Here is a 57,279-nt window from a genome sequence, read left to right on the forward strand (position 1 = left end):
TTCGAATCCTGTTGATCCCGTTCACTGTGCTGTTCGCGGTGCTGGTTGTGCTCGTGTTCGACTCCGTGGATGTCCAGACGGGCACGGCCTCCGGTGGCACCGCCTTGTTCTTCGCCGGTGTCGCGGTGGCGGCGTCAGGAAGCGGTCTGGGATGGACACCGAACGCCGCCGACTATGCCCGATATCTGCCCGAGTCAACCAGTCGCGTTCGCCTGGTGGTGGGCACCGCGATCGGAGGCGCTCTGCCGCAAACCCTGCTGATGCTGCTGGGTGCGGCCGTCGCCACTGCAGTCCCAGACGCCGTCGATCCCATCAGCGGACTACCGTCGGCTCTGCCGTCGTGGTTCCTGACTCCCTATCTTCTTGTGGTCCTGCTACAGCTCACCGCGCTCAATGCGATCAACCTCTATTCCTCGGGAATGACACTGCAGGCGATGGGTATTCGAATCAGTCGTTGGCAAGCCGTCGTCGTCGATGCCGTTGTCTGCGCGATCGTCGCGATCGTCGTGACGTTCTCCGGCGACTTCAACACATTGCTTGGGAACTTCCTGCTCTTCATGATCGTCTGGTTCGCACCGTGGGCGGCGATCATGGTCGTCGACTATTTCCTGCGCTCGGGCCGGTACGACATAGCGTCACTATCCGATGACGGCGGCCGGTATCGCCGGGTTCTCGGCTTCAATCCGGCCGGCGTCACTGCCCAGGTCGCCGGCATGATCGCGGCATTGCTCTGCATCAACACCACGGTCTTCACCGGCCCCATCTCCAAGGCATTCGACGGCGCCGACCTCAGTGTGCCAGCCGGCCTGGTGGTCGGGGCGCTGACCTACTGGGCGCTGGCACGCACATCAACCCGTAACGAGAGCACAGTCACCGAAAGGCTCAGCGCATGAACACCATTCCCCTCGTCGATCTCGAACAGTGGCGCACCGGATCCTCCTTGCAGCGTGCGAAGCTGAGCGAACGTGTCGACCAGGCCCTGCAAGGGTCCGGATTCCTGTTGATCTCGGGCCATGGAATCGATCCTGAACTCCGCGCGCAGATTCGGGCCGCCGGATCGGCGTTCTTCACCAGCGGCCCGGCGACCAAACATCGATACCGGACCCACGTCGGTGGGCGGGGGTGGATCCCCTCGGGTGCCGAAGCCAACGCTTTCGTCGAAGAGACTCCGGGTCCAGCCGACCTCAAGGAGACCTACACGAACGGCTGGGACGACTACTCCACCGGTGATCCCGTGGTCGATAACGAACGGTTCGCGCCCAATGTCTGGCCGACCGAAGTGCCGGAGTTCGAGCGGCTGTGTGCGACGTACACCGAGCAGATGCGTTCCCTGGCAGCAGAATTGCTGACCGTCTTCGCTTCGGCACTGAATCTCGATCCCGACTGGTTCACCTCTCGGACCGACCGCGCACCACATTCGTTCAACCTCAATCGATACCCGGCGATGGCCGAGACCGGGATTGCAATCGACGGCCAATACCGGATCGCGCCGCATACCGATTTCGGGGTCATCACCATACTCGACCGTCAAGCAGGCTACGGCGGGCTCCAGGTCGATACCGGTGACGGCAGCTGGGTGAATGCACCGTTCGTCGATGATGCCTTCACCATCAACATCGGTGATCTGATGGCTCGTTGGACGGGCGATCGGTGGCGCTCGACCAGGCACCGGGTATTGCCTCCGTCCGCGCACGACCCCAACGAGGAGTTGATCTCGTTGATCTTCTTCTTCGAAGCCAATCACGATGCGGTGATCGAGTCTTTCGGTCCGCCGATCGGACGAGCGCACGCCTACCAGCCCGTCACGACTGCGGACTACCTTCGCGCCCGGTATTCCGCGATCACCATCTGACGAACGCCCAGACCACCCAACACGCGAGGACGACATCCATCATGGCATTTGCCCGCAACGCCGGAACCGACTTCCAGGTCCCGATCATCGATATCTCGACGTTCACAGGCGGGGCCGATATCGATCGGCAATCAATCGCCCGCCAGGTCGATCTGGCTGCATCCACCGTCGGATTCATGCAGGTGGTCGGGCATGGCATCCAACCGAAAGTGCTCGATCGGTTCACCGCGGCCACCGACGAATTCTTCGCGTTGCCGGAGTCCACCAAACGCAAATACTCCACACCGCCGCACATCAACCGCGGGTACACCCCACCGAGAGCCGAGGCGTTGGCAAACTCTCTCGGGATCATCACCGCCGCAGATCTTTTCGAGGCGTTCAACATCGGCGTAGACCCTGCCGACCACGCCTCTCCGGACCTCGATCCCGTCGACTACGCGCCCACCATCTTCCCTGGCGAGACAACCGACTTCGAATCTGCCGTTACCGCTTGGTTCGGCGAGGCCCGACGCGTGGCGCACACCATGGCCGACATCTTCGCCCTGGCTCTGCATCTACCGATCGACTACTTTCGGCAGTTCACCACGCACTCTCTGGATGTACTGCGTATCAACAACTATCAACTGCCCCACCCCGACGTCACTTTGGAATCCGAGCAGATGGGCATGGGAGCGCACACCGACTACGGTATCGTGACGGTCTTGTGGGCAGATCAGGTGCCAGGACTGGAAATACTTGACAGTCAGCGGGTTTGGCACCCCGTGCAGCCCGCCGACGGGGCACTGTTGGTCAACCTGGGAGATGCGCTGGCCCGCTGGACCAACGATCGCTGGATCTCCACCATGCACCGGGTAGCGCCGCCACGCGTCGACGGCCGGCTCGTGCCGCGACGCTCGGCGGCCTTCTTCCACGACGGCAACCCCGAGACGGTCATCGCGTGCCTGCCGGGTTGCACCGGTCCCGGCAATCCACCGCGATATGAGCCGGTGACGGTCAAAGAGCACATAACCGCCAAGCTCCGCGGGTCCCGGGGGCGGGAACCGAATCCCCATGCGATCCGGGAGGCCGCTCGCCTCACTGGCAGTACATCATGAGTAGCACATTCACCGTTGCCACCCTTCCGAAGATCGAATTGCACTGTCACCTCGAAGCCGCCCTGCCGATCAGCCTCGTTTACCTTCTTGCGCAGCGGAACTCACTGAACCACTTGCTTGCGCCGGCGCTGGGTGCCTACCAGAGCGTCGCCGACATCGACGACTACCTGAAGGGCTACGACGCCACCGCCCATCTCCTGCGCACAGCAGGCGACTTTGCCGAAGCCGTCGACACGTACTTGCATTCGGTGGCTCAGCAGGCCGTCCGATACGTCGAAATCTTCTGGAGCCCCATGGTCCATCTCGACGACGCGGTGCCCTACCGCACCCAACTCGCCGGCATCATCGACGGCATCGAACACTCCACCTCCGGCGTCAACTGTCGCCTGATCCCGGCCATCGACCGCTCCCGCTCACCCGCCGAAGCCGCCCAAGTGGTCGATTACATCATTGAGTGCAACAACGACCTCGTGGTCGGAGTCGGCCTGGACTACGATGAAACCCTGGGCCCCGCAGATACTTTCATCGAGCCATTCGCTCGCATACGACGCGCAGGACTACGCGCCACAAGTCATGCCGGCGAAACCGCCGGGTCCGACAGCATCCTGGACAGCATCGACCTGCTTGGCTGCAGCCGCATCGACCACGGATACGCAATACTGAGCAACGACGACGACCTACAGCGATGCCTCGATGCCGGTGTCACTTTCACCGTCAGCACTCGCGCGGCCGAACTCTTGAAGACCTGGGGTCTCGAGGTCGCGGGCGCTCCAGCAGACATGTGGCGCCGTGGACTCCGCATCTCACCGGCCACCGACGCGCCCGCACACTTCGGAACAACACTCACGTCCGAGCACTCCATGCTCGAGGCCGCCGGATTGACGGTCGCCGACCTTCACGACATCCAGTTGGCATCGGTCGCCGGTACCTTCCTTGACGAGACCGACCGCCGTACCCTGACTGCCGAACTCAGGACCTGATCCGAGTACGTCGACACGGGACCGTCTGTAACTGGACCGATGCGCACAGCACTAACCGGCGCCGACGCTACGGTCGTGTCGGACCCCGGTTGTACCCTTCGCGCATGCCCACCGCTGATGAACTGCTCGGAGCCTCCGTAGTCGCCGATCTTGCCCTGTGCCTTGAACAAGCGTCGGGACGCACGCGATTGGCCGCTGTTCGCGAGAGCTCATCCGGCTTTGACGGCCTCAGTCTCGGTGAGCGCACTCGTGTGGTGCGAGACGCGATGATGTCCGACCTACCCGAGGAGTTTCCGCGCTTTGCCGAGGTAATCCGGCTGGCGTTGCGCGACGAGGCCTTTGCGGGCTGGATGATCTGGCCGGTCACGGAAGCTGTTGCAGTGATCGCCACGCGCAGTGGCCGAAATACAGATTTCGACGATGGTATGGCGCTACTCGCCGAACTGACCTCGCGTCTGACGAGCGAATTTGCGATCCGGACCTTTCTCGACGCGAATCCCGCGCGAGCGCTGGAGATCGCTCTCGGATGGACCGATCACCAGGACGAGCATGTTCGACGCCTCGCCAGTGAGGGCACCCGGATGCGTCTGCCATGGGGTAGGCGGGTGAAGGCGTTGACGGAGCACCCGGAGTCCACGGTCTCGATTCTCGACGCGCTGTACCGCGACGACTCGGAATACGTGCGGAGATCTGTCGCCAATCATCTCAACGACCTCAGTCGCGCGGACGCTGCATTGGCGGTATCGATCGCCAAGCGTTGGCTCGGTGATCCCGACGCGGCTACGCCCAAAGTGGTTCGCCATGCACTGCGCAGCCTGGTGAAAGCCGGCGACGTCGATGCGTTGGCTCTGCTGGGCTTTGCGGCACCCACGGATATCGTGATCTCGGACTTTGTGATCGATCGCGACGCTGTCGATCTGGGCGGAGACATCGCATTCGGTTTTGCGGTGAGTAACAACGGCGGTGAGTCCGTGACTGTGGCAATCGACTACATAGTCCATCACGTCAAGGCCAACGGACTCACCAGTCCGAAGGTGTTCAAGCTGACCACGCGCTCTCTCGAGCCCGGTGCCAGCGCGAAGGTAGCCAAGCGGCATTCCTTCAAGCCGATCAGCACGCGACGGTATTACGCGGGTACTCATTCCGTCGAGTTACAGATCAACGGAGTTACACAGGGTCTGAGATCTTTTCAGCTCCAAGTCGCTGCGGACGATAGCTGACCGAGGGATAGCCGTCGTCGGGGTCGATCGTGACTTTTGCTCGGACTCGGTAGACCTGTTCGACCAGTTCTTCGGTCAGCACTTCGGTCGGTGTACCCGACGCAACCACCCGTCCGCGTTCGAGCACCAGTAGACGGTTGCAGAACATCGCCGCCACGTTGAGGTCGTGCAGCGCAATGTAACTGGTCACCGGCAGCGTCGACACCAGTGACAGGATGTCGAGTTGGTGTGAGATGTCGAGGTGGTTGGTCGGCTCGTCGAGCAGCAGCACGTCCGGTTGCTGAGCCAGTGCGCGGGCGATCTGAGCGCGTTGGCGTTCCCCGCCGGACAGCGTGTGCCACAAGCGTCGTCGCATCGACGTCATGCCGGTATCGGCGAGCGCCTGATCTATTGCGTCGTCGTCGGCTTCCTCGCCGGAACCGAACAGTGTGCGGTGTGGAATGCGGCCGAGCCTCACGACGTCGAGCACGCTGATGTCGACCTCGGTGTGGGCGTGCTGATCGACCACCGCGATCTTCCGGGCAACGGTGCGTCGGCGAACGTTGCTGATGCTGCTGCCGCCCAGCGTGACGTCGCCCGAGTCCGGAGACGTGACTCCAGCCAGGATGCTGATGAGTGAGGACTTCCCGGACCCGTTGGGGCCGAGGATCCCGATGGTGTCACCCGGTTGCGCGGCGACGCTCACCCGATCGAGGATCAGGTTCTTTCCGCGGTGCCACACGATGTCGTGTGCTGCGAGGCTCATGCGCTTCTCCTCATGCGGAACAGGATGACCGCAAATGCGGGGACGCCGATCAAGGCCGTCACAACACCGACCGGAATCTCCTGGGGCGCAAACGCAGTACGCGCGATGGCATCCACCCACACCATGAAAATCGCACCGATCAGCGCCGTGGCAGGGAGTAAACGGCTGTGTCTCGAACCAACCAGAAACCGGGCCGCATGCGGAAGCACCAGTCCCACAAAACCTATCGCCCCGGCAGCGCTGACCAATGCGGCCGTGATCAGCGCGGTGATGGTGAGAAGGAGCAGCCGAACGCGCTGCACCGGGATTCCGAGCGTCGCGGCGGCGTTGTTGCCGAAAGTGAAGGCGTCCAACGCCGGTGCCTGGGCGAGACACACAAGGATTCCGACGGCTACCACTGCGCCACACAGAACTACGTCCGTCCAGCCGGCACCGGCCAACGAACCGAGAAGCCAGAACAAGACGCCTCGGGTCTGCTCGGCGTCGGCGGAGGAAATGACGATGAACGACGTGAGTGCCGAGAACAATTGTGTGCCTGCAACACCTGCCAAGACCACGCGGGACGTGCCACCGCCTGCGCCCGCAGCAAGCAGCATCACCAGGCCGAACGAGACGACGGCCCCGGCAAATGCACCGGCGGACAGCGAGATAACGCCGCCGCCGATGCCGAGCACCGCGATCATCACCGCACCGGTCGAAGCCCCGGACGAAATTCCGAGAACAAACGGATCGGCCAGTGGATTACGGAGCAGCGACTGCATGATGACGCCGCACAATGCGAGCCCAGCACCGCACACTGCAGCCAAGAGTGTTCGGGGAAGCCGCAATTCCCAGACTATGCCGTCCTTGATGCGGCTGACGCCGGACGATCCGACACCCCAATGCTCGAGCACCACGGCGTAGACGTCGCGAACCGACAGATTGGCCGGGCCGATCGTGATCGCCAGCGCGATCGAGAATCCGAGAACCACCAAACCGATCAGGAACAGCACTCCCAGAGTTGACCGGGATTCGAGACGCGCAGTGCGCGTGCTCAATTGGCCAAGCCCCAGTCACGCAGCGCGGTAGCGGTCTTCTCGACACCATCGATCGTGCGGATCGAGGGGTTGAGATCGGCGCCGTTCACAACGATGTACTTCTTGTCCTGCACAGCTTGCAGACGCGAGGTGACAGGGTTGGATTCGAGGAAAGCGATCTTGCTGGCCAGAGCGTCACCGTCGATACTGCGCCGACTCAGGTCCGCGAGCACCAAGGCCGTTGGGTTGCGATCGAGGATGGTTTCCCAACTGACCTGGGGCCATTCGTCCGTCGTATCGGCGAAGATGTTCTCCGCGCCAACAGATTCCGTGATAATTCCGGACGAGCCACAGCAACCAGCCATGTACGGAGTCATGGTGTCGGCAAACCAGAATGCGAGTGAGACCCCGGACGCATCGACGGAATCGGACGCTTTCGCGAATCGATCCTGTAGTTCGGTGACAAACTGCTCACCTCGATCACGCACGTCGAAAATTGCTGCCAAGTCCCGGATTTCCTGGTAGACAGTCTCGATCTTCAACGGTTCGGTGCGAGCGCCGTCCGCATTCGACGCCGAGGACACCTTGCCGTCGCAGCCGTTGTCGGTGGGCGAGAGGTACGTCGGTACGCCGAGCGCGGCGAACTGATCTCGGCTCGCGACGCCGCCCTCGGCAATCGTGGAGGCAAACGACGCCGATACGAAATCGGGTTCCGTGTCGAGGACAACCTCGAACGACGGTTTGTTGTCGGCAAGGCGCGGGACTCGATTGTTGTCGGCTGCGAGGTTCTCGCGAACGGGATCGGTCCACGTCGCGGTGCCGACCATGCGGTCTGCGAGACCGAGGGACAGCAGGATCTCCGTTGAGCCTTGGTTGAGGGAGACCGCACGTGTCGGTGGTGCGTCGATAGTGACTTGTCGACCACAATTGTCGATGGTCAGGGGGTAGTTGGACGACCTGGCGTCACTCGCGGTGACGGAGTCGTCGGAGGCGCCGCAGCCGGCCAGACCAAACGCGAGAGCCGAGGTGGCAACAACTGCTGAGGTGAAGCGCATAAAACGCATGAAGAGGGAACTCCTTGCTCAGGGCTCGATCGCGGAGCCGAGAATTCGCCGTGCTCGATCAGCGAGTATCCGGACTTCGATCCCTCGAGAAGGTTCGTCACCGTTGCGCGTCAGCCCTGGACTTGCACCAGGTTCCCTCGCCGATCGTGGCCGCACGAACGGCCACGTCAACCATAACGAGGTGCTGGTTTCTCCTCGCAAACACAGGGGTGGAATTGACCTCGTCAGCACTCGAGGTATCGTGGCCGACATGCAGCGCGTCTATTTCTGGTTTAGCAGGCCGGCCCCGGGTGGGCCTGCCGGCGTAACCACGCGCTGACAACCTCCACCCAAGAGCCGGATTACAGACCGGCTCGCTGGAGTTCACTTCATCTCTGGGGTCGGCCTGAGAACAGGAAACCGAAACCCCATGACTGTCACCATCGACACCACAGCCACATCGGACAGCCTCGACGATCAGCGCACTGTCAGTATCAGTCCGCTGGTTTCGCCGGCGACCGTCCGAGCTCAGCACGCACCCGACGAGGTCGCGGCCGCAACCGTGCGGACCGGCCGTGCCGACACGATCAACATCCTCAACGGTGACGACGACCGTTTGATCGTTGTTGTCGGACCGTGCTCGGTACACGATCCGGAAGCTGCGATGGACTACGCCCGCCGGTTGGCTGCCAAGGCCGAAGAACTGCGGGACGACCTGCACATCGTCATGCGGGTCTACTTCGAAAAGCCGCGCACCACGCTGGGTTGGAAGGGCCTGCTCAACGATCCCCACCTCGACGGCACCTACGACGTGAACACCGGTCTTGGTATCGGCCGCAAGTTGCTGCTCGACGTGTCGAGCCTCGGTCTGCCCGTCGGCTGTGAATTCCTCGACCCGATCATGCCGCAGTACATCGCGGACCTGGTCAGCTACGGCGCGATCGGCGCTCGGACCGCTGCGAGCCAGGTTCACCGTCAGCTGTGCAGTGCACTGTCCATGCCGGTCGGCATCAAGAACTCCACCGAAGGTGACGTGCAGGTAGCCGTCGACGGTACCCGCGCTGCGGCAGCGAGCCACGTGTTCCCCGGAACCGACCTCGACGGTCAGGCTGCCTTGATCCGTACGGCTGGTAACCCCGACTGCCACGTCATCCTGCGCGGTGGCAGCGACGGACCGAACTACGACGCCGAGACGGTCGCGGATACCCTTGCCCGCCTGCGTAAGTCGAACCTGCCCGAGCGCGTGGTCATCGACGCGAGCCACGGCAACAGCAGCAAGGATCACGAGCGTCAGGTCATCGTCCTCGACGACATCGCAGCTCGTCTCGCCGCCGGTGAGCAGGGAATCGCGGGTGTCATGTTGGAGAGCTTCATCGAGGCCGGTCGTCAGGACCTGACCTTGGGCAAGGCGGACGAACTCACCTACGGTCAGTCCATCACCGACGCATGCATCGACTGGTCCACAACGGCAGCGCAGTTGGACCGTCTGGCGCAGGCCGTTGCCAGCCGTAGGGGCTGACGCCCCCGTGCGCCTTTCTGGTAGCGCCAACTACCAGAAAGGCGCACAGGGCCGCTAGGCCAGTACTTCTCGCGTGGCCGTGACCAGGCGTTCGAGCCACGCATCCGTGCCGACGGCCTGACGCAGTGGCTCGTTGGGCAATTCGATGCTGACCGGCAGTCCGGCAGGCAATGTCGACCAGATGTCGGCCAGGGCGATGCCGCCGGTGCCGGGCACCAGACGCTCTTCGCGGGCGTGACGGATCAGTTCTGCGTCATCGGTGGGAGCGGGGGTCGAACCGTCGCACATCTGGGCGTAGTGCAGCCACTCGCGCGGGATGGACGCAAGATCCTCCAGCGTTGTCGCCGAGCGGTCGGTGTGCAATGCGTCGACGAGAACGCTCCGAGCCGGACCATCTGCCGCCGAGACGATCTCGATGGCAGCGCGCGCATCGGGCACCGCAGTCCACGGCATGAATTCGAGCGAGGCGACGATGCCGTAGTTCGCGCACAGTTCCGCGAGGCGGGCATAGGAGTCCGTGAGCCGAGCGCGGTCGCGGTCGTCGCCGCCCACCAGAACGGCCTTGGCTCCGAGCTGTGCACCCGCTTCGAGAAGCGGAACATAGTCGGCGGGGTCGAAGTCGGCTGCAAGGCGGATGATTTCGAGGTCGAATACCTCAACGGGTGAATCATCCAGTCGACGCACCAGTTCGTCCAACGACTGCTTGTCCTCGTGCAGCGGGTAGGCCGTCGTACCTGGTGCCGCGGGCATCAGGCGGATGCCGATGGTGTCGAAGCCGTGTTTTTCCGCCAAGTCGACGTGCTGCATCGGTGCGGTATCGAGCACTGTGAGGGCTGCCAGTCCGAGTGAGAGTGTCATGCGTGCGCTCCAACTGTCTTGGCTCCGGCCAGTTCCCGACCTGCCAGGTAACCGAACGTCATAGCCGGGCCGAGGTTGATGCCGCCGGACGGGTAGTGCCCGCCCATCACGTTGGCCTGATCGACGCCGACGGCGAGCAATCCCTCGATGGGGCGGTCGTTGTCGTCGAGCACCTGGGACGACGAGTCGGTGACAAGCCCGGCGAAGGTACCGAAACTGCCCGGCACCACCTTCACCGCGTAGTACGGACCCTTCTGTAAGGGTGCGAGCGACGGGTTCGGCCAGGGGTTGGCGGTATCGCCGGATCCCCGGTTGAACGGCGTTGTGCCGCGACCGAACTCGGGGTCTTCACCGGCCACGGCCCCGACATTGAATGCCTCGATTGTCTTTTCCAACTGCGTCGGATCAACGCCGATCTTCTCCGCCAGTTCGCGAACAGTGCGACCCCGTGTCAGGTATCCCGAGCGCAGGTACGGCTGGATCGGGATCGGCAGGGGCTTGGCCATGCCCAGCGGGAGGTAGCGCACGTACTGCTGATCCGCGATCAACCATGAGCACACCTCGTCTCCCTCGGGAACCTGCTCGACCATCGCGAGGGTGTAGTCGTGGTAGCCGAGTGCTTCGTTGACAAAACGCTTGCCGTTCGCGAGAACTCCGATGACACCGGGCTTTCCGCGGTCGAGGATGTGCGGGAACACACCTTCCTTGCCGTTCCGGTAGCGAACGATGGAGACGGGGCAGTACGCGACGGGGGAGGCAAGAGTGCGGTCGAGGCGACCACCCACGGATTCGCCGAGGGTGATGCCGTCGCCGGTGGTTGTCTTCGGAGTGAGTGACCAGTGCTCGTTTCCGGTGGGGGTACGGGGGAACATTTCACGTCTGCGGTCGATGTCCTGGGCGAAGCCGCCGGTGGCCAGTACGACGCCGCGCGTGGCAGTTACCGAGTACGCACCATCCGGGCCTTCGAGGCGGACGCCGACAACGCGACCGTCGTCGTCAGTCTGCAGCGATGTTGCCGACGTTTTCACCCGAATCTCGACGCCGAGATCGAGCGCTGAGCGAAGCATCATGCCGACAAGCGCAGTGCCGTTGACGAGTTGCTGGCCACGACGCTTGGTGGCGAGATCGAACATGTGCTTTGTCACGCGAACACCACAGTGCACAAATGCTTTCGGCGATCGAGTCGAGTGCAAGAATGCCTGCAGGTCGGGGCCGGCCATGATGCCCATACCGAGGAATGACGTCTCGTACAACTGTCGACGTAGCAGCGCCGCGACGTCGGGTCCGAGCTTTCGCAAGCTCACCGGTTTCGGTCCGACGGAACGATGACCCGTGCCGGCTCCCGGTGTGTCGCCGTGAATGTCGGCGATCTTGGCTCCGGGAACAAACTTCAGCGCAGTCTTGCGTTCGAAGAACTCGACCATCTCCGGTGCGCCGTCGAGGAGTGCATCCACCTTGGCGGCGTCGAAGTTGTCGCCGAGTCGGTTCTCCAGATATGCCCGCGGCGCCGAACGATCCTCGACAACCCCGTCGGCGATGGCAAACATGTTGCGCGGGGTCCACATCCACCCGCCTGACCAGGCCGTTGCGCCGCCGCAGGTGTCGGCCTTCTCGACAACGAGTACCGACGCGCCGCCATGTGCTGCGGCAATTGCTGTGGAAAGCCCGCCTGCGCCGGAGCCCACGACAACCACGTCGTAGGTGAGGGGGGTACTGCTACTCATTTCTGCTCCTTGGCAGTTGTTGCGAGGGTCGGTGTCGATGTCAGCTCGACAACCTTGCCCGTTCGTGACGATTCGTAGATTGCGGCGATGATGGCAAGTGACGCGCGGGCGTCTCGTCCGGTGACGGCGGGTTCGCGCCCGGTCAGGACGGCGTCGGCGAAGTCCTGAACCTGCAAGGTGTGGAAGTCGGTCAGTGCCGCATTGACCGCTCCCACATCGAGATTGGCGTCGATATCGGCGGAGTACCGCGACTGGAACTCCACTTCGCCCGGCACGGTCCAGATTTCGTTGACACCCTCGTGCCCTTCAGGGAACTCGAGGACGCTGGCGATGGCACCGGTGCGCCCGATCACCGAGACGCGGTTGCCCAGGTTGTGATTGGCACCGGTAGTCGCGGTGACGGTGGCGGTGCCGCCCGAGGCAAAGGAGATCACAGCTGACGCACTGTCCTCGGTCTCGATGTGCTCACCGTGGGTGTGGGTGCGGATGAAGCCGCTGACCGAGACAGCCTCGCCCATGAACCAGGCCAGCATGTCGATCTGGTGCACGGCCTGCGTCATGAGCACGCCACCGCCGTCGGTGTCCCAGCGTCCGCGCCACGCGTCGGCCGAGTAGTAACTCGATGGGCGGTGCAGGATCACCGACGCCTCGCCGAGCGTGGGCAGTCCGATCCGGCCGTCGTCGATGGCGTCCCGGATACGACGCACGGCCGGCCAGAAGCGGCGTTGGAAGAGGACGCCGAAGGTGATACCGGCGCGGTCGGCGGCCTCGATCATGCGGTCGGCGGCAGCAACATCGACCGCGATGGGCTTCTCGCACAACACATGTACACCCGCTTCGGCAGCGGCCACGACTACCTCTTCATGTACCGGGTGCGGCGTGCAAACGGTGCAGGCGTCGAGTCCGAGGGCGAGAAGTTGCTCCACTGAACTCACGGCTGCGGGAATGCCGTGCGCTGCCGCGAACTCCTGGGCGCGTCCGAGATCGGGATCGCAGCAGCCGATTACCTCGACGCCGGGGACTTGTTGCAGGGCTCGGGCATGGTTGCCGGCGATCTTGCCGCAGCCGACGATTCCGACTTTCAACGTCATCAGAAATGTTCCTCTGCTTCGACGTCCCGCGCCGCAGACTCGCCGCGGTCGAGACTGTTCAGTGCTTCGATGTCCTCGCCGGAGAGGGTCACGTCGAGTGCTGCCAGGTTCTCGGCCTGACGCGTCGGGTTCGCTGATCGCGCGACCGGAACCACACCCTGCGCGACGTGCCAAGCGAGGACCACTTGAGCTGGTGTGCAACCGATTCGACCGGCGATCTCCCCGACCACGGCGTTGTCGAGCACATCGCCGCGGCCGAGCGGGCTCCACGACTGCGTGAAGATTCCGAGTTCGTCGTTGGCGCGGCGCACCGGAATTCGCGCGAGCGACGGGTCCATCTGAATCTGGTTGACTGCCGGTGCCTCACCGGTTTCGGCGACGACGCGGCGCAGGTGGTGCTCCAGGAAGTTCGACACACCCACGTACCGAACCAGTCCGGCGTCGCGGCAGGCCAGCATCGCCTCGAACGACGCAACGTAACGATCGATTCGCGGGAGCGGCCAGTGGATCAGGAACAGATCGAGTTGATCCAGTCCCAGTCGTTCCAGGCTCTGCTCGAGCGCTCCGCGGATGTCACCGGAAACCTGGTCGTTTCCACGAAGTTTGGTGGTGACGAACAGTTCTTCTCGCGGTAGAGCAGACTCCGCCAACGCTACGCCGACGGCGTCCTCGTTGCCGTAGATCGCGGCGGTGTCGATGAGGCGGTACCCGGCCTCGATTCCGGAGAGTACCGACTTCGTGGCGTCGGCACCGACCAGTGGCCAGGTTCCGAGTCCGATGGGTGGCAACGCAGTTGCCACCGGTGCGGCTGTGTGTGCGCTCATGCGTGAACCTCCTGACGGGCCGCAGCGGCGGCGGTGATGGCGACGGCAACGTCGGCTGCGGTCACGAGTGCGGCATGGATGGATCCGCCGTCACCGCTCGCGTCGCCGACGGTATGGACCCCGAGTCGTGGTGCCAGTGAACGTAGTTCGGCCAGAAGCTCCGAGCGCGGCTCGACGCCCTGTGAGATCAGCAGCTCGCCGGGGGCGTCGACTTCGCTCAGTACACCGTCTGTCGAGATCGTGACCCGATCGGCGTCGACCTTCGTGACGATCGAGCGCAGGTAGGTCGTGAGGTTCTCACTTGCGGCGAGTCGCGGCAGCAGTACGATCTTGCCGCGTCGGCCGACGTCGTGTGCGATGGTTTCCTGCGGCCCGATCATGACGACCTGGGTGCCCTTCTGGAGCAGATCGTCTGCGACGGCAGCAGCCTCGCGGTCGGCGCCGAAAATGGTGATTGCCTCGGGGGCCGGATCTCCGGAAACCAGGAACTCGCGAACGTCACGGACGGTTCGGGTCTGCGCGCCGGGGAGGTCAGTCACGGGACCGTGCCCACCGGCAGCAAGGACGATCGCGTCGAAGTCACTGTTTGCGAGCAATGCTGCGTCAGCTCTGGTCGAGGTGTGGCACTGCACCCCGAGTTCGACCAGTTCCGCGAGGTACCAGTCCACGATCCGCCCGTATTCGGGATACTCGTGCAGCTTCGATGCCAGAGCGAAGTCGCCACCGAGGCTGGGTCGTTCGTCGTACAGGTCGACGCGGTGACCGGCAAGTGCCAGGTCGCGGGCAGCGGACATTCCGGACGGACCGGCACCGATGACGGCGACCCGCACGGTGGCATCAGCCGGCTTTGTAGGCTGATCCAGTTCACGGCCGACCCACGGGTTGACGGAGCAGGGAATGGGACCGGCAGCCAGGCTGTCGATGCAGTAGTTGCAGGCGATGCACGGGCGGTAGCGGCCACCGTCGATAGCGCGATTCGGGAAGTCCGGATCGGCGTGCAACGTACGGGCCATGCTGACGAAGTTGGCCTGCCCGGATTCGATGATCTGCGCGGCGATCTCCGGCGACGTGATGCGTCCGGCCACGCCCACCGGGATGTCGAAGTCGCGCTGGTACTGCTCGGAGTACGGCGCGAGGAGTCCACGGGACCATTCACCGGGCTGGATGATCCACTGTCCCGCTTCGTAGTTGCCGGCCGAGACGTCGAGGAAATCGAGTCGGTCGGTGTCGATGGCGTCGATGCGAGAGCGGGTCATATCGGCGTCGAGTCCGCCGTCAATGCCTTCGAAGGCTGAGAATCGAAGTCCCAGAGTGATTCCCGGAGCATGCTCGTGGACGGAGGCGATGACCTTGTTGACGAACAAGGTGGGGTCGGCCCACTCGTCGTCGCGGTGATTGTAAGCAGGGGAGAGGAACTGGTGGATCAGATACCCGTGGCCACCGTGCAGGGAGATGACGTCGACGCCCGCCTGTTGGCAGCGCGCTGCGGCTTCACCGAAACATTCGATGATGTGCTCGATGTCGTCGGCGTCGAGTTGTTCTGGCATCTCGCCGCCGACAACCAAACACGGAATCGGTGTCGGGGCAACAGGAACAAACCCGCTGACAGAACCTTGCGCCGTACGTCCACCGTGGTTGAGTTCGACTCCGACGAGGGCGCCGTGAGCGTGGATCGCGTCGGCCATCTTCTTGATACCGGGAATGCGCTCGTCGACGTCGACGCCCATCTGCCGGATGCGGCCTTTGCCGTCGGCGCGCACGTAGCTCGCCTCGGTGAAGATCAGTGCCGCACCACCTTCGGCGCGGCGAGCGAGATATGCGATGTACTCGTCCGTCATGGTGCCGTCGACTTCGCAGTAATTGCGTTCCATCGGAGCAGATACGAATCGGTTCCGAAGGCGGACGCTGCCCATGTCGAGGGGTTCGGCGAACGGTTGGGTTGCGTTCATCAGTGCTCCTGGAGCAGTTTGCGAGAGTGAGTGTTCGACTGTGCTCATGCGCTGGCCATCTCGGAGAGCATGTCGCTCAGGTGGGTGCGCATCCGATCCGTGTCAGCTTCGATGCCCGTCAGAAGTGTGAAGGTGTCAGAGGCTTGAGCCACCAGCATCTGGCCGCCGTCGAGCACCTGGCACCCGAGAGCGATTGCAGCGTCGAGTAATTCGGTGCGCATCGGCCGATAGACGATGTCCGCGACCCACAAGCCGGAGTGGAGCGCAGCGGGGTCGAACGGAGTTCCGGGATGGCCGACCATACCGATCGGAGACGCATTGACGACGCCGTCGCTTGTCGCCAGGTTATCGGCGATCTCACCAATCGCCAAAGCCGTTGTGCGCGTGTCAGGGAAAGCCGAGGCAACGCGTGAACATACATCGGCAGCGCGTTCTGAGTCGACGTCGGCGATGCGGAGATCCGTCGTACCGGCTGCCGCCAGCGCGTAGGCAACGGCCGAACCTGCCCCGCCGGCGCCGGCGAGGACCACTCGATCCAAGGTGGCGTCAGGTAGCCCGCGTTGAAGTGCGGTGAGGAATCCACTGTGATCGGTGTTGTGGCCGATCAGACGGCCGTTGTCGACCACAACCGTGTTGACGGCGCCGAGCAGTCGGGCGTTGTCGGACAGTTCGTCGAGGGCGTCCACGACAACTTGCTTGCACGGGTGCGTGATGTTCAGCCCGGTGAAACCACCGGTGACGGCGGCGCGAACCAACTCGCCGGTCTTCTCGACCGAGACGTTCCTTGCCTCGAGGTCGATCAGTTCGTAGCTGTAGGCGGCGAGACCGAGTGCTGCCGCTTCGTGGGAGTGCAGCGCCGGCGAGAGTGAGGTGGTGATTCCCGCGCCGACAAGGCCGATCCGGTGACGGGTGGATTCGGTAGGCATGACATTTCTCCTGCATAAGTGGGGACGGCCCCTCGCGGCGCGAAGTCAGCGCGAGGGGCCGGTCCGGTCAAGCGTTGTTGCTGGTGAGCTCTGGGTCTTGCTTCGTGAGCGTGACTGATTTCGGTTCGCCGAGTTCTGCGGTCGGCGTCCGATAGGTTTCCGGACCGCACATCGCGGCGATGGCGGAGACGACCGCAAAGCCGAGACACATCCACGCGACCGGTGTCCAGTTGCTCTTGTCGCCTGCGGAAATCGCCTGGGCGATTGCCGGTGTGAAGCCGGCGACGAGAAGTCCGAGCATGAGGCTCACGGCCATACCGGTGTAGCGAACCTTGGCGGGGAACTGCTCCGGGAAGTACGCCGGGTAGGTGCCATTGGGCATCGCGTAGAAGATGCCGATCATGACGATTCCCGAAGCGAAAACCATGGGAACGCTTTGGGTTCCGATCGAGTGGAAGAAAACGAAGACCATCAGGCCGGCGCCGATTGCGCCGATGACGAAGATGGGCTTGCGACCGTAGCGATCGGACAGAATGCCGAACAGCGGCTGGGTAAGTACCGCAACGAAGTTGGCCGTGGCAATTGCCCAGAGCATCGTCGAGCGTTCGAAGCCGGATTCGACGGCGTAGGCCAGGGCAAAGACGTTGACGATGGTGTTGATCATCGCGAAGGTCGAACTCATGCTGATGCGAATCACGGTGCGCCAGTGCGAGCGGAACATCTCGACGACGGGAATTCCTGCCGTGTTGTCCTGTTCCTTGAGCTCTTCGAATACCTCAGGCTCGTCGAGTGCGCGTCGCAGCCAGAGTGCAACGACGGTCACGATGATGCTGAGCCAGAAGGGAACTCGCCAGCCCCAGGAGTAAAGGTCTTCGTCGGGCAGGCTTGCTACCGGGATGAATACCAGGCTCGAGATGACGATGCCGAACATGATGCCGCTCATGGTGAACGACGTGAAGAACGAACGGCGGTGATCCGGTGAGTGTTCGAGGGTCAGTGCTGAGGAGCCGGGTGATTCTCCACCCGCAGACAGGCCTTGGAGGAGGCGAAGTAAGACGAGGATGATCGGCGCTGCAATGCCGATCTGCTCGTACGTCGGCAGGCAACCGACGACGACGGTCGCGACTCCCATGAGCAGAAGGCACGCGAGGAGTGCGTTCTTGCGACCGTAGCGGTCACCGAGGTGTCCCCACAGCACTGCGCCGAGCGGGCGGGCGACGTAGGCCACGCCCAGGGTGCTGATGGAGAGCAGCGTGGCGGTGGAGCCTCCGCCAGGAAAGAAGATCGTGGGAAACACCAGCGCGGCGGCGGAGCCGTAGATGAAGAAGTCGTAGTACTCGAGGGTGCTTCCGAGGAAGCCCGACACGGCGGCACGCCGAGCGTTGGAGTTCGGCTTTTCGTCGGTCCCGGTCGTGGAAACTGCGGGGGTAGGCGGAGGCGCCATGGGTAGTCCTTTCGTCCCGATTGGCCGACGGTGGTGGCACGTGTCGTGATGCGTCACGCTGCGGTGACGTCCCTCACCTTTCGGCGGCTGAGACGACCTTGCCATGAAGGACTATGGCGCGTCCAACACTAAATGAGTCTCAGATAATGTCGAATTACGTCTCAATCTCGGGAGTGGGGAGGATTTCCTCCGAGGTTGCGAGGGCAACTGCGAGCGCGTCCGTCATATGGCGCGGTGACCAGGCGATTCCGTGGTTCATGTACGTCGGTTCGCCGGTGAGGGGAACGAAGACACTGCCGGGAGGGGTAATGCCGGCCATGCCTGACGGCATCAAGGCGACGCCGACTCCCGCCGCAACGAGCATCAGGATCATGTAGGGGTCGGTGATTTCCTGGACCACGCGCGGGCGGAAGTTCGCATTCATGCAGGCCCGCATTGCCGTCTCCTGCAGGGCGGAACCGGCCGACATGGGTGTGGTGACAAATCCGTCGTCGGCCAATTCGCGTAGGTCGATTTCGCTCTCGGTGGCCAACCGGTGATCGATCGGCAGTACGACGCCAAAGGCTTCGCGGCGAATCAGGCGGGTGGACAAGGGCGCCGCCGCCACGGGCAACCCGACAAATGCCAGGTCCAATGCGCCGCTCTCGAGTTGTGTCACGGCGTCTCGGGTCATGATGCGGCCCAGGAGGGTCAATTCGACCTCGGGGTACCGCTGGCGCAATGCGCGCGTCAACGGTGGCAACGCCTGGTGGTTGAGCACACCGGTGAACCCGATCGCCACTCGGCCGTACACGCCGCCGGTGGACGCGCGGGTGGCTTGACGCGCGGTTTCCATGTTTTCGAGAACGCGATAGGCGTGTGGCAGAAAAGCGTGCCCACCGGAGGTGAGCGCGACGGTACGAGTACTGCGCTCGAACAGTTGCACGCCGATGTTCTTCTCGAGCTTGCGAATCATCTGGCTCAGGGGCGACTGAGCCATTTGCAGCCGTGACGCCGCGCGGCCGAAATGTAGCTCTTCCGCGACCGCGACAAACGCGTGCAACCAGCGAATTTCCATCGATGCGTCCTTCGTTGATGTCGACTGTTGATTTTGACGACTCTGCCCGACGTCATATATTCGAAAATCGTACACAGTGTGACGCAGATTATATCTATTTGTATCTTAAATTGAGCGCTGAGCGCACATGATCTCCGGGAGATGAGACTGATGCAGAGCTATCCAGAAGGCGCAGTTGCGCTGATAACCGGCGGTGCCAGCGGAATTGGTGCCGCATGTTCGAAACTATTGTCCGACAACGGTGTTCGAACAATTACCGCTGACATCGCGGAGGGAGCCGACGAACGTCTCGACGTGACCGATCCGGCTGCAGTTGGCGAGTTGCGTGCGCGCATCGGCAAGGTCGACATCTTGATCAACAGTGCCGGCATCGTGGGTCCGTCGGCGCCGCTGGTCGATGTCTCGCTCGCCGACTGGCAGCGCACATTCCGAATCAACGTGGAAGGAACCTTCCTCATGTGCCGCGCCTTTGTACCCGGCATGGCCGCATCAGGTTGGGGACGCATTGTGAATCTGGCGAGCATTGCCGCAAAAGACGGTAACCCCAACCAGAGTGCCTACTCCGCGTCGAAAGCCGCCGTTATTGCCTTGACGAAGTCGCTGGGTAAGGAGATCGCGACAACCGGTGTGCTGGTCAACGCCGTGGCGCCGGCCGCTGTGGAAAGTCCGATGAATGCAGGCACGGACCCCGCGATTCTCGCTCGGTCGCAGAGTCTGACGCCGATGTCGCGGATGGGGAAGTCGGACGAAATTGCCGAGCTGATCAGCTGGTTGTCCTCGACGGCGGTGAGTTACTCGACCGGTGCGGTGTACGACGCCAGTGGAGGGCGCGCAACGTACTAGTGTCCAGGTGGAGATGACCGGGCACCAAGGCGAGGGGGACGTCGATGGCGGGTGAACGTCTGTGGCCTGTTGCAGATCGCGCGACGCGTGTGTTCTGGCGTGTAGTCGGCCGCAAAATCGACCTGTCCGAAGATACGTGGTTGCAAGCGCCGACAGCGGTGCGCGGTCCGGTGGAAGACAGTTGGATTCACGCCGAAGCGTTGCGTATCGGTGGCACGGTTGGTGTGGGGGCAGCGGTCGAGGGTCTCCTACCACGCATGGATGCATTGGCGGGGCCGAATTTTGATCCATCGCGGTTGACGCCGTCCATCCGTGATTTCTACGAGCGAACCTCGACGTGGCGAATGCAGGCGTGGACGCAATGGTCGCCGGGATTTGCGCCGTGGGGGTCGCTGGTCGAGCGGTTCTACGGTCGGCGCGTGCAGCAACTTGCGCTGCCCGTAAACCCGATGTCAGTTGCGTATGGCGTCGACAGTTCGATTACAGGCGTAGCGGATGCCGACGGCAGACATGCGGGTTCGGCCTGGCTGCGGACACTGCGAGAGTCCGGTGACTACCTTTTCAGCGGGTACTACCGAATCGCGTTGCTGCCGAACACTGCTCAGCCCTGTGTCCATGTCTCGTTCCCGCTGGAGTCCGGAAATGTTCAAGTGTTCCTGGACCCCGAAGTCTGCGATGACGGTTCCCTGCTACTCACCTCGGGAAAGGGCGCATTCGGGGACATAGGGGCATACGTCACTGTCGTGGAGAATGGAAAGGTCTACGCGGCAAGGATTCCGATCCATGAGCGATTCCACGTGTTCGAAGACTCGGAAGGTGTTCTGCGAACCGATCACGAATTGCGTCTGTGGCGCGCCCGGGCCATGGCGTTGCATTATCGGATGGATCCTCGATAGGCGGTGGGGAGTAGGGTGCCATCTCTCGTTTGATCAATACTCCTGGCTACAAGCAATATTCGGCCGAATGTGTCCGAAATGCCTCTTGAATCGAATGGATGTAGCCCTCACGGTATTTCTGTGCGCGGTTTCTTTGGGCGCCACATCTGCGCCTTCGGGGGCACGATCCTCTGGCTCGCCCAACCGGCCGGGATTGCACCCTCAGTGGCGATATTGACGCGATGCGCCTGGGGAGCGGCCACTGCGGTCAATGTCTTTGACTAAAAACATCATTCAGTAGAGGCGCGACAATGATGACCCGCTAAACTTCGGCCGAAATGTGCCCGAAATGCCCCTTGAATCGAAAAGGTGTTCGAGTATAATTGATGTCACGGGTGGGGAGGCCTTGATGACTACGGTGAACGATTTTGTTTCGGTGGGGGATGTTGTCGCTGGTTCCGCGGCGGGTGTGCGTGGCAGGTTGTGGCGGTTGTGTCCGGCTGAGGTTCGGGACGTTGCCGTTTCCGTTTCTGCGGAAATCCTTCGGCTGGAGGCGATTCGGGTTGCCGCCGTCGACGCATTGGCGCTCAATCCTGATGAGCAGGTGCTGTGTTACCGCGGTGTGGGGCGGTGGTTGGCGGCGAACACGATGCTGCAGAACGCGGCCGGTAACAAGATCGCTGCTCTCGGTGCTGCACTGCGGTCCTTCCCGGACATTGCTGCGCAGTTCGAGGCCGGTGATCTCTCGCTCGATCATGCGGCGATGATCGTCGCGTTCTGTGAATCGCCACCAAAAGGTATGCCTACGACTGCTTTACCGTCCTGCATGAAGACTCTTCTCGCTGCGGCGTCGGGGGTGGAGGCGACCACCACTAAACTCCGCTACGCGATTGCGGTCCTGGAGCGGATTTTCGAATCTGACGACACCCCGCCCGGTGAGGACGACGATCTCAACGTCTTGCGGATTGCGCCGACGTTGAACGGTCGGGTCGCGATCAAGGGCGATTTCGACGCGTTGACCGGTGAAATGCTGTTGTCGGCACTTTCGGGGTTGTCGATGCCGAAACCGGCAGCGGACGGAACCCCGGATCAGCGATCAGCTGCCAAACGCACCGCCGACGCCTTTACCGAACTCATCCGCCGGTACCTCGACAATGCCATGACCGGTGTTGATGGTGGTCAGCGTCCGCATGTGAACGTGCACATCACCGCGAAAGACCTTGCCGAGCATCGCGAATGCGTCACCATGCGCAGCGAAGGCGCATCGGATGATGGTGAGTTCTACGGCAGTGCGTTCGATGACGACGAGCCTGAGGTCGAGGATCTTGATGTGGGATACATGCCCTGGATGGGACCGCTCAGTGTGAGCCTGACCCGGATGCTCGCCTGCGATTGCATGCTCTCGACCGTGTTGATGGACGGCAACGGTGCGCCGTTGGATGCGACGCCGCACAAACGGCTAGTCACACCCGAGCAGCGGACCGCGTTGATTGCTCGGGACAAAGGCTGCGCCTTCCCGAACTGCGATGCCGTACCGGCTTGGTGCGACGCCCACCACATAAAACCCTGGTCGGTCGGTGGACTGACGGTGATGGACAATCTCACCCTCCTCTGCCGCAGCCACCATCGGTTGATCCACAGCACCAGCGGGTTCCGCGGCATCTGGGAAATCAAAATGGGCACCGATCACAAACCCTGGTTCATCCCACCGTCAGGGATCGACCCGAAACAACGACGCCGCCGCTCCACCACCCGCCAAGGACCAGTCCACCGAGACTGAAAACGGTTCCACCGGAAGTGAATACCGTGTGAGAGCTTCGCATCACCAGCTAGCCGGTGCGAAGCCAACACGCATGCGCGGGTTCGGGTATCTGTTTCTTGGTTCTCGGGTTCTTGATCGCGCGAACCGATGACGATTCGTTTTCCTGCGTGGCAGTGTGGACAGTGGCAGTGTGGACAGTGGCAGTGTGGACAGAGGGGCCCTGTCCGCGGATAGTGAGGAAGCACAGTGACCGACTCGGATCGCCCGCACGGCGATGTTTATGTACAGCGCGAGGGTGGCGTCACCACCATCGTCATGAACCGTCCCGACCGAAAGAACGCCGTCGACGGGCCGATGGCAGCGCAACTGCGTGATGCATTTCTGGACTTCGAGGCCGATGATACTGCGCACGTTGCAATACTCTGGGGAGCCGGTGGAACATTCTGTGCCGGAGCAGATCTGACAGCCGTGAATGATCCGTCCCGCTTGCATGAACTCGACCCGGAGGGCGGCGGTACGGGGCCGATGGGTCCGAGTCGGCTGGCGCTGTCGAAACCGCTGATCGCCGCAGTGAGTGGGTATGCGGTAGCCGGTGGCCTGGAATTGTCCTTGCTGGCCGATCTGCGAGTCTGTGAGGAAAACTCGGTCTTCGGTGTTTTCTGTCGGCGCTGGGGAGTGCCCTTGATCGACGGCGGAACCGTTCGATTGCCACGCATAGTGGGACAGGGCCGAGCACTCGACATGATCCTGACAGGGCGGCCCGTCGACGCCCAGGAAGCGCTTTCGTTCGGGCTGGTGAATCGTGTCGTTCCGGTGGGTGACTCCTTGGCAGCAGCGCAAGAACTGGCGCAGCAGCTCACTGCGTTTCCGCAGCTGTGCATGCTGGCGGACCGGGTGTCGGCGTACCGGTCATTCGACCTTCCGCTCGCGGAAGCGCTGCGAGCGGAAGGTGCTGCTGGTAGTCCGATTGTCGCTGCCGAAGGTGCGCGCGGAGCGGCGGCCTTTGCTGCCGGTGCGGGACGGCACGGACGGTTCGAGAACGACACTCAGCAAAACGACACTCAGCAATAAGTGCCGCGCGATTCTCAGCTGAGGCGTTCGAACACGGCAGCCAGTCCCTGGCCGCCGCCGATGCACATGGTTTCGAGGCCGTAGCGGGCTTCCCGTCGATCCATTTCGCGCAGCAGGGTGGCGAGGATTCGTCCGCCGGTCGCACCTACGGGGTGACCGAGTGAGATGCCGGAGCCGTTGGGGTTGATGCGGGGGTCGTCGGCTTCGAGTTTCCAGGTGCGCAGAACTGCAAGTGCCTGTGCGGCAAAGGCTTCGTTGAGTTCGATGACGTCCATGTCTGCCAAGGTGAGGCCGAGGCGGCCAAGTGCCTTCTCGGACGCCGGAACGGGGCCGATGCCCATGGTGCGGGGTGGAACACCGGCAACACTCCAACTGGCAAGGCGGGCAAGGGGACGCAGACCGAGTGAGCGTGCCTTCTCGGCGGTGGTGACGATGGCGAGTGCCGCGCCGTCGTTCTGACCGCTCGCGTTGCCGGCCGTGACGGTGGAGTCGGGGTCGATCTTGCCGCGCATGGGGCGAAGGCGGGCAAGGGATTCCATCGAGGTGTCGGCGCGCGGGTGCTCGTCGGTGTCGACGAGGAGTGCGTCGCCCTTGCGCTGGGGTACGGAGACCGGAACGATTTCCTGGGCGAAGATGCCATTCTTCTGGGCGGCGACTGCGCGCTGATGGGACTGCACGGCCAGTGCATCCTGGTCCTCGCGACTGATGGAGAACTCTGCCCGCAAGTTCTCTGCGGTTTCGATCATGCCGCCGGGAACCGGGAAGTCTCGGCCGCCGGCAGTGACGCGGGCTCGGGCCAGTCGATCACTGAGTGCGACGGCTTCACCCTTGACGCCCCAACGCATTCCGGTGGCGTAGAACTCGGCCGCACTCATGGACTCGGCGCCGCCGGCGAGAACCAGATCGCTGCCGCCGGACTGAACCTGCATGACTGCCGCGATGATCGCCTGCAATCCGGATCCGCAGCGCCGATCCACCTGCATGCCGGGGACATCGATGCCGAGTCCGGCATTGAGCGCGGCAATGCGGCCGATGGCCGGGGCCTCACCGCTCGGGGATGCCTGCCCCAAGATCACGTCGTCCACATCGGAACCGGAAATTCCGGTGCGCGAGACGAGTTCGGTGATGAGGGTGGAAGCGAGGTCTTCCGGTGCGATGTCGCGGAAGACACCGCCGAAGCGGCCTACCGGTGTGCGGAGCGGTTCGCAGATGACGACGTCAGGCATGAGTTCTTCCTTGGAGTGGGCTCGATCAGCGCGTAGCAGCCGAGTGATTGTTCGAGGATTGAGTACGGCCGAGATCGGCGGAAATCGCGTCGGCGGTGGCTATTGCAGCCGGAACAAGTTCAGCGAGAACCGCTTCGGTGCTGTAGCGGGCAGCCTGGGTGGAAATATTCACCGCGGCAACCACGGCGCCGTTGGCATCGCGAATCGGTGCTGCGAGCGATCGCAACCCCTCTTCGAGCTCCTGATCGACCACTGAGTAACCGTCGGCGCGAATCTTGTCGAGTTCGGCCCGCAGTTCTTCGGGAGTCGAGATGGTCTTGCCCGTGAGACGTGTGAACGAGACTCGGGACAGGTACTGCGCGAGTGCGTCGTCTGGCAGACCGGCGAGCAGCACTCGCCCCATGGACGTTGCGTACGCCGGAAAGCGAGTGCCGATGGTGATGGAAACCGTCATGATGCGGCTGACCGGTACGCGGGCCACGTACACGACGTCGTCGCCGTCGAGGATGGAGACCGAGGTGGATTCCCGGACCTTGGCGGACAGCGCCTCCAGATGCGGTCCCGCGAGCTCGGGCAGCGACAGGCTGGACAGGTAGCTGTACCCGAGTTCGAGAACGCGGGGTGTCAGCCAGAACACCGAACCATCCGTACGTACGTATTGGAGCTCCACCAGAGTGAGCAGAAACCGACGCGCTGTGGCACGCGTGAGGTCGGTGGTCCGGGCGACTTCACTGAGCGTGCGCCGGGGGTGCTCGCCATCAAACGCCTTGATGACGGACAGTCCGCGGGCCAGCGACTGCACGTAGTCGGGTGACGGCCCCGGCGACTGGTCGCTGTTGGTTTCGCTCATGGTGTCGTGTTCTCCTCGGGCTTCGGCGTGAGGTCCGCGAGTGCCTGCTTACCCAGCGCAAAAGCCTGATTGCTGTTCGGCACACCCGCATAGACCGCGGTATGGAGAAATACTTCCACGAGTTGATCCGGATCCATTCCGCTGCGCAGTGCGGCGCGGATATGCATGTCCAGTTCGTGCTCGTTGCCGACTGCGGTGAGTATCGCGAGAGTCAGCAGCCTGCGTGTGTGGTGATCGAGTCCGGGACGCGACCAAATGTCGCCCCAGGCGGTGCGAGTGATGAAATCCTGGAACGGCGCGGTGAACTCGGTGGTGCCGGCGATGGACCGATCGACGTGGGCGTCACCGAGAACCTGGCGCCGGACGGTCATCCCGGCCGCGACCGCGGCGCTGCGCTGAGCAACCGCCGGTGTATGCGAGGAAATATGCGCCGCAAGGAGTTTGGTGACTCGTCCGGCCTGCTCGACATTGGCGAGGTGCGCTCCGGGATCGACGACGTGCATCACGGAGTCGGCAATACCGTCGGCAATCGCTGCCAGGGTGGCCGGGGGAGTCGACGGATCCTGCTCACCCGCGATGAGGAGGGTCGGCGCCACGATTCGGGCGAGATCGGCGCGGCCGTCCCAGACGGAGAGTGCTTCGCAGCAGGCAGCGTATCCCTCGTCGGGTGTTGCCTCGACCATCGCCACATGCCGCGCGACAAGTTCCGGATCGCTTTCGGCAAGTCCGGGTGTGAACCAGCGTCCGACAACAGCTGCGGCAATGGACGCGATACCGTCGGTGCGGACGGTCTGCGCTCGATCGATCCACGGCTGGGCCGGTGCAAACTGCGAGGACGTGCACAGCAATGTCAAGGTGTCGACGCGAGTGGGATGGTGCGCGGCGATCCACTGGCTGACTGCACCGCCGAGGGAGAGTCCGACCAGGTGAACCGACTCGAGTTCGAGCGAATCGATCAGAGCGATGACATCTCCCGCAAGGTCCGCGACGGTGTACGGGCCGGCGGGTACCGGGGACTTACCGTGACCACGATGATCGACGGAGATGACGCGGTAGCGGTTCGACAGCGCATGAATCTGCGGCGCCCACATGGAGAGATCGGATCCGAGCGAGCCGAGGAACACGACTGCGGGAGCATCGGGATTGCCGGTCTGGTGAAAGTTGAGCGCGACGCTCATCGGGGTCCTCCTGTGGGGCGTGCGGCGAGGGCTCGGTCGACCAGGTCGGTGGCGTGGCCCAGATACTGTGCTGGATCAAGAAGTTCGGTAAGTTCGGCTGCGGTCAAGTGTTCCGTGATTGCCGGGTCGCGGTCCAAGCGCGTGCCGGAAGCGGCTGCGGCGGTGACGATGTCACGAGCACGATCGGTGTGCGCCGAGAGTGCCTTCGTGACCCGTTCGGCAAGAATCAAACCACCGGTGATGTCGAGGTTGCGTGCCATCGAATCGGTATGCACCTGCAAGCCGGCAAGACTGACGGACAATTGATGTGCCGCTCCGCCGGCCAGACGCAGGAGATCTGTGACGGTTTCCCACTCCGCATGCCACGGACCGGCCGCCCGCGCGAACTCGTGATCCATGTTGGACAGCGCTGTGGCGACGAGTGCGGGAACACGCCGCGCCGCAGCACGGGCGGTAACGGCGGCAACCGGATTCTGCTTGTGCGGCATGGCGGATGAGCCGCCTGGAGTTTTCTCGGCAACTTCGGAAAGCTCCGTCGATGCCATGACGGTGATGTCTGTAGCCGGTTTGGATACGGCCCCGGCGACGATGCCGAGGGTGGTTGCCAGTTCGGCGATGGCCACGCGATCGGTATGCCACGGAACAACCTGCCGAGCCAAGCCGAGTTCGTCGGCAAAAGCGTCGGCGAGTGCGAGACCGTTCGGATACGACGCGGCGAGTGTGCCTGCGGCACCGCCGAATTGAACGGGCAATGTCGACAGCACGGTCTCGAGTCGATTGGCAGCGGCGTCGAGTGCGGTGAACCAGCTTGTTGCCAGTAGCCCGAAGGTGGTCGGAAGTGCTTGTTGCCCCAGGGTTCTCGCCACCATCGGCGTCGAGCGATGGAGTCGGGCGAGGTGAGCTGCAGAGTCGGCAGCCCAGGTCAGATCTGCGAGTACAACAGAGCCTGCGCGGCGCGTCAGCAGCATGAGTGCGGAATCCATGATGTCCTGGCTGGTGGCGCCCGGGTGAACAACATTGCCAGGTATACCGTCCTGAGCAACACGTTCACGCAGAATCTTCACGAGCGGGATCACCGGATTACCACCCGAGGCAGAGGCGCGACCCAGTGCGACGATGTCGAGCCCACCGGGTTTGGACAGCTCTGCGGCAGCAGCCGCCACAGCGGCGCACTGGTTACCGTCGGCCAACCCGATCGTGGCCGCCGCACAGCTCAGTGCGGCTTCCACGTCGAGCAACGCGGTTACCCACGCCTGGTCTGACAGATGCTCGGATACCAGGGTGGCACCGAACACCGGATCGAACAGTGCGCCGCGAGTGGACATGTGTACTCCTCTTTACAGCTCGAAGAAGGGCGTCTCGACGCCGTCGGCGTTGTCGTCCTGAACATAGACCGTCCAGGAGTACCCACCGTCGACCTTTGTTGCAACCAACTTGGCGCGTTCGGTTTCGGTCAGCGAACTCAGCACCGGATCGGTCGCGTGCGCGTCTGCGTCTTCCGGGAAGTACAACCGAGTGACCAGGCGATCGAGCATGCCGCGGGCAAAAATCGAGACGTTGACGTGGGGAGCTTCGTCAACCTCGGTTTCGGTGGGCAGCGCGCCGGGCTTGACGGTGTGGACCATGGCAGTTCCGGTGGGATCTGCTGCGCTGCGGGCGAACCCACGGAAGCCTGCCGGGGTGAGCTCGACTGCGCCGCGGGGATCGTCGGGATGGTTGAAGCGCCCGAGCGTATCTGCCTGCCACGTCTCGATCATCGCGTCGGCCACCGGTGTGCGGTTGCCGTCGATCACCGTGATGGCGAGTGTGATTCGGCCAGGAGCGTCGGAAGGGACCGCGTCGGGTCCGTCCGTCCAGGGGAGGCCGATATGCCAGTACGGGCCGACGGTCTGCGACGGCGTGACTCCGAAAGGTGCCGTGGTGAAATCGCCGGGGACGACTGGATAAATCGGTGCAAGTTTTTCAGTCATCGTGGTCTTCCTCGTTCTCGAAAACGGAAGCGTTACGGCCGCGCAGGACGATGTCGAAGCGGAACCCGAGAGCCCAGTTGGGTGCTGTGGCGGTGTAGTCGAAGACGCTGACCATGCGATGACGCGCTTCTTCAGGTACGGCGTTGTAGATCGGGTCCTGGAAGAACATCGGGTCGTCGGGGAAGTACATCTGCGTCACCAGGCGCTGCGTGAATGCCGTACCGAAGAGCGAGAAGTGAATGTGGGCCGGGCGCCACGCGTTGTCGTGGTTCATCCACGGGTAGGCGCCGGGCTTGATGGTGGTGAACGAATAGTGGCCGTCGGCGTCCGTCACACAACGGCCGAGACCGTTGAAGAACGGATCGAGTGGAGCCGGCCAGTTGTCACCCGTGTGGCGGTAGCGTCCGCCCGCGTTGGCCTGCCACACCTCCAGAAGGGTGTGGGGGACTGGTTTGCCGTCACCGTCGAGGACACGGCCGTGAACCACGATGCGCTGTCCTTGTGCTTCGCCTCCGTTGGCGATGGTCAGATCGTTTTCACCAGCGCCGACGCGGTCCTCACCGAAAACCGGCCCGGTCAATTCCGTGAGGCGCTGCGGGAGCAGCTTCAGCGGTTGCTTGGGGTGGCGGAGGGAGGTGGTCTTGTAGTCCGCGAAATCAGCCGGGGCGTTGACGCCGGTCGGCCGCTGGTACCTCGGCGGTAAATGCAGCATGGGGAACCTCGTCGTTCGATTACATGTTCGCAATGTGTACAGGTGATGCGCTCTGCGAACAGACTAGTTCGTTGTTGTGACCCAGGCAATGCCGGGGGCGATAAATGTTCGTAATACGCACAGGGGTTCACAATACGTACGGCGCACGCTACTGTGATCGACATGATGGACAAAGTGATTCCCACTGCTGCCGAGGCCGTCGCGGACGTGCCGGACGGCGTCACGATCGCTGTCGGAGGATTCGGGCTCGTCGGAGTGCCCGAGATCCTCATCAACGCTCTGCTCGAGCAAGGCGCAACGTCGCTCGAGACCGTGAGTAACAACTGCGGCACTGATGGATTCGGCCTCGGGGTGCTCCTCGAGAAGGGGCGGATTCGCCGGACCGTCAGCTCGTACGTGGGCTCCAACAAGGAGTTCGCTCGCCAGTATCTCGCCGGTGAACTGGAAGTGGAGCTCACTCCGCAGGGCACCCTCGCTGAGCGCATGCGCGCCGGTGGCGCAGGTATCCCCGCGTTCTTCACGCCCGCTGGTGTCGGCACCCAGGTCGCCGACGGCGGCTTGCCGCTCCGCTACGACGGAAGCGGTGGCATCGCAGTTGCCAGCCCGCCCAAGGAAACTCGTGACTTCGACGGCGTCACCTACGTGATGGAACGAGGCATCGTCGCCGACTACGCCCTGGTCCACGCGTGGAAAGGCGACCGGCACGGCAACCTCGTGTACCGAGCAAGCACGCAGAACTTCAACCCGGCCGCGGCAACATCCGGTCGGATCACCATCGCTCAGGTGGAACACCTCGTGGAACCCGGCGAACTCGACCCTGCCGAGATCCACACACCAGGCATCCATGTCCAGCGAGTAGTCCACGTCGGCCCCGTGACGGTCGGCATCGAGAATCGGACGGTACGAGCATGACGGACGGTACGAGCATGACGGACGGTACGAGCATGACACTGACAAACGAGGCGGGCCAAGCTCCCACCAAACTCACCCGTGAAGAGATGGCTGCGCGGGTCGCTCGCGAACTCGAAGACGGCCAGTACGTGAACCTCGGCATCGGCATGCCGACGCTGGTTCCGAACTACCTGCCCACGGATATCACCGTCGTATTGCATTCGGAGAACGGCGTTTTGGGTGTCGGGCCGTACCCGACCGAGGACGAACTCGATCCCGAACTGATCAACGCGGGCAAGGAGACCATCACGGTGCTGCCTGGCGCGTCGTTCTTCGACTCGTCCGCGTCGTTCGGCATGATTCGCGGTGGCCAGGTGGACGTTGCCGTCCTCGGGGCCATGCAGGTCAGCGCCACCGGTGATCTCGCGAACTGGATGATTCCCGGTCACATGGTCAAGGGAATGGGTGGCGCGATGGACCTGGTCCACGGCGCCAAGCGCGTCATCGTGATGATGGAGCACGTGTCGAAGAAGGGTGAGCACAAGATTGTCGAGGAATGCTCCCTTCCGCTCACCGGCAAGGGGTGCGTGCAGCGGATCATCACCGACATGGCGGTCATCGACGTGACCGCCGACGGTCTTCGCCTGGTCGAAACGGCGCCGGGAGTGAGCGTCGACGACGTTGTTGCCGCGACCGGAGCAAAACTGCTCGTCTGACGGTTCAGCGGACTCCGCGAGTGCGGAACTGCACGCTGATCCGCGGGCCGAGGGCGCGAGCGCTCTTGGGTACAGCGTGCTCCCACGTCCGTTGGCACGAACCGCCCATGACCAGGAGATCGCCGTGCCCGAGGTTGAAGCGGATGGACTCACCGCCGCCGCGGGGACGAAGAAGTAGCGGGCGGGCAGCGCCGAGCGACAGGATGGCTACCATCGTGTCCTCGGTGCGGCTTCGCCCGGTGTCGTCGCCGTGCCACGCGACGCTGTCGCTGCCGTCGCGGTAGAAGCACAGGCCGGACGTGGTGAACGGTTCTCCGAGTTCGCTGCGGTAGTGGCTGCTCAGAGCGTCCTTCGCCTCGGTGAGCAGGGGATCCGGTAGTGGCTCGTTCTCGGTGTAGAAACACACCAGTCGCGGAACGTCGACCACGCGGTCGTACATCTGCCGTCGCTCGGCACGCCAGGGCACCGATCGTTCGAGGGTGTCGAACACGGCCTCCGATCCGGTGAGCCAAGCCGGCCTGTGGTCGACCCACGCGCCTGCAGTGAGTGTCCGTCGTTGCAGGGTGTTGTCGAGGTCGGCCAAGGAAACACCCAGGTCGACATTGTCGAACAGTGACGGTTGCATGGCGCTGGTCATGGGAACCAGAGTACACCCAAGGTAGAACATATGTTCGAATTCTCGAATGACGTGTGGCCATCGAATTAGGCGGCCCACCTCCCGGCGAGTGACAGCCGGGCGGCAGGCCTGTTGCGGCTGACCCCTCGCTCCGAAATCTCCGCCGCAATCGGTCAATACCCCGGAAGGCTGCTCGCGAAACACGCCTACGTCGCTTCTTGCCCCGCCGCCGCGGCAGATTGCGCCTGCCACCGCTCTTCGACGCGTCCCAGCTTCCATACGGCAATCGCAACAAGCCAGGTGATCGCAAACAGCCCCACGATGATGAAGCCCATCGCGCCCCAGTCCAGGCTGCCGATCGTGCCCAGGATTCCGGTGTGAATCTCGAGCTTCTCGGTGAAGATCGAGATGATCTCCTGCACTCCGATGATGAGGGCGACGGCAACAGACAAGCCGGTAATCACCATGTTGTAGTAGATCTTTCGGACCGGCTGCGCAAACGCCCAACCGTAGGCAAAATTCATGAACGAACCGTCGATGGAGTCGAAGAGGCACATCCCGGCGCAGAACAGAATCGGCAGAACGAGAATCGAATACCACGGTAATCCCGTCACAGCTGCGCCGCCGGCGATGACGAGTAGGCCCACCTCGGTTACGGTGTCGAACCCCAGGCCGAACAGTAATCCGACTGGATACATGTGCCATGGCTTGCGGACCGTTTTCATGACCGGCCCCAGAATCTTGTTCAACGCGCCGCGGCTGTCGAGTTCCTTCTCGAGTTGTTCTTCGTCGAACGTTCCGGCCTTGTATTTTGTATAGACCCGGTGAATTCCGATGAGGGACACAAGGTTCAGGAGGCCGATCAGGATCAGGAATGTGCCCGAGACAGTGGTTCCGAACAATCCGGCCCATTTCCCCAGGTCGGAATTCTCGTCAGAGAGGGTGGACGCCAGCCGTCGTACGCCCAGCGCGAGCAGTGCAACCATGACAAATACGATGGTCGAATGGCCGAGTGAGAACCAAAACCCCACGGACATGGGCTTTTTGTCATCGGCAACAAGCTTGCGTGTTGTGTTGTCGATGGCGGCGATGTGGTCGGCGTCGAAGGCATGTCGCATTCCGAGCGTGTAGGCGGTGACGCCCAGTCCGACGCCGAACGCACTGCCCTCGACGGTGTAGTGCCCGGGAACGACCAGGCCGAGCAGCACTGCCCAGCCGACGACGTTGAGCGTGACGACCGTGGCCGTCATTCCGATGATGCTGCGTCGCTGGGAGCGGTCCAGGCTCGTCCACGCTGCGACGAGTTTGTTTCCGGTCGAGTGTGTATCCGTCGTCATCGAACGTCACCGATTTCGTGTGGAGGGTCGGCGGGCCTGACACGGAAAATGTCATAGATAAATCGTATAAGTGTTCAACTGTTCAGATAAGGGCGTTCTTGTTACAGATTGCCCATCAGGGAGTAAAGGTGCTTTGCTGCCTGATGGGAAAGTCAGGCGAAGATCGTGTTCATCAACGCGACGTACATCGCGGTCCCGACGACGATGCTCAGCACTGCGTTCTTTCGCCACAGATGGATTGCGGCGGTGGCCGAGACGGCGATCAGTTCGGGTAATCCGTGTGAGGGCCCGGTGACGGAGACGTTCTTCAGTGAGTACATCACCAGGATCAGCATCACTCCCGCCGGCATGTAGATGCCGAGGTACGCGACGAGGGCCGACGAGCGCAGTGGCTTCAGGACGGCAAAGGGTATGGCGCGCAACGCAAAAGTGACGATGGCCATGATGGCGACGGCGCTGAAGATGTACGTGGTGTCAGGCATCTACTGCTACTTTTCGGGAGGTGGCGAAGTATCGGACGATCAGGAAGGTGACAAACCCGCCCATGGCGATCGGTAGGACATGTTCGGGTGCGATGAGGCGGGCCACCAGTGCGCAGGTGACCGCAGCCGCCGGGACGGCATAGCCGCTCTGTGCCCGCATCGCTTCGATCGACAGGACGACGAACAGCGCTGTGAGCGCAAAGTCCATTCCGACGATGGAATCGGGAATCCATTGTCCCGCAGTAGCTCCGAGAATTGCGCCGCCAACCCAGTAGCCGTGTAGGAACAGCTGCGAGAAGACGATGACCCGGCCGGAGAGGGCTTTGGGATCGGTTGTGACCGACATGGCATACGCCTCGTCGGTGAGAGCGAACATGCTGTAGAAGCGGGCAAACGGATTCTGCACCTTGTTCAGTGGGAAGCTCAGCGCATAAAAGACGTGCCGAAAGTTGACCAGCAACGCGGTGAGTGCGACGTAAGGCAGGGGAGTCATCGCGGCGACCATGCCGACGGCAATGAACTCGAGCGATCCGGCATAGATCAACGAAGTGAAAACCAGTGCCCACCAAGGGTTCAGGCCTTGCTGCACAACCAGCACCCCGAGGGCGATGCCGAGTGGCAGGAGTCCGATGCCGACCGGCAATGACAATGCGAAGGCGCGTCGCCACGCCGGGCTCTGGCGCGCGGCATCGACGGCAGTTGCATCCGCTGATGTTGAAGATTCGATCACCCCAGAAATGTAATACAAAGTCCGCGGTTGACGATTGCCCAGAATGCGCGGAATTGAGAATTTGCGCAATAATATCTGCATGGATGCCATGGATGACGCAATTTTATTCCACCTCCGTCAGGACTCCAGTCTGACCAACACCGAATTGGCGGATCTGGTGGGGCTGACGCCGTCGCCGTGCCTGCGCCGGGTCAAGAAACTCGAGGCCGACGGAGTCATCACCGGTTACCGGGCAATCGTCAGCCCCGAGGCGCTCGACCGCGGATTTCAGGTGATCGTGACCGCCGAGATCGGCGTCAACGACCAGGCGACCATCGAGGACTTCGAATCACGCGTCGCGGCTTTCGACGAAGTGATCGAATGTCGACGGCTCTTCGGGATCCCCGACTACTTCATTCGCGTCGCGGTGAAGGATCTCGCGACATACGAACAATTCATGGCCACCAAACTCAGTGGCCTCCCCGCTGTGTCACGGGTGACCTCGCTCATCACGATGAAAACCATCAAGAGTGTGGACTGAGATTTTTGTCGGTAGGTGGCGTTAACGTCGGAACATGGGATACGAATTTCAAGTCACCGTGGATTCCGCGCAACCGCATGAACAGGCAAAATGGTGGGCGGCCGCACTCGGCTGGGCTGTCGAGCCGAGCGATGAGGATTTCATCAGAGGTCTCGTCGCAGCTGGGCACGCGCAAGAATCCGACACAACCACTTTTGAAGGCGTGCTCGTCTGGCGGGAAGGTGCAGCCATCAGCGACCCGGAACATCCTGAGCGCCCGCGAGTTCTGTTTCAGCTGGTGCCCGAGAAGAAAGCGGTGAAAAACCGTCTTCACCTGGATATCAGAGTGGGAGACAACCGGGAAGACGTAGCCGCTCAGCTGGAGACGGTCGGCGCGACGATACTTCACCGAGGGCAGCAAGGCCCGAGCGTGTGGATCACGATGTCCGACCCGGAGGGCAATGAATTCTGTGTCAGTTAGCGGTACGAGCTGGGAGTATCTCCGGTCCAGCGTTTGAACGCCCGGCGGAACGCGCTGGGCTCGGAGAACCCGAGGCGAGCCGACAGGACGTCTACCGACTCGCCCCGGCCAAGGCCGGCGATCGCGACGTCGCGGAGCACCTCTTCGCGTAGCTGATTCAATGACGTGCCCTCGCGGCGAAGCAACCTTCGCAAGTGCGGCACGCTGATCGAGAGCATTTCGGCAATCTCTTCCGCTGTCGAGGTGCGTCCCTTCACGCCTAACTCCACAACTCGGCGTACCTGGGCTGACGCGGTGCTGTCGTAATCGCGCTCGGACATTAGCTGGATAGGCGACGCGCGCAAGTACTCCTCGAGGGTTTCCTCGGTCTGGATGATCGGCGCTCGCATCGCAGAGTTGTCGAAATCCAAAGCAGCGCAAGGCGCATCGAAGGTAACCGGGATACCGAAGATGTAGTCGTAGTCTTGGGCCAATCGCGCATCCGGCGCCGAATAGGGGAACTCGACGGCCCGAAGCCGGACCCGCTTACCGATCAACCATGCGGCAAAACGGTGTAGGAGAATCAGCATGAAGTCCGTTGTCACGCCGGCCGCGATATCGGGTTCGGAGATTCCTTCCCGTGGGTGACCGGAGAAACTGATGCGTGTGCTCTCCTCGCCCGCTTCTACCGTCAACGGGGCCAAACTCGGCAGAGCACGGATCACATCTGCCATCCGAGCGAAAGCGCTACCGAGGTCGGGGCAGTGAATCAATGTCAGGCAGACCAGCCGAAAGGTGCCGCGGGGGACAGGGGCGCGCCCGAGACCGAATAATTCGTCGTTCGTGATCTGCCAGGTGGTTTGGATGAAGGTAGTCACCTGTGTGGGGGTGAGCCGGGCACGTGGGTCCGCGAGCGTGGTGAGATCAATTCCAGCTGCCCGCAAGGCACCCGACAAGTCCACATTGTTGTCCGGCGAGAACATGAGATACCGCTGAATAAATGCAGTGGGGATAGTGCGAGCATTCATGGGTGAGCGGCTCCCCGGAGCAGATGGAGGCGTCTCGCTGCTTCGGCAAGTACGTGATCCTGTTTGCAGAATGCAAACCGCACCAGGTGCTTCCAGCTGTCACGGTTGTCGGCGAATACGTCGACGGGGACGGCTGCGACTCCGATGCGTTCCGGTAACGCGCGGCAGAAATCTCCCGCGTCGGATTCGCCCAGTGGCCGGATGTCCGCGAGCAGAAAGTAGGTGCCACCGCCCGAATGCACGTGGAGTCCCGCGTCGGTCAACGCGTCGGCAAGCACATCTCGCTTGGACTGCAGACTCGATCGCAGATCCGCGACCCACGCTTGCTCGTTGGTCAATGCATAGGCGACAGCCGGCTGGAACGGCGCGCCGGCAACGAAGGACATGAACTGTTTGGCCGCGCGCACGCCGTCGATGAGCTCGCGCGGGCCGATCGCCCAGCCGGTCTTCCAGCCGGTGACATTGAAAGTTTTTGCGGCGCTGGACACTGTGACGGTGCGTTCACGCATTCCGGGCAGCGACGCCATCGGTGTATGCGTGAGGCCGTCGAACACCAAGTGCTCGTAGACTTCGTCGCTCAGCACGATCAGGTCGCGTTCGCACGCAATTTCTGCAAGTGCGCGCAATTCGTCATCGGTGAACACCGTCCCGGTGGGGTTGTGTGGACTGTTGACCACCAGCATCTTTGTCTTGGGGGTAATCGCTGCCTTGACTGCATCGATGTCGACAACAAATTTGTCACCCGACGCGACCAACGGGACGGTACGACGGATCGCGCCGGCCAGAGCGACGGAAGCCGCGTACGAGTCGTAGTACGGCTCGATAAGTACTACTTCCTCACCGGGTTCGACCAAACCCAGAATTGCAGCGCTGATCGCTTCTGTGGCTCCGACGGTTACCAGTACTTCGGAATCAGGATCGAATTCCAAGCCGTACCGTGCTATCCGGTCGGCGGCAACGGCCTGGCGTAGAACTGGCATACCCGGGCCCGGCGGATACTGGTTGACTCCGTCGGCGATGGCTTGGCGCGCGACGTCGAGCATCGCGGCGGGTCCGTCGGTGTCGGGAAATCCTTGGCCGAGATTGACGGCGTTGTGAAGAGTTGCCAGTGCCGTCATCTCGGCGAAGATCGTGGACGCAAAAGGCTGCAGGCGCGAAACGGTGCGATTGCGGGGCGTCGAAGGCATCTTTGCAGCTTAGTCGGCGGCAGGTGCATCTTCACATTGCTGTCAAGGCTCGGTTCAGCACGTTTAGAACCCCGCGTTCGTTCCACTCTGTAAGTGGGACCGATTGTGGTGCCACAGACTTACGGAGGTTGTCATGCCCCGCATACCCGCAGTGGCGCCCGGTGACGGCGGACCACTGATCAAAGTGGCGTACAAGTTCGCCGCCCGGCAGTTCGACGAGGTCCCTGAACCGTTTGCCGTGCTCGCGAACCACAAGAAGCTGTTTCTGGCGGCCGCCGGGCATGAAATGGCAGTGCAGAAAGCGTCCAAAGTTCTGCCGGTGAGTGTTCGGGAGTTGGCGGTCTACCGAGTCGCCTCTACCGTGGGTTGTTCGTGGTGCGTCGACTTCGGCACGATGCTCGCGCGTCTGGACGGCCTTGACGTCGAGCGTTTGAAAGCGATTGAGCATTATCGAGACTCGCCGCTCTACAGCGAGGACGAGCGAGCAGCCATCGCGTACGCGGACGCGATGACAGGCGACCCACACGGTGAGCACGGAGTGACCGACGAGCAGGTTGCGGACCTCGAGCGTCGGTTCGGTAGGGCAGGCGTGGTGGAGCTGACCTATCAGATCGGGCTGGAGAACATGCGCTCGCGAATGTATTCCGCGTTGGGAATCACGGAACAGGGATTCGGTACCGACTCCTGCCGAGTTCCGTGGTCTCAGGAGTAGAACTCCGCAAGAGCGGATGAATTGATCTATCTTTAACGCACTTGCGGACATTTTGGCTTGTTCGGGGCTGCTGCGAGCCCTACGATCATGAGGTGCCCAACATACGAATACGCGAAGCGGCCGGGCTACTGGGTGTCAGTGACGACACCGTGCGTCGATGGATCGACAGCGGGCAGCTGAGCGCGGCAACCGACGATTCGGGTCGCAAGGTGATCGACGGCGCCGAACTGGCTGCGTTTGCGCGATCCAACGCGGCTCCCGCTCCCGTAGACCCGCTCAGTACCGGGACGTCGGCCCGCAACCGGTTTGCCGGCCTCGTGACCAAAGTTGTCACCGACACGGTGATGGCGCAGGTCGAAATGCAGTGCGGTCCGTTCACCGTGGTCTCGCTGATGAGCACCGACGCTGTTCGTGAACTGGGATTGGAAGTCGGCAGCATCGCAGTTGCCGTAGTCAAAGCCACCACCGTGATCGTGGAAACCCCGTCAACGTTGAAAACGCAGTGAGGAAATCAGTGAACAAAGCGCTCGGAATAGTTGCCTCAGGTGTTCTCTCGCTTGCTCTGGTGAGCGGTTGCAGTAGCTCGGACAGCTCGTCACCCTCGACGTCGACGGCGGCTACCAGTACTTCGGCAACCGTGACCGGCGACATCACCGTTTTTGCGGCGGCATCGCTGAAGAACACATTTACCGAACTCGGCAACGAATTCGAGTCCGAAAACCCCGGAACTTCAGTTACTTTCAGTTTCGCTGGTTCGTCGGATCTGGTTGCGCAGATCATCCAGGGCGCTCCCGCGGACGTGTTTGCGTCGGCTGATGCGGCAAACATGAAGAAGGCCACCGACGCTGGAGTTGTTGCAGGTACGCCCTCCGACTTTGCGAGCAATACTCTCACGATCGTGGTGCCGCCAGGTAACCCGAAGGGAATCACCTCGTTCGCCGATTTGGCCAAGGAGGGAACACAATTGGTGATCTGTGCTCCCCAGGTTCCCTGCGGGGCTGCCACAAAGAAGGTCGAAGAAGCGAGCGGTGAAAGCCTGAAGCCGGTCAGTGAGGAGTCCTCGGTAACCGACGTGCTGAACAAAGTCACCTCAGGTCAGGCAGATGCCGGCATCGTGTACGTAACAGACGCGAAGTCGGCGGGCGACAAGGTCGAGACCATCGCCTTCCCCGAGGCCGCTTCCGTTGTCAACCTGTACCAGGTTGCAGCACTGAAGGATTCGAAGAACCTCGCCACCGCCACCAAGTTCGTTGATCTCGTGAGTGGCCCGAAGGGTCTGGCTGTGCTGACGAATGCAGGATTTGCCGCTCCGTGATGCGAATCAGACCGGCAGTCCGTGCTCCGCTCGGGCTGCCGGTATGGATTTATCTCCCTGCCGTGATCGGCGGGGCCTTCGTGATAGTTCCGTTGCTCGCGATGCTGCAGACGGTGCAATGGTCGCAGTTCTGGCAACTCGTGACCTCGGAGTCGTCGATAGCGGCTTTGAAGCTGAGTCTGAAGACCGCGGCGATGAGCACAGTGCTCTGCATTCTCTTCGGGGTACCGATGGCTGTGGTGCTGGCGCGCAGCAGTTTCCGTGGACTGTCGGTACTGCGGTCACTGATCTTGCTGCCGCTGGTCCTGCCTCCGGTCGTGGGCGGAATCGCGCTGCTCTACACGTTCGGCCGTAAAGGGCTGATCGGGGAGCAGTTGGAAGTGCTCGGAATTCAGATCGCATTCTCCACGACCGCCGTTGTTCTGGCACAAACGTTTGTCGCACTGCCGTTTCTGGTGGTCAGTCTCGAAGGGGCACTGCGGACGGCAGGCACTCGTTACGAGGCGGTGGCATCAACGCTCGGAGCCAGGCCGACCACGGTGCTACGACGCGTCACTCTGCCTCTGGTGATTCCCGGCCTGGTTTCGGGAGCCGTACTCGCCTTTGCGCGCGCGTTGGGGGAGTTCGGTGCGACGCTGACGTTTGCCGGCAGCCTACAAGGAGTCACCCGCACCTTGCCGCTGGAGATCTACCTGCAACGTGAGAGCGATCCCGATGCTGCCGTGGCACTTTCGCTGGTTCTGGTTGTTGTTGCCGTGGTCATCGTCGTCGCCGTCCGTGGGCGCGGATCGGCAGGAACACTGTGAGCGGCTTGCACGTGGATGTCGAAATCCCCGAACGCGACGTGATCGCCTCGTTCGACGTTGCCGCCGGTGAGGTGACAGCGATACTCGGCCCGAACGGCGCCGGAAAATCGACGGTGCTGGCTGCGGTTGCGGGACTGCATCATCCGAATCGTGGGCGAATCGAACTCAATGGACGGGTGCTGACCGATACCGCTGCCGGAGTCTGCGTGTCTCCGCACAAACGTGGGACTGTCCTGCTCGCTCAGGACGCACTGCTCTTTCCTCATCTCAGTGCCATGGACAACGTCGCGTTTGCACCGCGCAGTGCCGGGCGGTCTCGTCGTGAATCCGCGCAGGCGGCCCGCCACTGGCTCGGCGCCGTCGACGCCGGCGAGTTGGCGGATCGGAAACCGTCGCAGCTGTCCGGGGGACAGGCACAACGCGTTGCAGTGGCGCGAGCACTGGCGGCTGAGCCTGAACTACTGCTCCTCGACGAACCGATGTCAGCACTCGACGTATCGTCGGCCCCGGCGCTGCGTTCCTTGCTGCGACGAGTGCTGCGAACCGGTAACCGCACAGCCGTTCTGGTGACTCATGATGCGCTTGATGCCTTGGCGCTCGCGGATAGCGTCGTGGTTATGGATGGTGGACGCGTCGTCGAACGTGGAGATGTCCGGACGGTGCTGACGCGTCCTCGTAGTACGTTTGCCGCCAGGATTGCCGGAATCAATCTGCGTAGTGGCGTCATGATCGAGGACTGCGCGATCCGAACTCCTGGTGGTACCGCCATCGCCGGCCTTGCCGAAGTGGCTGTGCCAGTGGGTAGCCCAGCAGTTGCGATGTTCGAACCCAGTGCTGTGTCGGTGTATCTCCATCCGCCGCACGGAAGCCCTCGCAACGCGTTCGACGTCACTGTTGCCGAGATCGAGAATCGAGGCTCGACGGTTCGGGTACGCGCCGAGGACGACGAGGGACAGCCGGGACTTTCGGCCGACATCACGACAGCAGCGGCGGCCGAGCTCGATCTCGTACCGGGCGCGACGGTGACCTTCGTTGTCAAAGCGACAGAGACGCTGATCTACGCTCAATAACGTCTCACACGTTATTCGGCTCGAAGGATGGGTAGTGAACCCCGAAGACGCACCACCAGGGGAGCCTGCCGTTGTTCCCGCACCACGGCCTGCGCGGAGTGTGTTGTTCGGATTGCCGCCGGTGGGAAACCGATTTCCAGGAGCCGTTCGGGTGGCGCTCGCCCTCGCGATTCCGGCGACAATCGCGACGCTTCTCGGATACGGCTCTGCGTCACTTCTCGTCGGGCTGGGAGCCTTCGCCTCGATTTACGGTGAAGGCCGGCCATACCGGAGCCGGTGGAAAGTCGTCGGCATTGCCGCGTTGGCCTTGACGGTTCTCTCCTTCATCGGCGCATCGGTGGGCGAACCGATCCACCGGGCTATTTCCGAAGGCGCCCCCGAGGCTCTCTTGATACTCGTCATTCTGGTCATGGCAGTCGTGGTGTCGACCTGTGCGTTCACCGTTGACGCGTTGCGATTGGGGCCACCAGGAGCGTTCTTCCTCTTGTTGACGACAGAGATCAGTTCGGTGATCGCCACTCCGGGACAACCGCCGACAGAGGTTGCTCTGTGGACGGCCGTAGGCGGAGCGAGCGCACTACTCATATCCATGACGGGGATACTGTGGGCGCCGAGAGCGGTGGAACACGCTGCCGTCGACGCGGCCGTGTCGGCCGTCGACGAATACGTGGCGGCGACAGATCAAGCGAACCGTCACGCTGCCGCGCTGCGACTTCAAGATGCATGGCAATGCCTGTACCGCGGAAAGATTGTCGGTACCGATCATCCGCTCACTCGTGAGCTGGAGCGCGCACAGATGCGGATGGCGGGAGCACTGGCCGACGATCACGACCCGGAGTTGATGGCGGACGCAGCTTTCGACATCGACGAGGTAGGTGTGTATCCGCCTTTGCCCGACCCGACGATCCGGTACAGATTTCTGCGTGCCTGCAATCCGTCCAGTCGAGCGACGATCACTGCGATCCGGCTACTTCTGGCCTGCATCGCAGCGGGAAGCCTGACGGTTCTTCTCGGAATCGACCGACCGGATTGGGCAGTGATCGCAGCCGCGATGGTTCTTCACCAGGGGCCGGATCGAATTCTGGGAACCTATCGGGGGATTCACCGGATCGGCGGGACCGTTCTCGGGTTACTGGTGCTCGGCGGGGTGTATCTGTGGAGCCCGACCGGCCTTGCCATGGTGGCGGTACTTGCTGTGCTGCAGTTGGGAATCGAGCTGTTCCTGGTGCGCAATTACGGAGTCGCCGTCATCTTCATCACGCCGATGGCGATCCTTCTGGGTGCCGCCGGTGGCGCACACGGCACCGTGCAGCATCTGGTCCTGAGTCGAATGATCGAAACAGCAGTCGGCGTTGTGGTCGCACTGATCGTGCTGTGGACTGTGGGCCGCCGTGCTCATCGCCGAACTTTGGACTGGGTCGACGGGCGCGTGGCGCGACTGCTCGGCGTGCTGCTCACCGACATTCGGGTGGCACAGCGTGCGCCGAGTGCAGAATTGTGTCGCGATCTGGAGTTCGAACTTCGCGGCGCCGCCATGGCAGGAATCGATGCAGCGCACAACGAACCGGACTGGGCGACACTGAAGTGGGCAGCGCACACCGAGTTGCATCACCTTGGATCCGATGTGCTGCACCGGTTGTCGTTCGGCACCACGGTGTCGCGCTCGCACCTCGAGAACTGGGAACGACGCTACGCGGCGTGCCGATCGAGCTGACCGAATCCACTGTTAGTACTACTCGGCGAACACGTTCCGTAGCTGCTGTTCCTGCTCGTGGCTGAGGTTCGTCGACACCAGTTCACCGGACTGACCGTCGAATGCCTCATGTACCCGATCGATGATGGCGTCCGAAGTCAGTACGAACAGTGCCGAAGTTCCGGGGGTGACGTTCTTGCGGACACCGGCTATGAATTCGTCGTCGATTCCCACATCTGTCAAAGACCCCGCGAGCGCGCCGATCCCGGCTCCGAGCGCAGCTCCGAGCAGCGGGATGAAGAAGAGCAACCCGAATAGCAGTCCCCAGAATGCGCCTCCGAGTGCGCCGGCACCGGTGACGTTGTTGAGCTGGCGAGTCTTGGGCCTATTTGCCCCTTCGGGCCACGACACAAGCGCTGCGTCGCGAACCTTGATCAGTTCCTGTCTCTGAAGGTCTTCGAGTGTGGTGATCGCGGTATCCGCGCCCGAGGGCGTCGGGAACTTCCACACCGTCAAGGTTGCACTCATTCATTTACTCCTTTATCTGCCGAGATTTTCCCCGAAGTTGACGGTAGAGATGCGGTTCCGGTGAGCGGTGTCTTGCGTTTCGATACCGATCCATCCTCGATTTCGACTCTCCCGAACACATCACCCGGCACGGATGATCCGGTGCCCAGTGAGGAATCAGGATCGCAGCGGCACACTCCAGTACCTGGCTCGGTTTCCGATGCGACCGTTGTACTGGTGGGGTCAGATTCGTTCAGCAGAACGTCGGCCCAGCGGGTCGAGGGGTCGATGTCGACCAGGAACGCTTTGGCCATCAATGTCAACGGGATTGCGAGAATTGCGCCCAGTGGGCCGAGGACCCATGACCAGAAGACCAGCGACAGGAATGTCAACGTGACCGAGAGTCCGACTGCGTCGCCGACGAATTTGGGTTGGATCACCGATTGGATGATCACGTTCACCACACTGTAGAGAACGATGACCGTCAGCATCGGACCGACACCGCCGTCGAGGAGGGCAAGTAGCGCGGGTGGGACGAGGCCGAGGACAAATCCGATGTTCGGGATGTAGTTCGTGATGAAGGAGAGCACGCCCCACAGGATGGGGAGTGGTATCCCGAGCGCCCACAGAAGCCCAGTATCGAGTACGGCGACAATAGCGCCGAAAACTGTTGATACGACAAGATATTTTCGTGTTCCCGACGAGAACGACATGAACGCTCCGGCGATGTCCGGGCGCGATCTCACGAGCACCTGCATCCGCTGCGAGTAACCGCTGCCGTCGATCGCCATGAACAGTAGCAACACGACAAGGAACACAAGATTCGACAGCAGTCCGAGCGTATCTTCCAAAAGCCCTGTCAGCACACGGGTGATAGTTCCCGAATCCACCGAGGACAGCATGTTGTGAATCTGATCCGACCCGATCCCCAGATTGCCGAGCCGGCTTTTGGCGTCCGCGAGAAGTTGATCGAACTGCTCCTCGTAGGCAGGGAGCAGTGTCCCCAATCTCGCGACGGAATAGATGAGAAAGAAGACCAGAGTGTTGAGAATGGTGTACACCGCAACCAGAGCAGTAAGGGTCGCAAGCCATCGGGGTAATCCCTTCCGCTGCAGCCAATCAGGTACGGGATGAACGGCGACGGTCAGCATCAGGGCCAGAAAGACCGGCCCGAGGATACTGGAGAATGCTTTTGTACCTGCGACAGTGACAACCAGTCCGGTCAGCCCGAGCAACACGATGAGGCCGCGCGGCAACAACCACTGTGATGGGACTGGCGCACCTTCGGCCGATTCGAGTTCTTGCGTCATGGTCTCCTCCGAACGAATCGCGATGGTGTCCGGAAAAGAATTGCACCGGAGGTTGTTTGCTGTCATCACCCGGAATAGATGAGCGCTCATCCTTTCGGGGTGATGCCAGAAGACCGGATTCTTCCGATACTGATCGCACCACGATGTTGCGCAGAAGGAGACATCATGACAAGTACAGAGAGATCTCCAGCCAACCACGCTGTCCGGCAAGGCTTTGCGATCGGCTCTGCGGCGGCCACGTCACTTTCGTTCGTGGCGGACATCGGTGATGCGATCTAGAACGATCTCGATATTTTCGGGTGGAGACCGTGGGCGAAGAATCCTCGAATGCCGAAGACTTTGACGATGATCCAGACTTTGACGATGATTCAACGGAACGTAGGTACGAACTAGGCGAACCAGCACTTATCCTCGACGGCCGAGTATTTTACTCGGTAATCTTTGTTGCCGCCCTGGCAACACTTGCGGCTGTCGGAATGCTCGGTGGATTCAGTGTTTGAGAATGATGCAGCCCGATAGCTACTTGCAGTGCCGATCGAGCTGACCGAACAGCGGACTACATGTCCCGTTTCGGTGGTCTTCACACATTAAAATCCGGCGTGAATAAATCGTTGACGCACGTGGGGGGCGCCGACATATGGTGTCGGCACTGCCTACAAAGGTACTGCCTTCGACGGTATTACCAGCCAAGGTACTGCCTTCCACGTTTGGAGTCCCACGTGTTCTCGTCCTGTCGCTGTTGTCGCTGAACCGACAACCACCCGCATCTGCCTCCGCAGAGCACATCGTACGACGCTGCGTGAACTTCACCCGTCGAGCGCTCTCTGCAGGACATGACGTTTCGGTACAGCCGAGGGCCGATGTAGCCGATCACGGCACAAATCATCTTCTACAGGAAGCACCTTCATGATTCGCCCCCGTTTCGCGCGCTCTGTCGCCGCGGCCCTCGCACTTGTCTCTCTAGCCGGCCTCGCCGTCGCATGCTCCGGTTCCTCCGACGAAGTGGTCAAGACCGCTGACGGTAAGACCGTCCTTCGCTACGAGGGGAGTGCAGGTCAGGTATTGTTCCCGGAACTTGCCGCCGACCTCGGGTATTTCAACGACGTGCAACTCGACTGGATCGGCGACACCACCAGTGGTCCGCAGAGTATCCAGAATGCAGCCACCGGTCAGACCGACTTCGGCGGAGCCTTCAACGGAGCCATCGTGAAGTTGGCTGCTGCCGGATCTCCGATCACTTCGGTCATCGGTTACTACGGCTCGGACAAGCAGAGTTTCAATGGGTACTACGTACTTGACGGTAGTCCGATCACATCGGCAAAGGACCTGATCGGCAAGAAGGTCGGAATGAACACCCTCGGGGCGCACCACGAGTTTGTCGTCCGTGAATGGCTTGCGCGGGAAGGTCTTACGCCGGACGAGATCAACCAGGTGGAACTGATCGTTGTTCCTCCGGTCAACACGGAACAGGCACTACGCCAGGGTCAGATCGACGTCGCAACCCTCGGATCGGTCTTCCGAGATTCGGCTCTCGAACGTGGAGGTCTGCGTGAGCTTTTCACGGACGAATCGCTGTTCGGATCGTTCACCTACGGCACGTTGGTATTCCGCGACGACTACATCGCGCAGAACAAAGATGCAGTCGCTGACTTCGTGCAGGGAACAGCACGCGCCATTCGTTGGACGCAGACGCACTCGCGCGATGAAGTAGTCGCCAAATTTACCTCGATCATCAACTCTCGGGGACGCAACGAAGACACGAAGCTGATCAGCTACTGGAAGAGCCCGGGAGTCGCCGGACCCGGTGGAGTGATTGAGGACGTCGAGATCAGTACCTGGATCGACTGGTTGACCCGCAACGGTGAATTGGAGGAAGGGAAACTGACTCCGGCGGACATCTATACCAACACATTCAACCCGTACGCCAACGGGACGTACACACCCGAAAGTGGCGCTGACGGACAGGCATTGGAGGTCGGAAAATGAGCACTCAACCGAAACTTCGGCTAGAGGACGTCACCAAGGAATTCGACATTCGCGGGACGAGTGAAAAATTCACGGCGGTCGAGGGCATCAACATCGACGTGGCACCGGGCGAGTTTCTGGTCCTCGTCGGGCCCAGCGGCTGCGGCAAGTCCACTCTGCTCGATCTACTCGGCGGGCTCAGTTCTCCTACATCAGGCCGAATCCTTTTGGACGGCAAGCAGATCACCGGTCCGGGGCTGGATCGCGGAATTGTCTTCCAGCAGTATGCTCTGCTGCCGTGGCGCACTGCCCGTCACAACATCGAGTTCGGATTGGAAGCCAAGGGCGTCAAGAAGAGCACACGACGCGAACTTGCCGATCATTACCTCGAGTTGGTCGGCTTGGAAGGCTTTGCCGATCGGTACCCCCACGAGCTGTCCGGCGGTATGAAGCAGCGGGTCGCCATCGCTCGCAGCCTTGCCTTCGACCCGGAAGTGTTGCTGATGGACGAGCCGTTTGCGGCATTGGACGCACAGACGAGGGAATCGTTGCAGGGCGAGTTGCTCCGGATCTGGAAAGCGACAGGCAAGACGATTCTGTTCATCACTCACGGGATCGACGAGGCCATCTATCTCGGACAACGCGTGGCCGTCTTGACGTCCCGGCCTGGCCGGGTGAAGACGATCGTCGATATCGACATCGACCGATCCGCCGCGGATGTGCGCTCCGGTGAGCAATTCCGCGATTATCGGCACCAGATCTGGACCCTTCTGCACGGTGAAGTGGAACGTGCGCGGACCGACGAGCTCGATCCGACGAAGGAGACCGCGAATGTCTAGCGCACTGGCAATTCCGGAATTGGTTACCGCGCCGGAACCGACATCAGAGCGGCGGGTCGGCTCTGTGACCCGAAAGTCGGCCGATCAGGTCGGCGCCGCAGCACGTTACGTGCGATCGACGGCATGGCGAATCACAAAGCCCTCGATTGCCATCGCTGTGCTACTCGGAATCTGGGAATTAGCACCACGCTTCGGGTTGGTGGACAAGGTCTTCCTTCCGCCGTTCAGTGAAGTGGTGTCGGCGTTCTTCACACTGGTCGGCAACGGCCAACTGCAAGAACACGTCACCGCAAGCTTGTCTCGTGCCTTGACCGGATTTTTTGTGGCAGTAGTGGTCGCGGTTCCGTTGGGTATCGCGATTGCGTGGTACCGCCCCGTCTCGGATTTCCTCAATCCGATCCTCGAACTGTTCCGCAACACAGCGGCTTTGGCGCTACTGCCCGTATTCGTGCTGATACTCGGAATCGGTGAAGAGTCGAAGATCGCGCTGGTGATCTATGCCTGCACCTTCCCGATCCTGCTCAATACGATCTCCGGAGTGCGCAGCGTTGATCCTTTGCTCGTCAAATCCGCTGTATCACTCGGATTTTCTCCGATCAGGCTGTTTCAGAAGGTTGTCCTCCCGGCCGCGGTACCTACGATCTTCACCGGGATTCGGATGTCGGCCGCGTCGTCGATCCTCGTGCTGATTGCAGCCGAAATGGTCGGAGCCAAAGCCGGTCTCGGATATCTGATTACCGCTTCCCAGTTGAACTTCCAGATCCCGAACATGTATGCGGGCATCATCGCAATCTCTTTGCTCGGTCTTAGTCTCAACGGTGTGCTGGTGCTGATCGAACGCCGGCTCTCACGCTGGCGTCCCGCCACCTGATACTCACTCATCGGAAGGAACGTTCTTTTATCATGTCCGAACGACAGTTTCACTTGAACGCATTTCTCATGGGCGTCGGCCACCACGAAGCAGCGTGGCGTCATCCGAATACTGATGCGGCTAACTTGTTGGATGTCAAGCATTTCCAGAATCTGGGCCGCATCGCGGAACGCGGGAAGCTCGACTCGGTGTTCTTTGCCGACGGTTTGGCCGTCGGTCCGCGCGTCAAGCACAATACCCAGGCGATTTTCGAGCCGGTCACCTTGCTGTCGGCGATAGCGGCAGCGACAGACAAGGTTGGCCTGATCGCCACGGCTTCGACCAGCTACGGCGATCCGTACACTCTCGCGCGAAAGTTCGCTTCGCTCGATCACATCAGCGGTGGCCGCGGCGGGTGGAACATCGTGACGTCGGCCGGCGCCGATGAAGCCGCAAACTTCGGACTGGGTGCAGTGCCGGCGCACAGTGACCGTTACGAGCGGGCCGAAGAGTTTGTCGATGTGACGCTTGATCTCTGGGACAGCTGGGAAGAGGGCGCAATCCTCCTGGACGAGGAGACTGGCGTGTTTGCCGACCCGGACCGCGTGCACCGCATCGACCACGACGGTCCACGATTCTCGGTGGCCGGGCCGCTCAATTCGCCGCGATCGCCGCAGGGCCGGCCACTACTGGTACAAGCTGGATCTTCCGAAAGCGGTAAAGACTTCGCGGCGCGATATGCCGAAGCCGTCTTCACTGCGCAGCGAACACTCGAACAGGGCCAAGACTTCTACTCCGACCTCAAATCCCGATTGATCAGGTACGGCCGCAATCCGGACGACCTCAAAGTGCTGCCAGGAATCGTTCCCTTCATCGCCGACACTGAAGCCGAAGCAAAAGCTCTCGAGCAGTCGTTTACCGATTTGATTTCTCCGGAGTACTCGCTGCGTCAACTCTCGAACATGGTGGGCGTCGACCTCACGGAACACTCGCTCGACGCACCTCTTCCGCCGTTGCCCGATCTTGATCACATCCAGGGCAACAAGAGCCGATACCAATTGGTCAAGGACTTGGCGGAGACCGAAAAGCTCACGGTCCGTGAGCTGATCGGCAAACTTGGTGGTGGGCGGGGACACCGCACCTTTGCCGGGACGGCGGAGCAGGTTGCCGACGAGCTGACCGAATGGTTCGACAAAGGTGCAGCCGACGGTTTCAATATCATGCCGCCGTACCTGCCGGGTGGGCTCGAGATATTTGTCGATCGGGTTGTGCCGATTCTGCAGTCCCGGGGGCTTTTCCGTACGGAGTACACCGAATCCACGTTGCGTGGCCACTACGGGCTTGCAGAGTCGGTCGGTAAGCGCTCGCGGGCTACGGTGGCCGTAGAAGTGAGCGCGTGACGGAAACAGTTCCCCGAGCGCAGCCAGGAGTAGGCGCGCTGAAGCCGTTGGTGACAACGGTTTTTGTCCCGGCTGCGATTTTCGGAATCGGCCAGGGCGCGGCGGCGCCGATCATGGCTGTGACCGCCCGGGACCTCGGGGCGTCGATCACCGTTGCGGGACTGATCGTTGCGCTCGGCGGATTGGGCGCTGTTCTCGGTGATCTACCGGCCGGCCGGATAGTCTCGCGTTTCGGCGAGCGTCGGTCCATCATCGGCGGAAGTGCTCTCGGTGCAACAGGAGTGGTGATCTGCCTGTTCGCCGCGACTCCCTGGGTACTGGGAATCGGAGCCCTGCTGACCGGACTGGCAAATGCGGTGTGGGGCCTGGCTCGGCAGAGTTACCTCGCTGAGACGGTTCCGCTGAGCTTGCGAGCCCGGGCGATGTCGTCGTTCGCGGCGATGTGGCGTCTGGGATTCTTTCTCGGACCACTGATCGGCGCCGGGGTGATTCTGATGATGGGCACCCGCGGCGGATTCCTGGTTCAGTTGGTCGGTGTTGTACTCGCCGGGGCTCTGATGGCGCGCGTTTCCGATCCACCGCGCACGGTCGACGCGAGCGGCGGCGAACACCGACCCGTCACGTTGACCGACATTCTCGGCCGACATCGCGCACCGCTGTCGACACTGGGCATCGGATCTGTCCTGATGGGCGCCGCTCGGGCGTCGAGGGAAGCGGTACTTCCACTGTGGGCATTGCATCTCGGGTTGGACGCTGCCCAGGTCAGTGTGATCTTCGGTGTGGGCGCGGCAGTGGATCTCCTGTGCTCGTATCCGGCCGGACACATCATGGACCGCTACGGCAGAAGATTGGTGGCGGTCCCGTCGCTCACTGTGATCGGAGTGTCTTATCTTCTGCTGCCGCTGTCGACAGGAGCATTGGGATTGACCGCGGTTGCCGTTGTCATGGGAATCGGCAACGGGTTGGGCAACGGAGTCATCATGACGTTGGGTGCGGATATCGCTCCACCGGACGAGCGGGCCGAGTTTCTCGCAGCCTGGCGCCTGACCCATGACACGGGGATGTTCGGCGGACCTTTTGCGATTGGTGTGCTTGCCGCTGCGGTTCCACTCGGTTGGGCCTTTGCGGTTCTGGGAGCGACGTCCTTTGCCGGCGCAGCAGTGATGCACCGATATATTCCGCGCTATTCGCCGTCCGTGGCGGCGCAAGCGGATCGCGGACGGTCTGGGTAGGCTCGCATGATGCGATTCGGACTCTTTGTTCCTCAAGGCTGGCGCCTGGACCTGGTTGGCATCGACCCTGCACAGCAGTGGGAGGTGATGCGTGACTTCACGTTGCGGGCGGAAGCGGGACCGTGGGAGTCGGCGTGGGTGTACGACCACTTTCATACGGTTCCTGCGCCGACGGAGGAAGCAACGCACGAGGCATGGACCCTCATGTCGGCCCTTGCCGCGTCGACGTCGAGTATCCGGTTGGGCCAGATGTGTACCGCCATCAGCTACCGCAACCCGGCCTATCTCGCAAAAATTGCGGCCACCACCGACCTGATCAGTGGCGGTCGTGTCGAAATGGGTATCGGCGCCGGCTGGTACGAGCAGGAATGGCGCGCCTACGGCTACGGTTTCCCTTCTGCCGGTGAGCGACTCGGCCGTCTCGACGAGGGAATCCAGATCATGCGACAGTCGTGGTCGACCGGCAGCGCGACGCTGGATGGCAAGTACTACCAAGTCGACGGCGCTATCTGTCGACCACTTCCACTTCAGGACAAGGGAATCCCGTTGTGGATCGCGGGCGGCGGCGAGAAGGTCACCCTGAAGATTGCGGCAAAATACGCGCAGTACACCAACTTCGACGGCACACCCGAAGGATTCGAGCGCAAGTCCGAGATCTTGAAGAAGCACTGCGATACGGTGGGCACCGACTTCGACGCCATCGTCCGCTCCGCAAACTACAACGTTGCCATCGGATCGACGGAAGCCGAAGTGGCCGAGCGGCTTCGGGTAGTCAAAGACCGGCTGACGCCTTTGGTGGGCGAAGCTGCTGCCGAAGCGTCGCTGGACGCGTTCCGCGGTATGCCCGCAGTCGGAACTCCGGAACAGATCATCGAAAACCTGTCAGCGCTCAAGGCACAGGGGCTTGAATACGGGATCTTCTACTTCCCCGAAGCTGCGTACGACACCTCGGGCATCGAGTTGTTCGAACGTGAGGTATTGCCGGCACTGCGCTAGAGAAGTTGCCTCAGCGGCAGTTGCTAGCGCAGGTTGTCGGGCAGGTCAGCCGGCTCGATCATGACGCGGCGTTCCGGGTGGGTGCGAACTTCCTTCGAGTCAGCGAGTCGACTCTGAAGGAAGTTCCACTCACTTGCACTGATCGCTGCGGTGGCGCGGGCCAGGACTCGGGCGTCCTTGGTGCCCCATTCGATGGGCATCGGATTGACCATCTGCCAGACGTCGTCCTGGCTGCGCGTGGAGCGGTCCGACCGCAGGGCGACCGACGGAACACGATCGCCGACCTTCCAATGAGGGTTGAGTCGGACATTTCGGCTGACCAACGCGTATCGCGGTCCTTGCGTCGACGGCTTCGCGACGTCGATCAGCGCGGTCAGTGTCGCGGCGCGAGGGTGAATCTCGGAGACGATCGTGGGGACCAACGGGTTTTCGCTGTACAACTTTTCGATGCTTCCCACCTTGCGCGGCGCCCATATGGCCACACCCAGCGAGCTGATCGCACCGACAGCGAGAACAGCGCCGGCGATGGTGGACCACACCGCACCCATGCTGATGAGCCAGGCGGCAAGCGCAGCGAGGATGAGGGCGAAGATCACGGCAGAAACCTGCAGACGACGGACATCGGCCAACGTGTCGTTGACGGACTTCGCGTGAGCCTTGTCGACGGTGAACTGGAAATCAGCCACTGGTGTGTTCCTTCGCAGGTGGCGGGCGGGTGTACTCGGTCGAGGGCTCCTGAAAACTCCAGGAGCCACTCCACCAGGGTAGCTACTTCCGCGCGCGCTCCCACATCTGCAGGTAGGCCTCCGCGCCGCGGCTCATGTCGTCGATAATCTGATCTCCATCCGGCCCTGCGGCTATACGCATGTCAGCAATCCAATCGGGGATCATTCCGTACTGAGCCACACCGTCGACGTTGACGTCGAAGACGCGGTCGCCGGCACGCTGCTTGTCCATGACTGTGCCGTCGAAGGCGGTGTACGGGTACTGCAAAGGATTGGCGTCGGCATCACTGCGCGGCGCGGCCTGGGGACCGAATCCGTTGGTGTCGGCGCCGTAGCCGAATCCGAAGTAGTAGTTTTCGCTTCGCATCTCCCGGGCTTCGCGCCACTGGTCGATGAATCCGGTCTCGCCGTGCTTACCGTCGGAAGCATCGAGTGTGCCCGCGTACAGCGCAACAAAACCACCGAGTGCATAGATCCGCCGGTAGAAGCTTTCGTCGCTCCAACTGTGGCTCGACACAACGCCGGAGTACTGGGCGGTTTCGAGGATACCGAGTGTTGCGTCCGCTGCCTTGACGCTCATGTGGTCGATGTCGATGATCATGCCTCGCTCCATCAACCCGCGGATGGTGTGCTCACCGAGAGCACTCAATCCACGTGAATTACATTGCGCACCGGCCGGATACACCGGAAGCGTCACGCCGGGTGGGAGTACGGCGAGGAGATTCTGGGCACCGTCGACCTTGGTGGGCAGCTCGTTGTCCTCGGCGACGCCGGTGCACGGTTCGGACTGCCAGAACTCACCGGTACCCAGGTAGTTACCGATGTTGACGGCCACCCCGGTGATGCCGCCGTCGAAACGCGTGCCACCTAAGGCATTGTCGAACTTGTGCGTGACGATCATTTGCCGGACACCCAGATCGTAGAGTTCGTCCAGACCGCGATCGATATCTTCGGTCGTGCACTGCGGCACATCGTTTCGCAGTGTGCACCCGAAGGGTTCCGACACCTCGATACCCAGCGTGACGGCCAGTTTTCCGTCGGCCGCCACCTGCCGGGCTTCGGCCGGTGAGCTTACGATCCGGAACCAGCCACGGCCGGGGCCGCCGTACTGTGCGTCGACGTAATCCTGGATCTCACGAGTCTGCTTGGCCTGGATCCGGATCGTCTCCATTTCGTCGCACGGATTGCGTTTGGTCGGATACAGCTCGCACAGAACACGATTGGCAACAAGAAGGTTGGTGAAGATGCGCAAACCGCCGCGCCACGCGCGTTCCACCCACGTGTAGTAGGTCTGCTCGTGAGTCAGGGAATCGTGAGCCGGCCAATCGGGGAAAGTGGGCCACCCGGCGGTGTTGTGGGTTGCGAATGGATCGCCGAAGGAGAGAACGTTTTCGAGTAGCGCCGGCATGCCGTTGGGTTGATGGTCCGGGCAGTCGACCAGCGCGGCAGTGACGCCTTGGGGATCAAAAGGCTTACCGCAGTGCAGATTTCCTCCCATGAACTCGGACGCATTCATATGGACATGCGTATCGATGAATCCGGTGACCTCGCCGCCCGGGCCTATCTCCGACGGCGTACCAGTAGCGTTCACTTCGGCTTCCGGGAAATCGGCGCATCCGGTGCGGGGGATCAGGGCAAACGAGGCGGCATCCGGTGCGCCGCCGGGTTCGTCCAGCGACAGGGTGGAATCGTGGCTGACCAGTGTTCGACCGTTTGTGGTGGCGGTGAGAACAAACTTCTCGCCGCTCGACATCACTGTCCAGTCCGTCGACGGGGTCGCGATTGGCGTTGCCACGACGCCGCCGGCGCCGTCATGGGCAAGCATCGATCCGTCGGTGCCGTAGAACATGAACCGGCCGAGTTGCGCCGCATGGAGCCTGAATGATTCGGCGTCGTCGACGGTTGTTCCGCCGCTGCGGTAGCCGCTTCCGTCCCGGTTCACGAACGCACCGTCGGCACCCTGTAGTGCGTAGCAGCCGTTCGCAAGCTGATACACCGTTGTACCTGGGGCGACCGGAGTCGCCGAACTGACGCCGGTGGTGGCAACCACTCCGATTGCCGACAGCAGCGACGCTGTCAGAAGCGCAACTGCGGCGCCGAGACGACCGCGTGAACGTGTAACCGAGCGCAACATGCGCGACTCCCCGATAGGCACAAGTGTGACAGGGAGCACGCTATCGCGATATGGACGTCCGTCCAGCTAATTAGTGAAACTTGTTATAGAAATGTGTTCAACCGATGGCTGGGCCCAACAGGTCGTCCGCGTCGGTGATTCGATACGCGTAGCCCTGTTCGGCGAGGAATCGTTGACGATGTGCCGCGTATTCCGCATCGAGAGTGTCGCGGGAAACCACCGAATAGAAGTGGGCCTGACCACCGTCGTGCTTGGGTCGCAGGAGGCGCCCGAGTCGCTGAGCTTCTTCCTGCCTCGATCCGAAGGTTCCCGAAACCTGAACGGCGACAGACGCCTCCGGAAGGTCGATCGAGAAGTTCGCGACCTTGCTCACCACCAGCGTCTGGATCTCGCCGTTACGGAACTGATCGAACAGGATCTCGCGTTCCTTGTTCTTGGTCGATCCCTTGATCACCGGTGCGTTCAGGGCTTCACCGAGTTCGTCGAGCTGATCGAGATACGCACCGATCACCAAGGTCGGCGAATCCGGATGTTTGGCCAGAATCGACTTCACGACAGCAATTTTGGTGTGCGCCGTCGAGCACAGTTTGTAGCGCTCCTCCGGTTCCGCCACCGCGTAGGACATGCGTTCGGCGTCCGTCATCGTCACTCGCACCTCGACGCAATCGGCCGGCGCGATCCAGCCCTGCGCCTCGATGTCCTTCCACGGAGCGTCGTAACGCTTGGGGCCGATGAGCGAGAATACGTCGCCCTCGCGGCCGTCCTCGCGGACCAATGTTGCGGTGAGGCCGAGGCGACGACGCGACTGAAGATCGGCAGTCATGCGGAACACCGGCGCGGGCAGCAGATGAACCTCGTCGTAGATCACCAAGCCCCAGTCGCGAGAGTCGAATAGTTCGAGGTGCTTGTACTCACCCTTGGTACGACGCGTGATCACCTGATACGTCGCGATCGTGACGGGTCGAATTTCCTTGCGCTCACCGGAATATTCGCCGATTTCTTCCTCGGTCAACGACGTGCGGGCGATGAGCTCACGCTTCCACTGACGACCGGCAACGGTATTGGTGACGAGGATGAGAGTGGTCGCCTTGGCCTTTGCCATGGCCGCCGCGCCTACCATCGTCTTACCGGCACCACACGGCAGCACGACGACGCCCGAGCCGCCGGCCCAGAAAGAATCCGCCGCCATCTGCTGGTAGTCACGCAGTTCCCAGTGGCCCTCTTCGAAAGCGAGATCGATCGGGTGCGCTTCGCCGTCCACGTAACCGGCGAGATCCTCGGCCGGCCAGCCGATCTTGAGCAGCATCTGCTTGAGGCGACCGCGCTCACTCGGGTGCACGATCACGGTGTCGTCGTCGACCTTCTCGCCGAGCATCGGTGAGATCTTCTTGTGCCGCATCACTTCGGTGAGCACTGCGCGGTCGAGGCTGACCAGGATGAGGCCGTGAACCGGACTCTTGACCAACTGCAAGCGTCCGTACCTGGCCATGGTGTCGACGATGTCGACCAGCAGGGGCTGCGGGACGGCGAACCGCGAGAACGAGACCAGTGCGTCGACTACCTGCTCGGCGTCGTGTCCGGCGGCACGGGCATTCCACAAGGCCAGGGGCGTGATGCGATACGTGTGGACGTGTTCGGGGGCCCGTTCGAGCTCGGCAAAGGGTGCGATTGCCTGTCTGGCATCGCCGGCGCGCTCGTGATCGACCTCCAACAGCAGCGTCTTGTCGGATTGGACGATCAACGGTCCGTCGGTCACGAAGTCCTCCTGGTGTAGCGAATGCGATGGTGCAGCCGTGTAGCGAATGCAGCAGTGTCGCGGCAACCCTGCCATTGTCCTGCCATCGCGGTGAATACGCCAAGTGACGGGCAATACACAACGCAAACAGGGGTGCCCACACTTGGGCACCCCTACGTCAACGTGGCACAGTTGACGGCTATTCCTGACCCCGT

At 62.0% G+C, this 57,279-nt stretch carries 54 protein-coding genes and 1 riboswitch (1 of these 55 only partly in view); of the genes, 26 read left to right on the forward strand and 28 right to left on the reverse strand.

The features are described 5' to 3' along the window. From CJ178_RS26220 to CJ178_RS26240, 5 genes are all read left to right on the forward strand, one after another. Positions 1-893, forward strand: partial view of a purine-cytosine permease family protein gene (locus tag CJ178_RS26220; protein WP_033234035.1) — the 3' portion only. It extends 550 nt beyond the left edge of the window; only the last 893 of its 1,443 coding nucleotides appear in the window; its start codon lies beyond the left edge, outside the window; it ends in the stop codon at positions 891-893. Next, positions 890-1,852 carry an isopenicillin N synthase family dioxygenase gene (locus CJ178_RS26225; RefSeq protein WP_095888338.1) on the forward strand — a complete coding sequence of 321 codons (963 nt, stop codon included), beginning with the start codon at positions 890-892 and terminating at the stop codon, positions 1,850-1,852. The genes CJ178_RS26220 and CJ178_RS26225 overlap by 4 nt, the downstream gene beginning before the upstream one ends. A gap of 41 nt (positions 1,853-1,893) precedes the next feature. Beyond that, positions 1,894-2,946 (forward strand): isopenicillin N synthase family dioxygenase, encoded by a 1,053-nt coding sequence (locus tag CJ178_RS26230; RefSeq protein ID WP_095888339.1) that lies wholly within the window; start codon positions 1,894-1,896, stop codon positions 2,944-2,946. Beyond that, positions 2,943-3,926 carry an adenosine deaminase family protein gene (locus CJ178_RS26235; protein WP_045068918.1) on the forward strand — a complete coding sequence of 328 codons (984 nt, stop codon included), beginning with the start codon at positions 2,943-2,945 and terminating at the stop codon, positions 3,924-3,926. Before CJ178_RS26230 ends, CJ178_RS26235 begins: the two co-directional genes overlap by 4 nt. Positions 3,927-4,030: 104 nt before the next feature. Then, positions 4,031-5,146 (forward strand): DNA alkylation repair protein, encoded by a 1,116-nt coding sequence (locus CJ178_RS26240; protein ID WP_095888340.1) that lies wholly within the window; start codon positions 4,031-4,033, stop codon positions 5,144-5,146. Here the strand turns inward: CJ178_RS26240 and CJ178_RS26245 are convergent. The 3 genes from CJ178_RS26245 to CJ178_RS26255 are packed head-to-tail and all read right to left on the reverse strand — an operon-like array spanning position 5,094 to position 7,971. Then, positions 5,094-5,891 carry an ABC transporter ATP-binding protein gene (locus tag CJ178_RS26245; RefSeq protein WP_095888341.1) on the reverse strand — a complete coding sequence of 266 codons (798 nt, stop codon included), beginning with the start codon at positions 5,889-5,891 and terminating at the stop codon, positions 5,094-5,096. The two genes, CJ178_RS26240 and CJ178_RS26245, sit on opposite strands and share 53 nt — an antisense overlap. After that, complete coding sequence (locus CJ178_RS26250) at positions 5,888-6,928, reverse strand: FecCD family ABC transporter permease (protein WP_033234041.1); 1,041 nt, start codon at positions 6,926-6,928, stop codon at positions 5,888-5,890. The genes CJ178_RS26245 and CJ178_RS26250 overlap by 4 nt, the downstream gene beginning before the upstream one ends. After that, a complete protein-coding gene (locus tag CJ178_RS26255) occupies positions 6,925-7,971 on the reverse strand; it encodes an ABC transporter substrate-binding protein (RefSeq protein ID WP_373557491.1) in 1,047 nt (348 codons plus the stop codon). The genes CJ178_RS26250 and CJ178_RS26255 overlap by 4 nt, the downstream gene beginning before the upstream one ends. A gap of 42 nt (positions 7,972-8,013) precedes the next feature. Next, positions 8,014-8,146, reverse strand: a riboswitch (cobalamin riboswitch). A gap of 234 nt (positions 8,147-8,380) precedes the next feature. Here CJ178_RS26255 and CJ178_RS26260 point away from each other — a divergent pair. Then, positions 8,381-9,469, forward strand: coding sequence for a 3-deoxy-7-phosphoheptulonate synthase (locus CJ178_RS26260; RefSeq protein ID WP_095888343.1), 1,089 nt, complete (start codon positions 8,381-8,383; stop codon positions 9,467-9,469). Between the two features lie 54 nt (positions 9,470-9,523). On the opposite strand, the gene CJ178_RS26265 is transcribed toward CJ178_RS26260, so the two are convergent. From CJ178_RS26265 to CJ178_RS26300, 8 genes are all read right to left on the reverse strand, one after another. Beyond that, complete coding sequence (locus tag CJ178_RS26265; RefSeq protein ID WP_020970535.1) at positions 9,524-10,327, reverse strand: sugar phosphate isomerase/epimerase family protein; 804 nt, start codon at positions 10,325-10,327, stop codon at positions 9,524-9,526. Further along, a complete protein-coding gene (locus CJ178_RS26270; protein WP_095888344.1) occupies positions 10,324-12,051 on the reverse strand; it encodes an FAD-dependent oxidoreductase in 1,728 nt (575 codons plus the stop codon). The genes CJ178_RS26265 and CJ178_RS26270 overlap by 4 nt, the downstream gene beginning before the upstream one ends. Further along, complete coding sequence (locus tag CJ178_RS26275) at positions 12,048-13,142, reverse strand: Gfo/Idh/MocA family protein (RefSeq protein WP_045068926.1); 1,095 nt, start codon at positions 13,140-13,142, stop codon at positions 12,048-12,050. The genes CJ178_RS26270 and CJ178_RS26275 overlap by 4 nt, the downstream gene beginning before the upstream one ends. Further along, complete coding sequence (locus CJ178_RS26280; protein WP_033234047.1) at positions 13,142-13,966, reverse strand: aldo/keto reductase; 825 nt, start codon at positions 13,964-13,966, stop codon at positions 13,142-13,144. Before CJ178_RS26280 ends, CJ178_RS26275 begins: the two co-directional genes overlap by 1 nt. Beyond that, positions 13,963-15,915 (reverse strand): oxidoreductase, encoded by a 1,953-nt coding sequence (locus tag CJ178_RS26285; protein ID WP_179300845.1) that lies wholly within the window; start codon positions 15,913-15,915, stop codon positions 13,963-13,965. Before CJ178_RS26285 ends, CJ178_RS26280 begins: the two co-directional genes overlap by 4 nt. Positions 15,916-15,959: 44 nt before the next feature. Continuing rightward, positions 15,960-16,841: a shikimate dehydrogenase gene (locus tag CJ178_RS26290; protein WP_033234048.1), complete on the reverse strand. Its 882-nt coding sequence runs from the start codon at positions 16,839-16,841 to the stop codon at positions 15,960-15,962. Between the two features lie 67 nt (positions 16,842-16,908). After that, positions 16,909-18,285, reverse strand: a complete 1,377-nt coding sequence (locus tag CJ178_RS26295; RefSeq protein WP_033234049.1) for an MFS transporter — start codon at positions 18,283-18,285, stop codon at positions 16,909-16,911. 154 nt (positions 18,286-18,439) lie between these two features. Beyond that, a complete protein-coding gene (locus CJ178_RS26300) occupies positions 18,440-19,342 on the reverse strand; it encodes a LysR family transcriptional regulator (RefSeq protein WP_092806525.1) in 903 nt (300 codons plus the stop codon). 150 nt (positions 19,343-19,492) lie between these two features. On the opposite strand from CJ178_RS26300, the gene CJ178_RS26305 reads away from it, so the two are divergent. The 4 genes from CJ178_RS26305 to CJ178_RS26320 all read left to right on the forward strand — a co-directional run bounded on the left by CJ178_RS26305 (position 19,493) and on the right by CJ178_RS26320 (position 23,893). After that, positions 19,493-20,185: an SDR family NAD(P)-dependent oxidoreductase gene (locus CJ178_RS26305; protein ID WP_092806904.1), complete on the forward strand. Its 693-nt coding sequence runs from the start codon at positions 19,493-19,495 to the stop codon at positions 20,183-20,185. Positions 20,186-20,229: 44 nt separating this feature from the next. Then, positions 20,230-21,081 (forward strand): hypothetical protein, encoded by an 852-nt coding sequence (locus CJ178_RS26310; protein ID WP_095888346.1) that lies wholly within the window; start codon positions 20,230-20,232, stop codon positions 21,079-21,081. A gap of 388 nt (positions 21,082-21,469) precedes the next feature. Continuing rightward, the gene (locus CJ178_RS26315; RefSeq protein WP_095888347.1) at positions 21,470-22,840 is read left to right on the forward strand and encodes an HNH endonuclease signature motif containing protein; all 1,371 of its coding nucleotides are present in this window, start codon (positions 21,470-21,472) and stop codon (positions 22,838-22,840) included. Positions 22,841-23,068: 228 nt separating this feature from the next. Continuing rightward, entirely contained in the window at positions 23,069-23,893 is an 825-nt protein-coding gene (locus CJ178_RS26320) for a crotonase/enoyl-CoA hydratase family protein (protein WP_095888348.1), read from the forward strand. Positions 23,894-23,907: 14 nt separating this feature from the next. On the opposite strand, the gene CJ178_RS26325 is transcribed toward CJ178_RS26320, so the two are convergent. From CJ178_RS26325 to pcaH, 6 genes are read right to left on the reverse strand one after another with little or no spacing between them, the layout of a single operon-like run. Next, positions 23,908-25,119 carry an acetyl-CoA C-acetyltransferase gene (locus CJ178_RS26325; protein WP_095888349.1) on the reverse strand — a complete coding sequence of 404 codons (1,212 nt, stop codon included), beginning with the start codon at positions 25,117-25,119 and terminating at the stop codon, positions 23,908-23,910. Between the two features lie 25 nt (positions 25,120-25,144). Beyond that, positions 25,145-25,969, reverse strand: a complete 825-nt coding sequence (locus CJ178_RS26330) for an IclR family transcriptional regulator domain-containing protein (protein WP_095888350.1) — start codon at positions 25,967-25,969, stop codon at positions 25,145-25,147. Then, a complete protein-coding gene (gene pcaDC, locus CJ178_RS26335) occupies positions 25,966-27,147 on the reverse strand; it encodes a bifunctional 3-oxoadipate enol-lactonase/4-carboxymuconolactone decarboxylase PcaDC (protein ID WP_095888351.1) in 1,182 nt (393 codons plus the stop codon). Before pcaDC ends, CJ178_RS26330 begins: the two co-directional genes overlap by 4 nt. After that, complete coding sequence (pcaB, locus tag CJ178_RS26340) at positions 27,144-28,472, reverse strand: 3-carboxy-cis,cis-muconate cycloisomerase (protein ID WP_095888352.1); 1,329 nt, start codon at positions 28,470-28,472, stop codon at positions 27,144-27,146. The genes pcaDC and pcaB overlap by 4 nt, the downstream gene beginning before the upstream one ends. Before the next feature lie 12 nt (positions 28,473-28,484). After that, positions 28,485-29,117, reverse strand: coding sequence for a protocatechuate 3,4-dioxygenase subunit alpha (gene pcaG, locus CJ178_RS26345; RefSeq protein ID WP_095888353.1), 633 nt, complete (start codon positions 29,115-29,117; stop codon positions 28,485-28,487). Continuing rightward, positions 29,110-29,829: a protocatechuate 3,4-dioxygenase subunit beta gene (gene pcaH, locus CJ178_RS26350; protein WP_033234060.1), complete on the reverse strand. Its 720-nt coding sequence runs from the start codon at positions 29,827-29,829 to the stop codon at positions 29,110-29,112. Before pcaH ends, pcaG begins: the two co-directional genes overlap by 8 nt. Positions 29,830-29,994: 165 nt before the next feature. Here pcaH and CJ178_RS26355 point away from each other — a divergent pair, with 165 nt between their 5' ends. After that, on the forward strand, positions 29,995-30,741 hold the full coding sequence (locus CJ178_RS26355) for a CoA transferase subunit A (protein WP_033234061.1): 747 nt from the start codon (positions 29,995-29,997) through the stop codon (positions 30,739-30,741). Positions 30,742-30,773: 32 nt separating this feature from the next. Continuing rightward, a complete protein-coding gene (locus CJ178_RS26360) occupies positions 30,774-31,436 on the forward strand; it encodes a CoA transferase subunit B (RefSeq protein ID WP_033234062.1) in 663 nt (220 codons plus the stop codon). A 4-nt stretch (positions 31,437-31,440) separates the two neighbouring features. Here CJ178_RS26360 and CJ178_RS26365 read toward each other — a convergent pair whose 3' ends face one another. From CJ178_RS26365 to CJ178_RS26380, 4 genes are all read right to left on the reverse strand, one after another. Continuing rightward, positions 31,441-32,073 carry an alpha-ketoglutarate-dependent dioxygenase AlkB gene (locus tag CJ178_RS26365; RefSeq protein WP_095888354.1) on the reverse strand — a complete coding sequence of 211 codons (633 nt, stop codon included), beginning with the start codon at positions 32,071-32,073 and terminating at the stop codon, positions 31,441-31,443. Positions 32,074-32,258: 185 nt separating this feature from the next. Continuing rightward, the gene (locus CJ178_RS26370; protein ID WP_095888355.1) at positions 32,259-33,389 is read right to left on the reverse strand and encodes a HoxN/HupN/NixA family nickel/cobalt transporter; all 1,131 of its coding nucleotides are present in this window, start codon (positions 33,387-33,389) and stop codon (positions 32,259-32,261) included. Positions 33,390-33,541: 152 nt separating this feature from the next. Beyond that, positions 33,542-33,871: a branched-chain amino acid transporter permease gene (locus CJ178_RS26375; RefSeq protein WP_095888356.1), complete on the reverse strand. Its 330-nt coding sequence runs from the start codon at positions 33,869-33,871 to the stop codon at positions 33,542-33,544. Beyond that, on the reverse strand, positions 33,864-34,601 hold the full coding sequence (locus CJ178_RS26380; RefSeq protein WP_092806545.1) for an AzlC family ABC transporter permease: 738 nt from the start codon (positions 34,599-34,601) through the stop codon (positions 33,864-33,866). Before CJ178_RS26380 ends, CJ178_RS26375 begins: the two co-directional genes overlap by 8 nt. 79 nt (positions 34,602-34,680) lie before the next feature. On the opposite strand from CJ178_RS26380, the gene CJ178_RS26385 reads away from it, so the two are divergent. Further along, entirely contained in the window at positions 34,681-35,121 is a 441-nt protein-coding gene (locus CJ178_RS26385; RefSeq protein WP_033234066.1) for an Lrp/AsnC family transcriptional regulator, read from the forward strand. A gap of 34 nt (positions 35,122-35,155) precedes the next feature. After that, positions 35,156-35,581, forward strand: coding sequence for a VOC family protein (locus CJ178_RS26390; protein WP_092806547.1), 426 nt, complete (start codon positions 35,156-35,158; stop codon positions 35,579-35,581). Here CJ178_RS26390 and CJ178_RS26395 read toward each other — a convergent pair. Beyond that, entirely contained in the window at positions 35,578-36,588 is a 1,011-nt protein-coding gene (locus CJ178_RS26395; RefSeq protein WP_092806549.1) for an AraC family transcriptional regulator, read from the reverse strand. The two genes, CJ178_RS26390 and CJ178_RS26395, sit on opposite strands and share 4 nt — an antisense overlap. Beyond that, positions 36,585-37,775, reverse strand: coding sequence for a pyridoxal phosphate-dependent aminotransferase (locus tag CJ178_RS26400; RefSeq protein ID WP_045068967.1), 1,191 nt, complete (start codon positions 37,773-37,775; stop codon positions 36,585-36,587). Before CJ178_RS26400 ends, CJ178_RS26395 begins: the two co-directional genes overlap by 4 nt. A 133-nt stretch (positions 37,776-37,908) precedes the next feature. Between CJ178_RS26400 and CJ178_RS26405 the strand changes: the two genes are divergently transcribed. The 6 genes from CJ178_RS26405 to CJ178_RS26430 all read left to right on the forward strand — a co-directional run bounded on the left by CJ178_RS26405 (position 37,909) and on the right by CJ178_RS26430 (position 43,392). Then, on the forward strand, positions 37,909-38,487 hold the full coding sequence (locus CJ178_RS26405) for a carboxymuconolactone decarboxylase family protein (RefSeq protein WP_092806553.1): 579 nt from the start codon (positions 37,909-37,911) through the stop codon (positions 38,485-38,487). Between the two features lie 92 nt (positions 38,488-38,579). Then, positions 38,580-38,993, forward strand: a complete 414-nt coding sequence (locus CJ178_RS26410; RefSeq protein WP_033234071.1) for a TOBE domain-containing protein — start codon at positions 38,580-38,582, stop codon at positions 38,991-38,993. Continuing rightward, positions 38,990-39,802 carry a molybdate ABC transporter substrate-binding protein gene (gene modA, locus CJ178_RS26415; protein ID WP_373557492.1) on the forward strand — a complete coding sequence of 271 codons (813 nt, stop codon included), beginning with the start codon at positions 38,990-38,992 and terminating at the stop codon, positions 39,800-39,802. Before CJ178_RS26410 ends, modA begins: the two co-directional genes overlap by 4 nt. Further along, a complete protein-coding gene (locus tag CJ178_RS26420; RefSeq protein ID WP_095888358.1) occupies positions 39,802-40,608 on the forward strand; it encodes an ABC transporter permease in 807 nt (268 codons plus the stop codon). The genes modA and CJ178_RS26420 overlap by 1 nt, the downstream gene beginning before the upstream one ends. Continuing rightward, positions 40,605-41,678 (forward strand): sulfate/molybdate ABC transporter ATP-binding protein, encoded by a 1,074-nt coding sequence (locus CJ178_RS26425; RefSeq protein WP_095888359.1) that lies wholly within the window; start codon positions 40,605-40,607, stop codon positions 41,676-41,678. The genes CJ178_RS26420 and CJ178_RS26425 overlap by 4 nt, the downstream gene beginning before the upstream one ends. 34 nt (positions 41,679-41,712) lie before the next feature. After that, positions 41,713-43,392: an FUSC family protein gene (locus CJ178_RS26430; protein WP_095888360.1), complete on the forward strand. Its 1,680-nt coding sequence runs from the start codon at positions 41,713-41,715 to the stop codon at positions 43,390-43,392. Between the two features lie 18 nt (positions 43,393-43,410). Here the strand turns inward: CJ178_RS26430 and CJ178_RS26435 are convergent, their stop codons facing one another. Both CJ178_RS26435 and CJ178_RS26440 read right to left on the reverse strand, forming a co-directional pair. Continuing rightward, entirely contained in the window at positions 43,411-43,899 is a 489-nt protein-coding gene (locus tag CJ178_RS26435; protein ID WP_095888361.1) for a DUF1269 domain-containing protein, read from the reverse strand. Continuing rightward, on the reverse strand, positions 43,896-45,188 hold the full coding sequence (locus CJ178_RS26440) for an AI-2E family transporter (protein WP_095888698.1): 1,293 nt from the start codon (positions 45,186-45,188) through the stop codon (positions 43,896-43,898). Before CJ178_RS26440 ends, CJ178_RS26435 begins: the two co-directional genes overlap by 4 nt. A 906-nt stretch (positions 45,189-46,094) precedes the next feature. Here CJ178_RS26440 and CJ178_RS26450 point away from each other — a divergent pair. From CJ178_RS26450 to CJ178_RS26475, 6 genes are read left to right on the forward strand one after another with little or no spacing between them, the layout of a single operon-like run. After that, positions 46,095-47,174 carry an ABC transporter substrate-binding protein gene (locus CJ178_RS26450; protein ID WP_045068991.1) on the forward strand — a complete coding sequence of 360 codons (1,080 nt, stop codon included), beginning with the start codon at positions 46,095-46,097 and terminating at the stop codon, positions 47,172-47,174. Continuing rightward, positions 47,171-47,992 (forward strand): ABC transporter ATP-binding protein, encoded by an 822-nt coding sequence (locus CJ178_RS26455; protein WP_033234078.1) that lies wholly within the window; start codon positions 47,171-47,173, stop codon positions 47,990-47,992. Before CJ178_RS26450 ends, CJ178_RS26455 begins: the two co-directional genes overlap by 4 nt. Continuing rightward, on the forward strand, positions 47,985-48,863 hold the full coding sequence (locus CJ178_RS26460) for an ABC transporter permease (protein WP_095888363.1): 879 nt from the start codon (positions 47,985-47,987) through the stop codon (positions 48,861-48,863). The genes CJ178_RS26455 and CJ178_RS26460 overlap by 8 nt, the downstream gene beginning before the upstream one ends. 32 nt (positions 48,864-48,895) lie before the next feature. After that, a complete protein-coding gene (locus tag CJ178_RS26465; protein WP_095888364.1) occupies positions 48,896-50,242 on the forward strand; it encodes an LLM class flavin-dependent oxidoreductase in 1,347 nt (448 codons plus the stop codon). Beyond that, the gene (locus tag CJ178_RS26470; RefSeq protein ID WP_095888365.1) at positions 50,239-51,474 is read left to right on the forward strand and encodes an MFS transporter; all 1,236 of its coding nucleotides are present in this window, start codon (positions 50,239-50,241) and stop codon (positions 51,472-51,474) included. Before CJ178_RS26465 ends, CJ178_RS26470 begins: the two co-directional genes overlap by 4 nt. A gap of 9 nt (positions 51,475-51,483) precedes the next feature. Then, on the forward strand, positions 51,484-52,470 hold the full coding sequence (locus CJ178_RS26475) for an LLM class F420-dependent oxidoreductase (RefSeq protein ID WP_045069780.1): 987 nt from the start codon (positions 51,484-51,486) through the stop codon (positions 52,468-52,470). Between the two features lie 23 nt (positions 52,471-52,493). Here the strand turns inward: CJ178_RS26475 and CJ178_RS26480 are convergent, their stop codons facing one another. The 3 genes from CJ178_RS26480 to CJ178_RS26490 all read right to left on the reverse strand — a co-directional run bounded on the left by CJ178_RS26480 (position 52,494) and on the right by CJ178_RS26490 (position 57,085). Continuing rightward, positions 52,494-53,156 (reverse strand): DUF3239 domain-containing protein, encoded by a 663-nt coding sequence (locus tag CJ178_RS26480; protein WP_095888366.1) that lies wholly within the window; start codon positions 53,154-53,156, stop codon positions 52,494-52,496. A gap of 82 nt (positions 53,157-53,238) precedes the next feature. Further along, a complete protein-coding gene (locus tag CJ178_RS26485; protein WP_095888699.1) occupies positions 53,239-55,326 on the reverse strand; it encodes a peptidase in 2,088 nt (695 codons plus the stop codon). Positions 55,327-55,426: 100 nt separating this feature from the next. Next, the gene (locus tag CJ178_RS26490; RefSeq protein WP_092806577.1) at positions 55,427-57,085 is read right to left on the reverse strand and encodes a DNA repair helicase XPB; all 1,659 of its coding nucleotides are present in this window, start codon (positions 57,083-57,085) and stop codon (positions 55,427-55,429) included. Between the last annotated feature and the right edge of the window lie 194 nt (positions 57,086-57,279).

This window comes from Rhodococcus sp. ACPA4, from assembly GCF_002300185.1.
Taxonomy (GTDB): domain Bacteria; phylum Actinomycetota; class Actinomycetes; order Mycobacteriales; family Mycobacteriaceae; genus Rhodococcus_F; species Rhodococcus_F globerula.

Bases quoted from the DNA above. Each gene is read 5' to 3' on its own strand.
- CJ178_RS26225 (WP_095888338.1), top strand. From the start codon at position 890: ATGAACACCATTCCCCTCGTCGATCTCGAACAGTGGCGCACCGGATCC.
- CJ178_RS26315 (WP_095888347.1), top strand. From the start codon at position 21,470: ATGACTACGGTGAACGATTTTGTTTCGGTGGGGGATGTTGTCGCTGGT.
- CJ178_RS26450 (WP_045068991.1), top strand. From the start codon at position 46,095: ATGATTCGCCCCCGTTTCGCGCGCTCTGTCGCCGCGGCCCTCGCACTT.
- CJ178_RS26275 (WP_045068926.1), bottom strand. From the start codon at position 13,142: ATGACGTTGAAAGTCGGAATCGTCGGCTGCGGCAAGATCGCCGGCAAC.
- CJ178_RS26365 (WP_095888354.1), bottom strand. From the start codon at position 32,073: ATGACCAGCGCCATGCAACCGTCACTGTTCGACAATGTCGACCTGGGT.
- CJ178_RS26305 (WP_092806904.1), top strand. From the start codon at position 19,493: ATGCAGAGCTATCCAGAAGGCGCAGTTGCGCTGATAACCGGCGGTGCC.
- CJ178_RS26375 (WP_095888356.1), bottom strand. From the start codon at position 33,871: ATGCCTGACACCACGTACATCTTCAGCGCCGTCGCCATCATGGCCATC.
- CJ178_RS26245 (WP_095888341.1), bottom strand. From the start codon at position 5,891: ATGAGCCTCGCAGCACACGACATCGTGTGGCACCGCGGAAAGAACCTG.
- CJ178_RS26240 (WP_095888340.1), top strand. From the start codon at position 4,031: ATGCCCACCGCTGATGAACTGCTCGGAGCCTCCGTAGTCGCCGATCTT.
- CJ178_RS26290 (WP_033234048.1), bottom strand. From the start codon at position 16,841: ATGCCTACCGAATCCACCCGTCACCGGATCGGCCTTGTCGGCGCGGGA.
- CJ178_RS26435 (WP_095888361.1), bottom strand. From the start codon at position 43,899: ATGAGTGCAACCTTGACGGTGTGGAAGTTCCCGACGCCCTCGGGCGCG.
- CJ178_RS26235 (WP_045068918.1), top strand. From the start codon at position 2,943: ATGAGTAGCACATTCACCGTTGCCACCCTTCCGAAGATCGAATTGCAC.
- pcaG (WP_095888353.1), bottom strand. From the start codon at position 29,117: ATGACTGAAAAACTTGCACCGATTTATCCAGTCGTCCCCGGCGATTTC.
- CJ178_RS26260 (WP_095888343.1), top strand. From the start codon at position 8,381: ATGACTGTCACCATCGACACCACAGCCACATCGGACAGCCTCGACGAT.
- pcaB (WP_095888352.1), bottom strand. From the start codon at position 28,472: ATGTCCACTCGCGGCGCACTGTTCGATCCGGTGTTCGGTGCCACCCTG.
- CJ178_RS26465 (WP_095888364.1), top strand. From the start codon at position 48,896: ATGTCCGAACGACAGTTTCACTTGAACGCATTTCTCATGGGCGTCGGC.
- CJ178_RS26330 (WP_095888350.1), bottom strand. From the start codon at position 25,969: ATGAGCGAAACCAACAGCGACCAGTCGCCGGGGCCGTCACCCGACTAC.
- CJ178_RS26255 (WP_373557491.1), bottom strand. From the start codon at position 7,971: ATGCGTTTTATGCGCTTCACCTCAGCAGTTGTTGCCACCTCGGCTCTC.
- CJ178_RS26270 (WP_095888344.1), bottom strand. From the start codon at position 12,051: ATGAGTAGCAGTACCCCCCTCACCTACGACGTGGTTGTCGTGGGCTCC.
- CJ178_RS26265 (WP_020970535.1), bottom strand. From the start codon at position 10,327: ATGACACTCTCACTCGGACTGGCAGCCCTCACAGTGCTCGATACCGCA.
- pcaH (WP_033234060.1), bottom strand. From the start codon at position 29,829: ATGCTGCATTTACCGCCGAGGTACCAGCGGCCGACCGGCGTCAACGCC.
- pcaDC (WP_095888351.1), bottom strand. From the start codon at position 27,147: ATGAGCGTCGCGCTCAACTTTCACCAGACCGGCAATCCCGATGCTCCC.
- CJ178_RS26475 (WP_045069780.1), top strand. From the start codon at position 51,484: ATGCGATTCGGACTCTTTGTTCCTCAAGGCTGGCGCCTGGACCTGGTT.
- CJ178_RS26370 (WP_095888355.1), bottom strand. From the start codon at position 33,389: ATGACGACGGATACACACTCGACCGGAAACAAACTCGTCGCAGCGTGG.
- CJ178_RS26300 (WP_092806525.1), bottom strand. From the start codon at position 19,342: ATGGAAATTCGCTGGTTGCACGCGTTTGTCGCGGTCGCGGAAGAGCTA.
- CJ178_RS26400 (WP_045068967.1), bottom strand. From the start codon at position 37,775: ATGCCTTCGACGCCCCGCAATCGCACCGTTTCGCGCCTGCAGCCTTTT.
- CJ178_RS26395 (WP_092806549.1), bottom strand. From the start codon at position 36,588: ATGAATGCTCGCACTATCCCCACTGCATTTATTCAGCGGTATCTCATG.
- CJ178_RS26325 (WP_095888349.1), bottom strand. From the start codon at position 25,119: ATGCCTGACGTCGTCATCTGCGAACCGCTCCGCACACCGGTAGGCCGC.
- CJ178_RS26285 (WP_179300845.1), bottom strand. From the start codon at position 15,915: ATGAACGCAACCCAACCGTTCGCCGAACCCCTCGACATGGGCAGCGTC.
- CJ178_RS26455 (WP_033234078.1), top strand. From the start codon at position 47,171: ATGAGCACTCAACCGAAACTTCGGCTAGAGGACGTCACCAAGGAATTC.
- CJ178_RS26310 (WP_095888346.1), top strand. From the start codon at position 20,230: ATGGCGGGTGAACGTCTGTGGCCTGTTGCAGATCGCGCGACGCGTGTG.
- CJ178_RS26295 (WP_033234049.1), bottom strand. From the start codon at position 18,285: ATGGCGCCTCCGCCTACCCCCGCAGTTTCCACGACCGGGACCGACGAA.
- CJ178_RS26460 (WP_095888363.1), top strand. From the start codon at position 47,985: ATGTCTAGCGCACTGGCAATTCCGGAATTGGTTACCGCGCCGGAACCG.
- CJ178_RS26420 (WP_095888358.1), top strand. From the start codon at position 39,802: ATGCGAATCAGACCGGCAGTCCGTGCTCCGCTCGGGCTGCCGGTATGG.
- CJ178_RS26360 (WP_033234062.1), top strand. From the start codon at position 30,774: ATGACACTGACAAACGAGGCGGGCCAAGCTCCCACCAAACTCACCCGT.
- CJ178_RS26280 (WP_033234047.1), bottom strand. From the start codon at position 13,966: ATGAGCGCACACACAGCCGCACCGGTGGCAACTGCGTTGCCACCCATC.
- CJ178_RS26405 (WP_092806553.1), top strand. From the start codon at position 37,909: ATGCCCCGCATACCCGCAGTGGCGCCCGGTGACGGCGGACCACTGATC.
- CJ178_RS26230 (WP_095888339.1), top strand. From the start codon at position 1,894: ATGGCATTTGCCCGCAACGCCGGAACCGACTTCCAGGTCCCGATCATC.
- CJ178_RS26385 (WP_033234066.1), top strand. From the start codon at position 34,681: ATGGATGCCATGGATGACGCAATTTTATTCCACCTCCGTCAGGACTCC.
- CJ178_RS26355 (WP_033234061.1), top strand. From the start codon at position 29,995: ATGGACAAAGTGATTCCCACTGCTGCCGAGGCCGTCGCGGACGTGCCG.
- CJ178_RS26440 (WP_095888698.1), bottom strand. From the start codon at position 45,188: ATGACGCAAGAACTCGAATCGGCCGAAGGTGCGCCAGTCCCATCACAG.
- CJ178_RS26390 (WP_092806547.1), top strand. From the start codon at position 35,156: ATGGGATACGAATTTCAAGTCACCGTGGATTCCGCGCAACCGCATGAA.